The sequence below is a fragment of the Amycolatopsis sp. NPDC023774 genome, from assembly GCF_040639695.1.
Classification (GTDB): Bacteria; Actinomycetota; Actinomycetes; order Mycobacteriales; family Pseudonocardiaceae; genus Amycolatopsis.
In genome coordinates this window covers 95949-143938 of record NZ_JBFAAJ010000022.1, presented here as the reverse complement: position 1 = coordinate 143938, position 47990 = coordinate 95949, and the positions used below count along the sequence as shown (strand labels likewise).

The following is a 47990-nucleotide window of genomic DNA, read 5'->3' as shown; positions in this document are numbered from 1 at the left end:
GGGCTGGTCGGGCACGCGGCGCAGCCGAACCAGCTCGTTTTGAGGCTCGACCCGTCGACCGGGGTCCGGATCCAGGTCGACGCGCATCGTGCCGACGTGGCCCGGATCGCGCCGATCGAGCTCGACATGGAGTTCGCCGACGAGGGCGGCGAGGGCCCGACACCGTACGAGACCCTGCTGCACGCGGCCATGACCGGGAAGAGCACCCGGTTCTCCCGCCAGGACAGCGTCGAGGAGACCTGGCGGATCATGCAGCCGCTGCTCGACGCGCCACCGCCCGTGCACACCTACACCCCCGGCAGCTGGGGTCCGGCCGCGGCCCACGAGATCACGGCCGGGTTCGGCGGCTGGCGCACCCCCTGGACCTCACACTGACCAGACTCAGCCGAGCCGCTCCGGTGGCCGGTCGCCGACGCGGAGCGATCCCGCGTCGGCCGTCCTCGTCAGGCACGGCCGGCTGACGTCGAGGAGTCGCCTCCCCTGAGAGAGATGTGCGGGACGTCCGCGGCGTCGTCTCCCAGGCGCTGCGCTGGGGTTTCGTGGACCGCTCGACGGTCGCGGCGTGGTCGCGTTCGAAGTAGTCCCACGCCCAGGAGACGAAGGCGTCGACCTTGCTGTGCGCGCCGCTCAGCAGCATCGCGTGGACTCCGAGCCAGGCGGCGAACGCGACCGGGCCGTCGACCTGGTGCCGGTGCTTGCCGACCTCGACGACCGAGCCCAGCTGCGGCAGCGTCTCGTGATGCCGCGCCGGGATGTTCGCGGCGTCTCCGATCGCGTACACGCCCGGGTGTTCCTCGACCGTCAGGTCGGGCAACACGTCCACCCGCCCGTCACCCCGATGCCCTCGTCACCGAGCCGCCGGGCACACGCGACTCCCACCAGCCCGCCGTCCCGCAACACGCGTTCCGGTTCCCGGTTCGCTGCGCGGTCACAGTGACAGCTCCGCCATGAAGTCGGCCAGGATGATCCGGCTCGCTGCCTGGATCAGGGCGAGGTGCGAGAACGCCTGGGGGAAGTTGCCCAGGTGCCGCGCCCGCTCGACTTCGAACTCCTCCGCGTACAGACCCAACGGCGACGAGATCCGCAGCAGTCGCTCCAACAGGCTGGTCGCGCGGTCCATCTCGCCGACCATCGCGAGCGCGGAGACCAGCCAGAACGAACAGATCAGGAACGTGCCTTCCTTTCCGGACAGCCCGTCGTCGGTCTCGTCGGTCTTGTAGCGCAGGACATAGCCGTTCTCGGTCAGCTCGTCGGCGATCGCGTCGACCGTCTTGCGCATCCGTTCGTCGGTGCCCGGCAGGAAGCCGAACAAAGCCGCGAGCAGAGTCGAGGCGTCCAGCGCGTCGGTGTCGTAGTGCTGCCGGAACACGCCCCGTTCGCTCACACCGTGCTCGAGGATGTCCGCCCGGATCTCGTCCGCCGTCGAACGCCACTGGCTAGCGAGCGCGGCGTCGTCGCGGATGTTCGCCAGTTTGGCGGCGCGATCGAGCGCCACCCAGCCCATCAGTTTCGACGACACGTAGTGCTGCGGCTTGCCGCGCGCCTCCCAGATGCCCTGGTCCGGCTCGCGCCACGCCGCGATCGCGGCCGCGGCCTGCGACTGGACGAGCGGCCACAGCCGGCGCGGCAGGTGCTTGCTCCTGGCGGTGTGCAGCAGCAGCGAGTCGAGCACCGCGCCGAAAACGTCGTTCTGGCGCTGGTCGAAGGCGCCGTTGCCGACGCGGACCGGCCGGGCGCCTTCGTAGCCGCCGAGATCGTCGCGAGTGGACTCGGTCAGGTCCCGGCGTCCGTCGATGCCGTACATGATCTGCAGGCCACCGTCGGCGTTCGGCTCGAGGTCGCCGACGAACTGCATGAAGTCGCCGGCTTCCCAGTCCAGGTTCAGATAGTGCAGCGCCTGGAGCGTGAACGTGGTGTCGCGGATCCAGGTGTAGCGGTAGTCCCAGTTGCGCTCGCCGCCCGGCGCTTCGGGCAACGATGTGGTCAGTGCCGCGACCGTCGCGCCGGTCGGCATGTAGGTCAGGCCTTTGATGGTGAGCGCCGAACGCTCGAGGGGCGGGCGCAGCGGGTGGTCCGGGATGCGGGCCCGGGAGAGCCAGGTGCGCCAGAACTGGACCGTCGCGTCGATCCGGGCTTGCGCCTCCGCGACGTCGGCCGGCGAGGCCAGCCCCTCGGCCCACGACAGCGCGCAGAACGCCTTGTCGCCCTTGGCGAGCACGTGCCGGGCGCGCGCGGTGCCACCCTCGATGCCGATGAGCATGTCGGTGCTCAGCCGGAAGGTGTGGCCGGCGCCGGTCGCGTCGGCGTGGTGATCGTCGCCGTCCATGGTCCATTCGGCCGGCACCCGCCCGTAGTCGAACGCCGGCTCGCAGACCAGCTCGACCTCCAGTTCGCCTTCGAGGCACTCGACGGTGCGCACGAGCAAGTGGTCGGCGTCGTTGTCGGCCGGTGGCCTGGTGTGGGGCGTGACCGTGTCGTGGCCACGCCGCGGGCCCATCGTCAGAGCGTCGTGGACCAGCAGCCAGCCGCGTGGTGTGTGCCAGGCCGTGGTCATGACGTTGGTACCCGGCACGTAGGCGCGCGAGGTCGGCACGTTGATCCCGTAGGGCCCGAACCGGAAGGATCCGGCTCCTCGGTCGAGCAGGTTGCCGAAGGCGCTCGGGGCGTCGAACTCGGGCAGGCACAGCCAGTCGACGGATCCGTCCGGAGCGACCAGGGCACCGGTGTGGCAGTCGGACAGGAACGCGTAGTCGGCGATCCGCGGGAAGGGCGAGGTCGTGGCGTTCACGGGAGCTCCTTCACAGTCGTGACGCGCGAAGTCGCGGGCCTGCTTCGACGATCGATGGACCGGGCGGCGCGGCAATCACCTTTCGCAGGTGATTGCGGTCCGGCTCAGCCGGGCTCCGTGTCGCCGGCGCGGTCGGCGGGGTCCTCGACACCTTCCTCGGGCAGCAGCCGACGCTGATCGAGCACGTAGAGCAACACGAACCCGGGCAGCACGATCAGCACCGCCCCTCCCACGGCGACCAGCAACGCGATCAGGGTCCCGGTCGGTGCGGCCGCGGCGCAGAGCAGCCGTCGTCGCCAAGCCGGTCGACGTCTCGCCTACGATCACCCCTGCCCGCTTGCCCGTGCACCGGCCCCAGCCGCTCGGATGGTTCGCCGGTTGTGGCGATGCCCGCGACCCTGTCGGGTCGCGCACCCGGCGGGCATCACCCCGCGGGGATGACGTCGGCGCCGCACTCGGCCGTGGAGGACCAGGAGCCAGGCGGCGTGACCGGCCGGGAGGCTAGCTTCGCCTCCTCGATGCACCTGAAGGTGCCGAACAGGATCAGTGCCGCGCGAACCCCACCGCGTCGTGCAGCCGCGAGCGCCGCGTGCCCGAAGCCGGGCGCGCCGGCGGGCGTTCCCCCGTCGGCGGCGTGTACGTCGCACCCACCACGATCTCCTCCGCCATCCCGTACAGCAGTGGCAACGCACCGGCCACGACCCCGCCCGTGCGGTTGATGTGCGAGACGCCCGGCACGATCGTCTCGGCGTGGGTGCTGATGCGCCGCACGGTCTCCGCGCAGTCCTCGAGGTTCGTCGCGATGCGCGCGAGCAGGCCGCCGACCCAGAACAAGTACACCGCGAGGCCCGCGACGAGCAGGGCGATGTCTACGACGGTCAGCACGACCAGGGTGGTGGTCACGACTTCACCTTTCCGAGCACCCGTCCGAGGAACAGATGGTGCTGCAGGCCTTCGGCAAGCACGGCGTCGACGCGCGTGGCCGTGACGGGGATCAGGTCGGTGCGCTGCGTGTTGTGGGCGGCGCCGTGCAGCGTGTCACGGATGCCCGCGACCCGGCGGTCGATCGCCTTCACGTAGCGGATGAGCAGGCTCAGCAGAGCCACGACCACGAGGATCACCACGAATCCCGCGGCGATGGCGATCCACCACAACGTCTCGTCCTGTGTGGACACCCGGATCAGCCTCCCAGTCGCTCGCGGCCACGCCGCAGCCCGGCGACGATGACCTCGGCGTGGTCGATGGTGGTGCGCAACTCGGCCAGCGGTGCGGTGTTGCGTTCGGCCGCCTTCAGCTCGTCGTCGATGAGCGGCGCGGCCTGGCCGATGGAGCGAGCGAGCACCAGGATCGGCACCACGAGCGCCACCACGACGAGCACGATGACGACCCCGATCGAAAATCCGATGATCCAGCCCGTGGTCACGGTTCGCCTCCTTCGGCGTTCACACCGACTCGCAGAAATCGCGCACCGGCTTGAGGTTCGCGTTCACCGAGCCCAGCGCGGCGGGCACGGGCGCGGTCTCCTCCGCGATCACGCGCACGCCGCCCAGCACGCTGCCGAGCGTGCGGCGAACGTGGCGCAGGTGCAGGATCACGCGCAACAGGCCGACGGCGGCGAACAGGATGATCAGCGCGCTGATGGCCAGGGTGGCCCATGCGGCGGCAGGCATGGCGGAACTCCTTTCAGCCCAGCAGTTTCGCGACGCTGCCGGCGTACCGGGTCGCGCCGACGGCCACTTCGCCGATGGTGCGGTCGGTGCGCGCGAGCGCCTCCGGGACGGGTTCGAGCTGCCCCGCGAGGCGCACGCCGCCCACGAGGATGTCGTCGGCCGCGGCACGGATCCGCTCGACGGCGGCCAGCACGCGGTTGAGCAGGGCGATCACCACGGGCAGCACCACGAACAGCAGCACGGCGTTGCCGATCCACCACAGGACCACAGTTGCCTCCTCAGGCCGGGGTGCTCGGGTAGGGCGCGAAGAACCGGCGGAACACGCGCTTGAGCGCCATGAGCGTCGCCTGCAGGCCGATCGTGAACCCGCGGGCCGGGGCCGCCGCGTGGCGAGACTCCCCCGTCTCCCCGCGTTCGGCGCGCGCGATGGCGTCCTGGAGGTTCACGGCGAACTCGCGCATCAGCACCGACGAGACGTCCGAGATCATGCCACGCCCGTACTGCGCCGCGGCGCCGGAGACCTGCAGGTCCTGGTCGACGTCGACACGGGTGCCCGAAGCCGCGCGGGCCAGCCTCGCTGAGACGATCATGGCCGCCTGGCCCCGGCCGCGTTCGTCGGCGCCGCTCGCGTCGACCACGATCCGCCGGGCGTCGTCGTCGCGTTCGGTGATGGCGGCCAGGCCGTCGAAGCGCAGCGACACCGGACCCATCCGGATGCTCACGCGGCCGCGGTAGCGCTCGTCGCCGAGGTCCTCCGTCAGCTCGGCGCCCGGCAGGCACGTCGCCACGGCCGGCACGTCGTCGAAGAACCGCCAGACCTTGTCCACGGGCTGCGCGACCTCGAACTGGTTGCGGATCAGCATCGGCTCTCCTTCTTGGCGTACGCGCCGGGGTCACGCAGGAACGCGGCGCGGCAGCCGGCGCAGCAGAAGCTGTATTCGTGGCCCTCGAACGCCACCGGGTCGCCGGCCTCCACGGTCATGCCGCACACCGGGTCGACCGGCTCCGCCGCGTCCGGCGCGGCAGCGGGCTCCGGCGGCCCGGACGGCACCTCGCGGGCGGCCCGGATCCGCACGAGCTCGGCCAGGATCGACACGGCGATCTCCCGGTGCGACACGCGGCCGAGGTCCAACCCGGCCGGCACCTGCACGCGGTCCAGCTCGTCGGTGTCCACCCCGCGGTCGGCGAGGTACCCGAGCACACTCGCCCCGCGCCGGCGCGAGCCGACGAGCCCGACGTACGCCGGTCGCGCGGCCAGCGCCCGTTCGACCGACTCCTCGTCGTGGTGGCCCTGCGTCGCGACGACCACAAAGGACCGCTCGGTCACCCCGTCCAGCTCCGTGTGCTCGGCGAGCCGCGCATGCCACCCGAGCGAACCCGCCAGCTCCACCAGCGTGTGCGCCATCGGCGAGCGCCCGACCACCACCAGGTGCGGCACGGGCAGCATCGGCTCGATGTAGACCTGGAGCGCGCCCTCGCTCTGGCACGAGATCGGCACCACCGTCATCCCCGCGGGCACCGCCGCCCCGAACTGCTCCGGCGAACCGAGCAACAGCAGCCGCGGCGTGCCTTCGACGAGCGACTGCCGCGCCTCGCGGATCACAGCCGGCTCGGCGCACGCGCCCCCGATCCACCCGCGCAGCTCGCCCTCGGCCGTGATGATCGCGCGGCAGCCCTGCTTGCCCGACGACGGGCCCTGGCGCCACACCACGGTCGCGAGCGCGAACGCCTCACCGCGGCGCGCCAGCTCACCGGCCTGCGCCAGGACGTCCCAGCTGTCGGCAGAGTCCGTCATGGACATTTCGGGCACCTCATTCGTCCGTCCGCACCGGCGGCGCGCCGGACACGTCGTGGTGCTGTGTCAGGGCCTCCCACACGCGGTCGGGCAGCAACGGCATGTCGATGTTGCGCACGCCGGTGTCGTCCAGCGCGTCCATCACCGCGTTCACGAAGGCCGCCGGCCCGCCGACCGCGGCGCACTCCCCCACGCCCTTCGCGCCGATCGGGTGGTGCGGCGAAGGCGTGACGACCTCGCTGTGCAGCTCGAACCCCGGCGTCTCCCACGCGGTCGGCAGCAGGTAGTCCAGGTAGTTCGAGCCGACGCAGTTGCCCTCGGCGTCGAAGGTGATGAACTGCATGTTCGCCATCGCGTAGGCCTCGGTGAGCCCGCCCATGATCTGTCCCTCGACGATCATGGGGTTGATGCGCACGCCGCAGTCGTCCACGGCCACGGTGTTGAGCACGTCCCACACGCCGGTCTCGGGGTCCACCTCGACGGTGACGATGTAGACGGCGAACGGCCAGGTCAGGTTCGGCGGGTCGTAGTAGGCGTGGTTCTCCAGACCGGGCTCCATGCCGTCGGGCATGTTGCCGTAGGCCGCCATCGCGCACTCCTGGATCGTCACGCCGTGCTCGGGCACCCCGCGCACGGAGAACCGGCCGAGCTCCCACTCGAGGTCCTCTTCGGACACTTCGAGCAGGTGCGCGGCGAGCTTGCGCGCCTTCGCCCGGATCTTGCGCGACACCATGGAGATCGCCGCGCCCGCCACCGGTGTGCTACGCGAGGCGTAGGTGCCCATGCCGAACGGCGCGGTGTCGGTGTCGCCCTCCTCGACCGTGACGTCGTCGGCCGGGATCCCCAGCTCGTGGCTCACGATCTGGGCCCACGTCGTCTCGTGGCCCTGGCCCTGGCTCTTCGCCCCGACCCGCAGCAGCGCCTTGCCGGTCATGTGCACGCGCAGCTCGGCCGAGTCGAACATCTTGATGCCGAGGATGTCGTACTCGCGGCTGTTGCCGGCGCCGAGCGGTTCGGTCATCGTGGAGATCCCGATGCCGAGGCGCCGCCCGCGTTGGCGCGCTTCTTCCTTCTGCCGCAGGAAGTCCTCGTAGCCCACGGCTTTCAGCCCCACCTCGAGGCACGCCTCCGGCTGCCCGGAGTCCACGAGGAACCCGAACGGCGTGCGGTGCGGGAAGGCGTCGGCGCGGACGAAGTTGCGCCGCCGGAACTCCGCCGGGTCCAGTCCGAGGTCTTGCGCGGCCTGGTGGACCATGCGCTCCTGGAAGAACATCGCCTCGGTGACGCGGAACGAGCAGCGGTAGGCGACGCCGCCGGGCGCCTTGTTGGTGTAGGTGCCGCGCGCGGTCAGGTGCGCGGCGGGCACGTTGTAGCAGGCAAACGTCGAGTGCAGCAGCCCGATCTTGAACTTGCTGGGCTGGGCGTCGGCGAAGAACGCGCCGTGGTCGGCCTCGGCGTGCATGCGGACGCCGAGGATCTTGCCGTCGGCGCGCAGGGCCATCTCGCCGTCGAGGTACATGTCGCGGGCGAAGCCGGTGGAGATCAGGTTGCCGGTCTTGTCCTCGATCCACTTCACGGGCCGCTCCAGCAGGATGGAGCACAGGATCGAGCACACGTAGCCGGGGTACACGGGTACCTTGTTGCCGAAGCCGCCGCCGATGTCCGGCGAGATGATGCGGATCAGGTGCTCGGGCAGCTCGGCGACCATCGCCACCGCGGCGCGGATGATGTGCGGCGCCTGCGTGGTCATGTACACGGTGAGCTTCTGCGTCGCGCGATCGAAGTCGGCCACGGAGCCGCAGCATTCGATCGGCGAGGGGTGCGAACGCGGGTAGTGCAGGCGCAGTTTCGAGACCACGTCGGCCTGCTCGAACGCCGCGTCGGTGCCGACCTGGTCGCCGACTTCCCAGCGGTAGACCACGTTGTCGGCCTGGCCCGCCTTGTCGTCACGGATCAGCGGGGCGCCTTCGGCCACGGCCTGGTCGGGGTTCACGATCACGGGCAGCGGTTCGTACTCGACGTCGATGGCTTCGCACGCGTCCTTGGCGATGTAGGGGTCGTCGGCGACGACGCACGCGACTTCCTGGCCCTGGAACCGCACCTTGTCGGTGGCGAGCACGGCTTGGGTGTCGTAGGAGAGCGTAGGCATCCACGCGAGGTTGCGGGTCGCGGCCATCTCGCCCGTGAGCACGAGCCGCACCCCCGGGATCTCCCACGCCCGGCTGGTGTCGATCGACCTGATCCGCGCGTGCGCGAGCGGGCTGCGCAGGATCTCCATGTGCAGCATGCCGGGCAGCACGATGTCGTCGGTGTAGTTCCCGCGCCCGCGGACGAACCGGTTGTCCTCCACGCGCTTGCGGCTGACGCCGAGCCCGCCGATCTTGTTCTCGTCCAACGCCTGCGACACGTCGAGCCTCCTATTCGGACCGCAGCTTGGCGGCGGCCCACAGCACCGACTTCACGATGTTCTGGTAACCCGTGCAGCGGCAGAGGTTCCCCGACAGTGCCCAGCGGACGTCCTCTTCGGAAGGATCGGGGTTCTCGTCGAGCAGGGCCTTGGCCGAGAGCATCATCCCCGGGGTGCAGAAGCCACACTGCAGGCCGTGTTCCTCGCGGAAGCCCTCCTGCAGCGGGTGCAGCTCGCTCGCCGTCGCGAGCCCCTCGACCGTGGTGACCTCGTGCCCGTCGGCCTGCACTGCGAGCATCGTGCACGACTTCACCGCGCGGCCGTCCACGAGCACGGTGCAGGCGCCGCAGTTGGTGGTGTCGCAGCCCAGGTGCGTGCCCGTGAGGCGCAGGCCCTGGCGCAGCAGGTGTGCGAGCAGCAGCCGCGGTTCACACTCGACCACGCGGCGTGCGCCGTTGACCGTGACGGTGACCCGGCGGATCGGGACGTCGCCGGTGGCTTCCTCGTGGATCTCGTGGACGCTCGTCATGCCGCTTCCTCCCCGGTGCGGTCCAGCGCGCGCACCACGAACGTGCGGACCAGGTGCCGTTTGAATTCGGCCGTGCCGCGATGGTCGGTCTTCGGGCGCGCCGCCGCGGCGGCCAGGTCCGCGGCCTCCGCCACACTGTCCGGCGTCAACGGACCGCCCACGAGCGCGTGCTCGGCATCGGTGGCTTCGATCGTCGAACCGCCGACGCCGGTGAGGGCGATGCCGGCACGGGTGACCGTGCCGGCCTGCGTCTCCACCGCAACGGCGACGCCGACCGTGGCGAAGTCGCCGACCCGGCGCTCCAGCTTGAGGTAACCGCCCGCGGGGGTGCCGCGCGGTGCGGGGATGACGGCTTCCACAGCGATCTCGTCGGGCCCCAGCGCGTTCTGGAACGGGCCGAGCACGAAGTCGCGCGCGGCGATGCGGCGCCGACCGGCGGGCCCTTGCGCGACGATCGAGCCGTCGAGCGCGAGCACCACCGACGCCCAGTCGCCCTGGGGATCGGCGTGACACAGGGAACCGACCAGCGTGCCGCGGTTGCGCACGAGGGGATCGGCGATCAACGGCGCCGCCGCGGCCATCGTCGGCTGTACAGCCTTGAGCAGCTGCGAGCGTTCGAGATCCGCGTGCCGGCACAGCGCGCCGACATGGAGGTTGCCCTCGGCGTCGAGCTCGTGGTGGGCGAGGCCGGAGACGTTGTTGATGTCGACCACGAGCGCGGGCGCGGCGAAACGCAGCTTCATCAGCGGCACCAGGCTCTGCCCGCCCGCGAGGACCTTGGCCTCTTCGCCGCCGGTGTGCAGCAGGTCAAGCGCCTCGGCCAGGGAACGGGGGGCTTCGTAGCGGAACCGGGACGGGTACACGCGGGCCTCCTCAGCCGTTCTCGGGAGGTTCGGCCACGGCCGTGGGCAGCGTGTCCTCTTCGGGGTCTTCGCGCGGCCGTTGGTGTGGCGGCCACGGCCCGGCGACCGGGCGGCCCGCCACCTTCAGGAAGTCCACGAGGTCGGGCCACGCCCACACGGTCGGGCCCGGGCCCTGCTTCGGTGCGTCCTCGACGAGTTCGAACAGCCGTGGGTTGCCACGGCTGTGCCCGTCGGACTCGATCCGCATGACGCGCACCTGCTTCCGCCGTTGGTCAGCTCTCGTGATGCTCCGCCCGGACCACGGGCACGACAATCCGCGATTAATCCTTTGCTTAACCCCCGCCGAGCTGGGCGGAACCGGTGCCTGGACAAATTAGGCCATCGGTTAATCCGCGGTTGCGGCGGATTCGCGCGGCGGGGACGATCGACCGTCATGCAGGTGCCGGCGCAGTTCGAGTACGAGCGGGCCACGAGCGTCGAGCACGCGCTGGCGCTGCTGGCCAAGTACGGCCCGGAAAGCCGCGTGATCGCGGGCGGGCACAGCCTGATCCCGATGATGAAACTGCGCCTGGCGCGGCCCGAAGCGCTGGTGGACGTCAACGAGCTCACCGAACTGTGCGGGATCGAGGTCGCCGGCGGCGAGCTGCGCATCGGCGCGCTGGTGCGGCACGCGCAGCTGCTCGCCTCGGCCGAGGCCGGCGCACTGTTCCCGGTCCTGGCCGACGCCGAGCGAGTGATCGCCGACCCGATCGTGCGCAACCGCGGCACGGTCGGGGGTTCGCTGTGCCAGGCCGACCCGTCGGAGGATCTGTCCGCCGCGTTCACCGCGGTGCGGGCCGACGCCGTGATCCGCGGTGAAGAGGGCACGCGAACGGTGCCCGTGCGCGAGTTATTCACCGGTCCGTACAGCACGGTCGTCGGCCCGGCCGAGCTGCTCGTGGAGCTGCGGCTGCCGATCCGCGCGGGCAGCGGCAGCGCCTACGCGAAGGTCGGCCGCCGAGCGGGTGACTGGGCGGTGGCGGCCGCCGGGGCGGAGCTCGTGCTCGAAGGCGGCGACGTCGCCGAGGCCGGCATCGGACTCACCGCCGTCGGCGCGCCGCGGTTCGTCGCGGCCGAGGCCGAGGATTTCCTGCGCGGTGGCGCCGCTTCGGCCGAACGCTTCGAGAAGGCCGGGGTCATCGCGGCCGAGCACTGCTCCCCCGCCGCCGACCAGCGCGGCCCGGTGGACTACAAGCGCCACCTCGTCGCCACGCTCACCACCCGGGCGCTGCACCGGGCGGCGAAACGGGCTGGAGGCTGACGGGCGTGGAGATCACGGTGACGGTCAACGGCGAACCCCACCGCCGCACGGTCGAGCCCCGCCTGCTGCTCGTCCACCTCCTGCGCGACGACCTCGGGCTCACCGGCACGCACTGGGGCTGCGACACCTCCAACTGCGGCACTTGCGTGGTGTGGCTCGACGACCTGCCGGTGAAGTCGTGCACGGTGCTGGCGGCGATGGCCGACGGCAAGCGAGTCCGCACCGTCGAGGACCTCGCACACGGCGCCGAGCTCGACGCAGTGCAGCAGGGTTTCGTGGCCTGCCACGGGATCCAGTGCGGGTTCTGCACGCCGGGAATGCTGATGACGGCGCGCTGGCTGCTCGACCACGACCCGGACCCGAGCGAGGACGTGATCCGCGAAGCGATCTCCGGGCAGCTGTGCCGCTGCACCGGTTACGAGAACATCGTCCGCTCGATCCGGTGGGCGGCCGAGCACCCGGACGGGGCGGCCCCATGACCTACGGTTCGTTGCCCCGCAAGGAAGACGCCCGCTTCGTGCGCGGGCGCGGCACGTTCCTCGACGACCTCGTGCTCCCCGGGATGCTGCACGGCGCGATCCTGCGCAGCCCGCACGCCCACGCGCGGCTGCTGTCGGTGGACACCAGCGCGGCCGAGGCCCATCCCAAGGTCCGCGCCGTGCTCACCGGGAAAGACCTGGCCGAGCGCGGGATGGCCTGGATGCCGACGCTCTCGCACGACGTGCAAGCCGTGCTGGCTTCCGACAAGGTCCGCTTCCAGGGCCAGGAGGTCGCGTTCGTCGTGGCCGAAGATCGTTACGCGGCAAGAGACGCGCTCGAGCTGATCGACGTCGAGTACGAGCCGCTGCCGGTGGTCGTCGACGCCCCGGCCGCGCTCGCCACCGGCGCCGCGGTGATCCGCGACGACCTCGGCAAGGCCGACAACCACGTGTTCGACTGGTCCTCCGGCGACGAAGCGGCCACCGAAGCCGCGTTCGCGAAGGCCGAGGTGGTGGCTCGGCAGGACATGCTCTACCCGCGCGTGCACCCGGCACCGCTGGAGACGTGCGGCGCCGTGGCCGACGTCGACGCGATCACCGGCAAGCTCACGGTGTGGGCCACCGCGCAGGCGCCACACGCGCACCGGATCCTGTACTCGCGGATCACCGGCCTGCCCGAGCACCGGATCCGCATCGTCGCACCCGACATCGGCGGCGGCTTCGGCAACAAGGTCGGGATGTACCCGGGGTACCTGTGCGCAGTGGTGGGTTCGATGGTCACCGGCCGGCCGGTGAAGTGGACCGAGGACCGGTCGGAAAACCTGATGAGCACGTCGTTCGCCCGCGATTACCACATGCGCGGCGAGATCGCGGCGACGCGCGACGGCCGCCTGCTGGGGCTGCGCGTGCGCGTGCTCGCCGACCACGGCGCGTTCAACGGCACCGCGCAACCCGCGAAGTTCCCCGCCGGCTTCTTCCACGTGTTCACCGGCTCCTACGACCTGCCGGCTGCGTTCTGCTCGGTCACCGGCGTGTACACCAACAAGGCGCCGGGCGGCGTCGCGTACGCGTGTTCGTTCCGGATCACCGAAGCGGTCTACGTGGTCGAGCGGATGATGGACGTGCTCGCACGCGAGCTGGGGCTCGACCCGGCGGAGCTGCGCATGCGCAACCTGCTGCGGCCCGAGCAGTTCCCGTACACGTGCGCCACCGGCTGGCAGTACGACTCGGGCGACTACCCGCGCGCGCTGACGCTGCTGAAGGAGATCGCGGGCTACGACGAGCTGCGCCGCGAACAAGCCGAGAAGCGCGCCCGCGGCGAGCTGATGGGCCTCGGCCTGAGCTTCTTCACCGAGGCCGTGGGCGCCGGCCCACGCGAGCACATGGACATCCTCGGCTTCGGCATGGCCGACGGCGCCGAGCTGCGCGTGCACCCGTCGGGCTCAGCCGTGCTGCGGCTGTCCTGCATGTCGCAGGGCCAGGGCCACGAGACGACATTCGCCCAGCTTGTGTCGGCCGAGCTCGGCATCCCGCCCGACGAAGTCGAGGTCGTGCAGGGCGACACCGACCACACGCCGTTCGGCCTCGGCACCTACGGCTCGCGTTCGACGCCGGTGTCGGGCGCGGCCGCCGTGACGGTGGCGCGGAAGGTGCGCGAGCGCGCGCGGCAGGTCGCGTCGGCGATGCTCGAGGTGAGCCCGGACGACCTCGAGTGGGAACGCGGGCGCTGGTTCGTGCGCGGCGTCCCCGGCCGAGGGCACACGATCCGCGAGATCGCGCTGGCCGCCCACTCCGATCTGGCACTGCCCGAAGGTGTGGAGGGGCAGCTCGACGCCAGCACGGTGTACAGCCCGCCGAACCTGACCTATCCGTTCGGCGCATACCTGTGCGTGGTCGACGTCGACGCGGACACCGGCCAGGTGCGCGTGCGCCGCTTCATCGCCGTGGACGACTGCGGCGTGCGGATCAACCCGATGATCGTCGCGGGCCAGGTGCACCGTGGTCTCGCCGACGGCATCGGCATGGCGCTGATGGAGCTCATGGCTTTCGACGCCGACGGCAACCACCTCGGTGGCTCGTTCATGGACTACCTCCTGCCCACGGCGTTGGAGTGCCCGTCCTGGGAGCTCGGCGAGACCGTCACGCCCTCGCCGCACCACCCCATCGGCGCGAAGGGCATCGGCGAGTCCGCGACCGTCGGCTCGCCCGCGGCCGTGGTCAACGCGGTGGTCGACGCGCTGGCCCCGTTCGGGGTGCGCCACGCTGACATGCCCTTGACGCCGGCCGCCGTGTGGCGGGCCACGCGCGGCGCGCCGCTGCGGGCGGACCTGGCGATCTCCTGAGCGGGGGTGAACCGGCGGGACCTCGGATCCGGGTTCGAGGGCAGGGACGCGGAAAAGAACCGCCATGACGCCGACACCGCTCAACGCCCGAGCGCGCACCGTCGCGGCGGCCGCGCCGAACTCGGCGCCGGCAGTGAGCCCGACCTGCGGATCGACGGCCTGCTCTGCTCCGACCAGCCCACCGCGCACGCGCTCACGCACGCCGCGCTCGTCCGGCCGGTGCGGGAAGTCGCCCGCGGGCAGTGGGTGCCGGCCGAGCTCACCCCGGCCGGGACGCGGGCGCTGGACCTGAACTCCGCGGCCTGAGGAACACCGGCTCCGCCACTGCCCGCCGCAATCCTGTCGATCTCAGCCTGGCGTGGCCGGCGAGCGCGGAAACGCGATCACCGCGCCGAGACTGATCAGCGCGACCGCCACCATGTACAGCGACACCGAAAGCGACGTGCCGGTCGACGTCTGCAGCGCGGTCGCGATCAGGGGCGCTAACCCACCGCCCAGCACCGCGCCCACGGCGTAGGCGAAGGCGAAGGAGGCGCCGCTGTAGCGGTAGCGCGGTTCGAACAGCTCCGCGAACAACGCCGACTGCGGCCCGTAGGTCGCGCCCAGGCCGAGGTTCAGCACGACACCGCGACCCCGAGCAGCCACGGCTGGCGCGTGTCGACGAGCAGGAAGAACGGGATCGACCACACCACGAGCAGCACCGAACCCACGAGGTACACCCGTTTTCGCCCGAAGCGGTCCGACCAGATCGCACCCGCGATGATGCTCACGAGCCACACGACACTGCCGACGACGATCTCCACGAGCATCGTGGTGCTGCTCAGCTTGAGCACGGAGGTGCCGTAGGACAACAGGTACGCGAAGAACACGTAGCCCAGCGCGGTGTTGGCGATGAAGCTCAGCGCCGCCACGGTCACCTCCGCGGGCGCCGGCGCAGCACGTCGACGATCGGCACGCGGCTGCGTTCACCGGTCTCCCGCAGCTGCGCGAACACGGGACTTTCGGCCACGCGCAGGCGGATCACCAGGCCCACGGCCACCAGCCCGAGACTGACCAGGAACGGCACGCGCCAGCCCCACGACCGGAACTCCTCCGGCGACAGCGAGCTCGTCACCGCGAAGAACACCAGCTGCGCGATGATCAGCCCGGCGGGCACGCCGATCTGGGAGAAGGAGCCGTAGCGCCCGCGCCGGCCCGCGGGTGCGTGCTCGACGGCCATCAGCCCGCGCCGCCCCATTCGCCGCCGGCCGAGATGCCCTGCAGCACGCGCAGCACCACCAGCAGCACGGACGCGAGCACGCCGGCCTGCGCGAACGTGGGCAATACCCCGACCGCGGCCGTCGCGAGCCCCATCAGGACGAGCGACGCGACCAACATGGCCTTCCGCCCGACCCGGTCGCCGAAGTGCCCCCACACGATCCCGCAGACCGGCCGCGCGACGAAGCCCACGCCGAGCGTCGCGAACGCCGCCAGCGTGCCCGCCGCCGGTGAGAGCGACGGGAAGAAGAGCTTGTTGAACACCAGCGCGGTGGCGGTGCTGTAGATGAAGTAGTCGTACCACTCGATCGTCGTGCCGAACGCGCTCGCCACCGCGGCGCGGCGCACCTGCTCGCCGCGCACCAGGACCTGCTCAGCCATCCCGTCCTCTCCCCCGTTGATCAACCCGGCGAGCCTAGTCCGCGCAGGTCGAGGGGGGAAACGGCCAAGAGCCGCCAGGGTGCCCGACCGTCCCGTCAGTTCTTCCCCATCCGCACCAGCGAGCCCAGGGAGGCGTCCGGCAAGTAGGCGCGCGCGAGCGCGACGCCGATCCGCGGCAGGTCGGCCTCTTCGCGGTAGGAGAGGTACATCGGCACGTAGCGAGGCTTGAACAGTGTCTTGAACGCGTGCAGCGAGCGGAACCCGTAGTAGGGCTCCATCGCGCCGCCGAAGGAGTCGAGGAGACGTTCGAGCGGCGCGGCGGGTGGGGCCTGCGGGGCGCGGGCCAGTGGGGCACCGGAGAGTGAGACGAACTTCGCGCCCTCGGCGCGGAACGCCTGGCAGGACGAGGCGATGGGGAACTCCACCACGGGCCGGAACCCGTCGCCGCGGCGGCGCATCACGTCGAGCGTCCAGCCTTCGATCCGCCCGTCGCCGCCGTACACGGGCAACCACGACGTGACGCCCTGGACCACGCCGTCCACGGACACGGCCAGGCCGACGCGGACACGCGGGTCCAGCGCCTCGTCCACGCCGCCGAGGGTGAAACCCATCTCGGGCATCCCCTTGTCCCCCCACCCACTCCTCGGAGATCGCGCGGACCTGCGCGACGAGCGACCACGGTTCGTCGGCCAGCGTCACCAGGCGGAAGGCGACGCCCTCCTTCACCGCGCGGTTGAGCGCCGAGCGCACGTTCTGCCACGCCTTCCCACGGAACTCCAGGTCTTCGAGGTCGACGAGGGTGTCCTCGGCGACCTGCACACGCGCCCAGCCGAGCGCGTCCGTGACGGTGGTGGTCTCGTCGGTGACGGAGAACAGGCACGGCACCAGCCCGGAGCTGTCGCACAGCTCCGCGAACGCCCGGATCGTGTCCGCGGTGCCGGGGCCGATCGGGTCGCCGAGGGCGATGGCCACGCCGGCGTGGCGGCGGTAGGCGAGGTAGGACTCGCCGTCGGGGCCGAAGAAGTGGGAGTTCTCCGGCCAGAGGGTCATCCAGGACAGCGTGCCGCCGCCGTGGCGTTGCAGCAGCTCGGTGGCGCCGTCGAGGTCGCGGGAGCCGAGCGCGCGGCGCCGTTTCCGTCGCGAGCGCACCCGGAACGCGCCGCGCGCCGCGATCAGCAGCGTGAGCATGGCGCCCCAGAGCAGGGCGTCGGCGATGAGGAACGACGCGTTCTCGATCGTGTAGGCCAGGCCGAAGATCTCCGCGACGACCACGACCACGGCGATCACGACGCCGAGGGCCACGATCAGCGAGGCGAGCCCGACCGCCCACCGCCACGCGGCGCGTTTGCCGCGCCGCAGCCCGTTGATCATCAAGGCGATCACCACGAGCACGATGGCCAGCTCCGGCACCGAATTGGCCTGGCCCGCCGTGGAGCCGAGCGGGCTGACACCGGGCGCGATGCGCACCACGATCTGGACCGCGCCCGCGATGACGAGGCCGGTGACCGCGAGCAGCCGCCACTCCCGCCGGGTCGGGCGGCCCGTGGCGCGGAGGCGTTTCGGGCCGGCGAGGCGGCGCGCGAGTGGCAGCGTGAAGCCGACGGCGAGCAGGTGCTCCACGTCGGCGAGCGTGCCGATGTAGAGGATGGACACCCCGACGTACACGCACAGCAGCGCACGCAACCGCAGCCGCCACGGCGAGCGGACGGTGGCGCTGACCACCGCGACCACGGCGAGCCCGCCCGCGGAGAACCCGACGTCGGTGCGGCCGGCGAGCTGCGTCGCCCACACCCAGCCGGTGCCGCGCAGCGCCAACAGGACCAGCGCAGCGCCGAGGGTGGCGGCCAGCTGCGCGCCGACGGCGATCGCAGCAGTCCGGCGCGTGCCCAGCCGCGCCTCGGCCGGGCCGACGAGCAAGGCGAACCCGGCGGCCACCGGGAGGTAGAAGAGGGGGTTCAGCGCGAAGAACGGACCGATGAGGAATGTCCACCAGCGGCCGTCGAGGAGCGAGGGCAGACCGTAGGACACCTGCGGGAACCACTCGCGCGTCTCGACGGCGCTCCACAGCGTGCCCGTCGCCAGGCCGAGCGCGACCATGGCCACGACCACGGCCGTGGTGAACGGCGCGCGCCGCCACAGCACCAGCGCGATCGACCGTGCGCGGGTGAGGAACTCGGGGGTTTTCGCGTGCTCGACGGTCGCGGTGTGTTCTGCCATGGTGGCCGGCCCGGTCCGCGGTCTCAGAACAGCGGCGGGGTCGGCGTGGTCGGCTCCGGCGCCCGGCTGCGGGGCCGGCCCAGGGCGAGCGCGACAACGGCGGCCGCGATCAGGACCAGCCCGCCGATGAAGAAGCCGAGCGCGTACCCGAACAGGCCCGGCAGGTTCAGGTCGACGCCGAGGCGGGAGTTCACGCCGGGTGTGCCGTCGGCGTTCATCACGACCGCGCGGTAGTCGCCGTCGGTGATCGGCCAGGTCACGTCGGCCACTCCGGAGGCGACCCAGAACGGCTGGGTGGCCGGCGGGGCCGCCAGTGCCGTGCCGTCGCGGCGGACGGCGTCGAGCGCGAACGGGTCGAGGTCGAAGTTGCGCGCCTGCTCGATCGCGACGCCGGCGAGGTACCGGTCGACGTCCGCGGCGGGCCCGATGCCGATGAACAGGCCGGACGCGTTGCCGCCCGTCGCGTGGACGCGCACCGACGGCGAGCCGAGCGCCCGGGTGAGCCGGCCGGTGTCGGTGATCTGCGCCGTGTCGGTGACGATCGCCGTGGTCGGGGTCGTCACGTCGTGCTGCCCCGACTTCAGCGACCCGCCGGAGCCGAACACGAGCAGCAGGACGCCGCCCCCGATGGCCAGGCACACGCCGATCACGAGCACGACCACCGCGATGACGATCACGGCGATCCGCGCGGGACTGTGGCGCGGCGGATAGGTGGCAGTCATCGGCGCCTCCCCGGCTCGAAGACAGCTCCCGGCAGACGATCCCCGATCTCACCGGCTGTCGGATGTCCATTGTGGTCGGTGGGTGGCCAGGACGGGCCGCGCGGCGGAAACTCACCCGTCGGCTCGCTGCGCGCCAGTTCCCGCACGACGCGACGCCGGGCTTCGTGGGGCACGCCACGGCCCGGCGACCGGGAAACGTCGTCGCAGCATGAATCGGATGGTAACCCCGCTTTCGGGCAACTCCGGCCGGCTCGGGCGCGGGTACGTTACGGGTCCTCCGCCCGGCGCGGCGGGTCACCGCGGAACCGGGCTCCTCTCGGGCGGCTGCAGGCGAGCGTCGCGCGCTTCGGCGGTCTTGCCATGTTCGAGAGAATCGGTGCTGCCGCCGGCGGGTGCCGGTGCGTCGGCGATCCGGCCTGACCGGGTACGCACGGTCCGGGAATTCTCCTGCGGTGCACCGAATCGGCGGTGCTCGTAGCCCTCGACCCCACCCGGTCCTGCTCGGCGTCCGGCCTACGCGATGACGACCCCTGCCGTGCGCTGACCGGGCTCTCCGACACTGCCGCGATTCCGCCAGGCTTCTTGACGAGTCTTGGTCAGGTTCGGCCGCGGTGCTGCTGACGACGCCCTCGGATGGTCGGCTACCGGCAGTGAAAAGTGCACCGCAACCGGGTGCGTCAGCACCGGCCGACCGGCTCGACGCAGGCTACGGCGGCACCGCCCGCCCGGTGACGTCGTGGCCCGCGTCGGCCAGCCCCGTCAGCAGGCGATGAGCCACTCGCTGCCCACGCGCCGACTCGGCCAGGACGCCCGTACTGCACGGTCAGCATCCCCACCGCCGCCGTCGACGACGACGCGTACACCGGCAGAGGAAACCGCTCGGGGTGGTCCACGGTGCCGAACGACCCGAGTCCGCTGCTCACGTTCACGATCGCCGGCGCACCGGAACGGCCGCAGCAACGGCAGGAACCGCGCCCCGCCGGTCCGCGACCGCGCGGCCCCGCGTGGCGTCCCGCGCTCCGATGTGGACGGTGTGCCCGGCGGTGATCAGCCTGCGCGCGGCTTGCTGGTCGAGACCCCTTGCGCCACCGGTGATGAGGGTGAACATCCCCGTCCGCGATGTACGGCGGCGCAGCCCGCACCACGTTGACCTGCCCCAGCCCGTTCGACGCGAGAGACCTCGCCCGCTGCTCGTCCGTGGTCTGCTCCAATGGCGCCGCGAAAACACGTCGCCGGCCGCGTCGAACCCTCGAACTTCGCGAACAATCCCCGCACGCTGCCGATCTCGGCGATCTCAGTCTGGCCCTCCCCGGACTTCCTGCAGCCGAAGAGGACAGGCCCCGGATTCCTGGGAGTCGCAGGCTCCCCGGCGACACCGCTGTCGCGGCGCATGACAGCTGACTTGAACGTCACGGAGTGCGGGGTCCAAAGTGGAACAGGACCATCGACGCGACGCACCACACAGTGCTCGGCGGAAACCCCAGTCGCACTCTCGTCGCTTCGCGCTTGCGCACTACATCGCCGGAACTTTCACCTCACCCGGCACCCGGTCCGGCCTCAACCCCCGCCAAGCCGTGTGCCGGAGCCGCTGGTCGCCCGGAGTCAGGCGGCGGTACACGACCTCACCGACAAGCGAAGGTGCCAGCCAATGCGCCCCGCGGGCCCGATCGCGGGGCACCTCGTTGGCGAACGGGTTCACCGACCGCTCAAGCGGCGCCAGAGTCTTCCGCAGAACCACGAGCATCTGCTCCGTGAAGCCAGTCCCCACATCACCCAGATAAAGAAGATCACCGGAAGAAGGATCATGCGCACCCAGAAGCAGCGCACCGAGGGTCGAAGCGCGCCGCCCCTGCCCCGGCCGCCAGCCGCCGAGCACGACTTCCGTGGTGCGGATCAGCGGGTGCTTCAGCCACTCCGGGCTCCGCCGGCCCGGGTGGTACTTCGAGGCGCGCGCCTTGACCACCAGTCCTTCGAGCATCGTCTTCTGCGCCACGTCCAGCAGGTCCCGAGGCGACATCCCCTGCGCCGACAAGTCCGTGTGGGTGTACGACGGGGTGATGGCCGCCAGGCGGCGGTCCGGCACCTCGAGGGTCTCGAGGACAGCGCGGCGTTCGTCGTACGTGGCGTCCAGCAGTGAGTCGCCGCCGAGCAGGAGCACGTCGAACACGAAGTACGACACCGAACCCACGGAAGCGTCGTGGTTCTGCAGCAGCCCGAAGTCGGGGTGCCCCTGCTCGTCGAGAGCCACGATCTCGCCGTCGAGCACCGCGGGCCGCCCGCCCAACGCGTCACCGAACACGCCCAGCAGCTTCGGGAAGCGAGCGGTGAAGTCGTTGTTGTTGCGGCTCGTCAGCACAGTGGTGCCGTCGGGGGCAACGCGCATGATGGAGCGGTAGCCGTCCCACTTGAACTCGTAGGCGTAGTCCGGGCCGTCGCGCAGGAGGCCGCCGTCGGGGGTCGCGAGCATCGGCTCGATCGGGGCCGGCACGCGCGACCGCTCAGCACCGCCTGCCATGTCGGCCTCCCACCTCGGACGTCCCGCTCACCCCACCGTAAGGCGAAGCGAGCGGAAACGTCCACAGTGGTCACCCGCCGTGGGTGCTGCCGCTCTGGTATTCGGTGTAGGTGTAGGGGTTGTCGAGGACCTTCGCCGCGGGGACGTCGGGATTCATCCCCTGCTCCCAGGCCTCGTCGCCCAGCTGCGTGCGCAGGTGTTCGACCGTCGCGTCCACCGTGCGGCGCACCGCCGCGAGGTCGACGTCCACGAGGCGGCCGTCGCGCTTCACGATGCGACCGTCGACCAGGACAGTGTGCACGTCGCCGCGCTGGGCCTGGAACGCGATGTGGCCGTGGGGGTTGAGCAGTGGGAACGACACGGGCGAATGATCGTTTTTCACCAGCACGAGGTCAGCCTTCTTGCCGACCTCGACGCTGCCCAGCTCCGCCTCGCGCCCGAGGGCCCGGGCACCGCCCCGGGTGGCCCACTCCACGACCTGGTCGGCGCGCAGCGCGGCGTGCGTGACGGTGTCGCCCTTCGCGTGCGCCTCGAGGTGCTCGCGGGACCGGTCGGCGCCCAGCGTGGTGCGCATGGCGGAGAACAGGTCGCCGCTCCACCACACCGACGTGTCCATCGACAGCGACACCGGGATGCCGTGCGAGCGCAGCGCCCAGGTGGGCGGGTAGCCCTGGCCCGCGCTCTGCTCGCTCTCGGTGGACACCGACACCGAACCGCCCGTCGCGGCGATCCGGTGGTACGAGTCGGCCGAGAGCGACGCGCCGTGCACGTAGACCGTCTCGGGCGTCATGAAGCCGTGGTCGTGCATGAGACGGATGCCGTCATCGCCGGTCGCGCCCCACACGCCCGCGTGCGTGGTCACGGGGACGCCGAGCTCGCGCGCGACCTCGAACGCCGGCTTCTCCGGGAACGCCGGGTCGCCCGTCACGTCGAACGCGAGCTGGAAGCCGAGCATGGGGTCGCCGGTCATGCGGCGCGCGACGAACTCACGGAACTCCGGCGTGGCGGTCCAGCGCGCCGGGGCGTCCTGGATGTTGCCGTACGCCAGCACGAACCGGCCCGGCACGGCCTGCAGCGCGTCCACGGCCGCATCGGCGTGCTCGGTCGTCTGCAGCCCGTGCGACCAGTCCACTGTGGTCGTCACGCCCGCGTCGAGCGCTTCCCAGGCGGACAGCAGGTTGCCCGCGTGGACGTCGGCCGGGCGAAAAGTCTTTCCGTGCTCCAGGTAGTACCAGACGAAGTACTGCGTCAGCGTCCAGTCGGCGCCGTAGCCGCGCATCGCCGTCTGCCACATGTGCCGGTGCGTGTCGATCATCCCCGGCATCACGATGCCAACGGTCGCGTCGATCTCCACGGTGCCTTCGGGCACCGCCAGCTGGGGACCGACGGCGGTGATCTTGTCGCCGGTGACCAGCACGTCGTGCCCGGGCAGCACGCGGCGGGTGGCGTCGACGGTCAGCACGGTCCCGCCGCGCAGGACGACCGGCCGGCCGGTGGGCTCGCTCATGGCTGCCTCTCTTCCACGCCGGAGCCCCACGGACCCCGCACGCGTACAATCGTCCGCTTGACGGACAACCAGTGGGGTGCAGACACTTTTGCGCACCGTGGAGCCCCTGTCAATGCCCGGCGGGGCCCGGCGCGGCGCGAGGCCGGGCGATGCTGTCCGTCTCGCGGACAGCGAGCGGATACGCTTCGCGGGACGCAGTGCCCGCCACGCCGTGAGGAGGTCGTGCCATGCCACGAGAGGGAACCGGGCCGGACTTCATCGAGGCGCTCGCCCGCGGGCTCGAAGTGATCGCCGCCTTCCGGCCACACCAGCCGGTGATGACGCTCGCCGAGGTCGCGACCGCCACGAAGCTGGCCCGCCCCACCGTGCGGCGGATTCTGCTGACGCTGGAAGAACTCGGCTACGTGCGCGCGGCCGAGCGGGGTTACGCGCTCACGCCCCGCGTGCTCGAGCTCGGCGTCGCCTACGTGCGGTCGATGGGCCTGTGGGACGTCGCGCGCCCGCACTTGGAGAAGCTCGTGGCGCAGACGAACGAGTCCTGCTCGATAGCGCAGCTCGACGGCTCCGACATCGTCTACGTGGCCCGGGTTTCGGTACCCAAGATCGTGTCACTGGCCGTGCAGATCGGCACCCGGTTCCCGGCGCTGCCGACGTCGCTGGGCAAAGTCCTGCTCGCAGCCCTGTCGCCCGAGGAGCTCGAGACCACGCTCGCCGAGCCGACGCGCTCCGGGCTCGTGCCGCGTTGGCAACCCGGCCACGCCGAACGCGACGCAGAGCTGCGCGAGGTGCGCGCCCGCGGCTGGGCGCTGACCGACGAGCAGCTCACCCTCGGGATCCGCTCGGTCGCGGCGCCCCTGCGCGACGGGTCCGGCCGCGTGATCGCGAGCGTCAACGTCAACTGCCACGCCGCCGAGACCCCGGTCGACCGCCTGATCGGCCACCACCTGCCGCTGCTGCTGCAGGCCGCGGGCGACATCAGCGCGGACTTCGCGCGCCTGCAGGACGTGCCGCACACTGCCGCCGCAGCCGCGCCGGCCGTGTCCTGACCCGCGCTTGACCGGCGCGCCGCACTGGCGCAGACTCTCGGCTGTACGACCTTGGCGGACAATGGTCCGTCTAACGGACACGAAGAGAGGCGAAGCATGGAAGACTCCCCGGCGGGAGCGGGCACCGGGCCGCTGTCGGGGCTGCTGGTGGCGGACTTCTCCCGGGTGCTGGCCGGCCCGTACGCCACGATGCTGCTCGCCGACCTCGGCGCCGAAGTCGTGAAGGTCGAGGGACCGCAGGGCGACGAGACCCGCACCTGGATGCCGCCGGTGCGCGGCGAGACCTCCACCTACTACCTGGGCGTGAACCGCGGCAAGCGCTCCATCGCCCTCGATTTGCGCGACGAGGCCGACGCGGCGCTCGGGCGCGAGCTCGCCGCGCGCGCCGACGTGCTCATCGAGAACTTCAAGCCCGGTGGCCTCGCCAAGTACGGCCTCGACTACGAGACCGTCCGCGCCCCCAACCCCGGCCTCGTCTACGCGTCGATCACCGGCTTCGGCTCCGGCGCGGGCAGCCACGTGCCCGGCTACGACCTCATGGTGCAGGCGATCTCCGGCCTGATGAGCCTCACCGGCGACCCCGCCGGGCCGCCGTACCGCGCCGGCATCTCCGTGTTCGACGTGATGGCCGGCAACCACGCCGTGATCGGCATCCTCGCCGCGCTGCGCCACCGCGACGCGACCGGCGCCGGTCAGCTCGTGGAGGTCAACCTGCTGTCCTCGGCGCTCACCGGGCTGGTCAACCACAGCTCCGCCTACGTCGCGGGCGGCGTCGTGCCCTACCGGATGGGCAACGCGCACCCCAGCGTGTTCCCGTACGAACCGCTGCCCACCGCCGACGACGACCTCATCGTCGCCGCGGCCAACGACGGCCAGTTCCGCAAGCTGTGCGACGTGCTCGCCATCCCCGAAATCGCCGAAGACCCGCGCTTCGCACACAACGCCGACCGCACGCGCAACCGCGACGAGCTGCGCCCGATCCTCGTCGAGCACCTGGCCGCCCGCGGCGCCGTCGACTGGTTCGAGGCCCTCACGGCGGTGGGCGTGCCGTGCGGCCCGATCTCCACGATCGACGGTGGCTTCGCGATGGCCGAACGGTTCGGGCTCGACCCCGTGGTCGAGGTCGGCGAAGGCGACCGCGCGGTGCCCACCACGCGCCACCCGTTGCGGCTCTCGGCGACCCCGGCGTCCTACCGGCTGCCGCCGCCCGAGCTCGACGAGCACGGCGCCGAGCTGCGCGCCTGGCTGGGCACGCCACGCAGTGATCTCCCCAAAAACGACGTTTTCGCAGGAAAGGACGCCGAGTGAACGAGCCGGTGTACGAGACGGCGCTCGGAGCGTCGTCGCTCGACAAGATCACCCTGCTCGGCCAGGACCTCGCGCAGGACGTGATGGGCAAGGTCGGTTTCGGCGAGCTGTCCTTCTGGCTCGCGACGCAGCGCCGGCCGACGCCGGGCGAGACCCGCGTGTTCGAGGCCGTGCTGGCGGCGCTGGCCGACCACGGCTTCACCCCGACCGCGATCGTCACGCGGCTGACCTACCTTTCCGCGCCCGACTCGATCCAGGGCGCGCTCGCCGCCGGCCTGCTCGGGGGCGGCTCGCGTTTCCTCGGCGTCACCGAAGACTGCGGCCGCTTCCTGCACGAGGTGCTCGCCTCCGCCGGCGACCTCCCCACCGACGACGCCGGCTGGGACGCGCTCGCCCTCGAAACCGTGCGCGTGAAACGGGAAGCCCGCGAGTTCGTCCCCGGACTCGGGCACCACGTGCACAAGCAGGGTGACCCGCGCACGCCGCGCCTGCTGGAGATCGCCGAGGAGGAAGGGCTCGTCGGCCCGCACCTGGCGCTGTTCACCGCGATCGGCCGCGTCCACCCGCAGGTGCTCGGCAAGACGCTGCCGCTCAATGGCGCGGGCGTCTGCGGCGCCGCGCTGGCCGACCTCGGGCTGCCGCTGGAGCTGCTGCGCGGGTTCGCGCTGCTCGCCCGCACGGCCGGGCTGATCGGCCAGCTTGCCGAGGAGCTGCGCCATCCCGTGGGGAACGACATCTTCCTCGCGGTGGACCTCAACAACCGGCCCGTCGAGCCGGACCCCTACACGCCCTGACCCCCGCGGAAACCGGCCGAGAAGAGGACGTCAATGGAGCTCGTCACCGAGGACAACATCACGGAGCTCGCGGAGCGGCGGTGGGGCACCGCGCACGACCCGCGCACGCAGGAGTTGATGACCGCGCTCGTGCGGCACCTGCACGACTTCGCGCGCGAAGTGCGGCTCACCGAACCGGAGTGGATGGCCGCGATCCAGTGGCTCACCCGAACGGGCCAGATCAGCGACGAGAAGCGGGAGGAGTTCATCCTCGCCTCCGACGTACTCGGCCTGAGCATGCTCGTGGTGCAGATGAACCACGCCTTCGCGAAGGAAGCCACGCCGGCCACGGTGCTCGGCCCGTTCCACATCGACGGCTCCCCCGAGCTGGACTTCGGCGGCGACATGTCCGACGGCGTCGAGGGCACCCCCCTCTACGTCAGCGGCACCGTCCGTTCCCTCGACGGCTCCCCCGTCGCCGGCGCGCTGCTCGACGTGTGGCAGGCGGACGCGGACGGCTCGTACGAGTCGCAGCTGCCGGAGGTCGACGAGGCCCGGCTGCGCGCGAAGTACACCACTCGCGCCGACGGCATCTACTGCGTGCGCACAATCGCCCCGAAGGGATACTCGATCCCGATGGACGGCCCCGTCGGCGACCTGATCTCGCGCACCGACATCAGCCACTTCCGTCCGGCCCACGTCCACTTCCTCGTGAACGCCGAGGGCCACGAGCCCCTCATCACGCACCTGTTCCAGGAAGGCGCCCAGTACCTCGACAGCGACGTCGTGTTCGGCACCAAGCAGGAGCTCGTGGTCGCCTTCGAGCCCCGCGAGCCGGGCCCGACACCCGACGGCGGCGAGTCGGCCGCGCCGTGGGTCGAGGCGCGCTACGACTTCGTCCTGCAGCCCGTCGACTGAGTCCGGGAATCCCGGCAGCAGAGACAGCAGAAGGCCCCCAGCGCTCACGAATCGCTGGGGGCCTTCGCATGCGCGGTCAGCGTCCGAGTTGCTCCAGCAAGGCCGGCCACGCGGCGGCGCGAACGTCGAGTTCGCCGCCCTGACGGTCCTTGGTGTCCCGGATGCCGACCGACTCGATGCCCACGGCGACCTCGACGCATTGCCCTTCACTGCTCGAATACGACGAGGTGCGCCACCGCCGGGTCTCGCTCACGTTCTACCCGCCTTGGTGCTCGGTTCGGATGGTCTCCATCAGGCTAGTGGAATCCTCGAAGCTCAACGCTGTCGCCTGGAGCGCCTCCCAGGCCGACTCGTACCGGTCCACGTCGCGAGTCTCCTCCAGGTACGAGCCACCGGCGAGGGTGTCGAGGTAGACATATGTGGCCCGATCGGCAAGATCGAGCAGCGTGAAAGGAGTCCCCATCGCCGGGTGGCCGCTCACGTCGGTCGGGAGGACCTGCACACGAATGCCGGGCGAGTTGGCGGCCGAGATCAGCGCGGTCACTTGGTCCGCCATCACGCCGCGACCGCCGACCGGGCGCCGCAGCGCCATCTCGTCGAGGATCACCCACATCCGCAGGTCTCGGGAGCGGGCACTGTCCTGCAGTTCGGTTCGGACCTTGAGCCGCTGCTGGATCGTCTCCTCGCTCGCATCCGGAAGGCCGAGGCGCAGAACGGCTTCGGTGTATCCGCGGGTCTGGAGCGCACCCGGCACGATGCCTTCCTCGAACTCGCGGATGCGAACTGCATCGGCCTGCATCTCGATGTAGTCGGTCAGCCTGCCGAGCGCATCGTCGGAGTACGCCGCCCACCAACCGCGCTGCTTGGAACTTCGCGCGAGCTGCACGAGCGCATCCGTTGTCTGCTGGTCCGCCTCGTAGACCTGGGCCAGCCGGTAGGTGTCGTCGCCGTTGACCATGTGCCGCAGCGTTTCGATTCGGCTGAGCTTGGCTTCGGAGAACCCCGCCGCCTCGGCGGCGTCCACAATGGTCAGCCCCGCTTCGGCGCGCAGCCGGCGAAGTGCCGACACCAGGCGCCGACGGCGTAGGGAAGGCGGCTTGGACACGATCCTGCTCCATTCGAGTGAGGCGGAAGTGTAAATATTGCACTCTTGCCAGTACTGCTCCAAAGTGTAGCCGCGTGCACACCTGACGTACTCGGGGAGGTTGGGCGATGACCACAGTGTCCGATGAGGTGACCGGCGAGCGGTCACCGGCGATGATCGAGCGCGGCCTGTTCGCCGTGCATTTCTGGGCGGGAGACACCCGCAACCACCGGTACCCGCGCGCTCAGCTGCAAGACGAGGCACGGGACACCTTCAGCCCCGGCTGCACGCGGGACGGCGTCGTCATTCCCGCGCGGTGGGCGTTCCGCTCCGAGCTGTCGCAGGAACTCGGCGACGACCGTGACAAGGCACAAGACTGCCGCGCCTGTTTCCGGCGGCCGCGATGACCGCACTGGTCCAGCGGTCGGCTCTCGAGCAACTCGACGTCGTCGCCGCGCGGCTGGAGGAGATCCGGATCGCCGAGGGCCTCACCCTGCGGGAAGCGGGGCGGATCCTCGGCATGCTCGCCGGGAACATCCACTCGCTCCGAACGCGGGCCCGCACCAGCCAGACCCTGCCGACCCTCGACGCCTACGCCCGCTTCCTCGGCTACCGCCTGCACGTGGTCCTCGTCGAAGACGACCCCGGACAACGCCGCCCACCCTGGCGCGAGCGCATGCCCCACGGCGACAACCCCGGAGACGCCCAGGCCATGTCCGAACTCTGGCACCTCCCCCAGCACCTGCACACCCTCCGCCGGAAAGCCGGGCTGACCCGCGACGAGGTCGCCGAAACCCTCGGCATCAGCCCACTCACCTTGTGGCGCCTGGAAAACCACCCCGGCGCAGCCGACGCGGCCTTCACCAACGTCCTGCTCTATGCCCGCTTCTACGGCTACACCGTGCAACTCCACCTCGCCGAGCCGCTGGAGGTGACGACGATCGGCACCTGAATGCGGGACGACGGCTCAGTGATCTACGACGGCAACTCCGACACCGGCGACGACGAAGGCCACCTTCCCGGCAAATGAGCTCCCGGCCACCGCGTGGCGACCCCGACCGGGCGCGGCGGCCGGGTTCCCACTCCCGCCTCGGCGGGCTGAGCCGAAGCCCCCAGGGACTCACGAGCCTGGGGCTTCGTGCTGCGACGATTCCGGACGCTGGTTCGGCTGGCGCCGGTTTGTCCACCGCCGGTTTGCCTGCCGCGCGGGGCGGGAAGACCTAGTCTCGTGCTGGGGACGGCCCGCGCGGCCGTACCGCGACGAGGAGAAGGGACGGCTCCGCCCATGGCGATCGCCACCATCAACCCCGCGACCGGGGAGACGGTCAAGAAGTTCACCGAGCTGACCGAGGCCGAGGTCCGGAACAGGATCGGGATCGCGCACGAGGAGTGGCAGACCTATCGGCACACCACGTTCGCCGAGCGCGCCGCGCTGCTGCACGCCACCGCCGACCTCCTCGAAAAGGAGGCCGACGACGTCGCGCGGATGATGACGACCGAGATGGGCAAGACGCTCGCCTCGGCCCGCGCGGAGGCGCTGAAGTCGGCCAAGGGCATGCGGTACTACGCCGACCATGCCGAAGAGTTCCTCGCCGACGAGCCACTGCCGGACCCGTCGGTGGTCGGCGCGTCGCGCGCGCTCGGCCGCTACCAGCCGCTCGGCGTGGTGCTGGCCGTGATGCCGTGGAATTTCCCGCTGTGGCAGGTGATGCGCTTCGCCGCGCCCGCGCTGATGGCGGGCAACGTCGGGCTGCTCAAGCACGCGTCCAACGTGCCGCAGTGCGCCCTGTACCTCGAAGACGTGTTCCGCCGCGGCGGGTTCGCAGAAGGCTGCTTCCAGACGCTGCTGGTCTCCTCTCGCCAGGTCGAACCGATCCTGCGTGACGCCCGCGTCGTCGCCGCCACGCTCACCGGCAGCGAGCCGGCAGGGCGCTCGGTCGCCGCGATCTGCGGGGACGAGGTCAAGCACACCGTGCTGGAACTGGGCGGCAGCGACCCGTTCGTGGTCATGCCCTCGGCCGACCTCGACCGCGCGGCCGAGACCGCGGTGACGGCGCGGACGCAGAACAACGGCCAGTCATGTATCGCGGCCAAGCGGTTCATCGTGCACACCGACGTCTACGACGAGTTCGCCCGGAAGTTCGTGGAGCGAATGCGCGCACTGACCGTCGGCGACCCGTTCGACGACAACACGAAGGTCGGGCCGCTGGCCACGGAACAGGGTCGCACCGACGTCGAGGAGCTGGTGGACGAGGCCGTGTCGGCGGGCGCCACCGTGCTGTGCGGCGGGCAGCGGCCGGAGGGCCCGGGCTGGTTCTACCCGCCGACGGTGATCACCGACATCACGCGCGAGATGCGCATCTTCACCGAAGAGGTGTTCGGCCCGGTCGCCTCGCTCTACCGCGTCGCGGACCTCGACGAGGCGCTGGAGATCGCGAACGCGACGTCGTTCGGCCTCGGGTCCAACGCGTGGACCGAGGACGCCGGCGAGATCGAGCGGTTCATCGACGACCTCGACGCCGGGCAGGTGTTCATCAACGGCATGACGGTGTCGTACCCGGAGCTGCCCTTCGGCGGCGTGAAACGCTCGGGGTACGGCCGCGAACTGTCGTCGCACGGGATCCGGGAGTTCTGCAATCTCAAGACGGTCTGGGTCGGCTGACGTGCGGGGCGTACCCGGGCGTCAGAGCACGCCCGGGTACGCCCCGCCGTCGATGAGCAGGCTCTGACCGGTGACGAACCCCGCCTGCGCCGAGCACAGGTAGGCGCAGGCCGCGCCGAACTCCGCGGGCTCGCCGAACCGGCCGGCGGGGATCGACGCGCGCTGCCCGTCCGCGACGACTTCCGGCGTCACTCCCGCATTCGCAGCCGCCGCTTCCTGACCCGAACGCAGGCGGCGGGTGTCGAACGAGCCGGGCAGCAGGAAGTTGATCGTCACGTTCGCGTGGGCCACGGACCGGGCGACGCCGGCGAGAAACCCGGTGAGGCCCGCCCTCGCGCCGCTGGAGAGGTCGAGCCCGGCGAGCGGCATCTTGACCGAGCCGGACGTGATGTTCACGATCCGGCCGAACCGGCGCTCCACCATGCCGTCGACGACCTGCTGCACCAGCCTGATCGGCGTGGCCATGTTGGCGCGCACGCCGGCCAACAGCGCTTCCTCGTCGACCTCGCGGAAGTCGCGGAACGGCGGGCCGCCGTTGTTGTTCACGAGGATGTCGGCCGGCCCGGCGGCCGAGAGCAGCGCGTCCTGCACGGCGTGGTCGCCGAGGTCGCCCGCGACGGGCACCACGGTGGCGCCCGTCTCCGCCGCGAGCTCCTCGGCGGCGGCGCGCGTCGAGTCCTCCGAGCGTCCGTTGACGACGACGGTGCAGCCCGCCCGGGCGAGCTCCACCGCGCAGGCCCGTCCGAGTCCCTGGGTCGACGCGCACACCACGGCCGTGCGGCCGGCGATTCCGAGGTCCACGAGCCCACTCCCCTGTCGTGCCAACGGAAAGTACCGGTGGACTTTACCCAGCGATCTCGCAGAGCACCTCGCCCTGGGCTCGGCTGTCGCCGACGGCCACCGCGAGCCCCGTGACCACGCCGGATTTGTGCGCCTTCACCGGGTTCTCCATCTTCATCGCCTCCACCACGGCGATGAGGTCGCCGGCCTCGACCGAGTCGCCTTCGGCCACGGCGAGCTTCACGACCGTGCCCTGCATCGGCGTGGTCACCGCGTCGCCGGACGCGGCCGTCGCGCGCGGACCGAGCGTCACCGCCGCGGAAGCCGCACGGATCTCGTCGGCCCAGGCGCCCACTTCGGACAGCCCGGGCAGGGGCACCCGCAGGGCACGCCCGCCGACGGAGATCGACACCTTGCCGTCGTCGGCGGGTTCGGCCGAGTACTCCGGCAGGGTGTTGGCGAAGTCCTCCTCGATCCAGCGCGTGTGGACGGTGAACCCGTCCTCGGCCGTGAACGCCGGGTCGCGCACCACGGCGCGGTGGAACGGCACCACAGTCGCGAGGCCGTCCACCTCCAGCTCGGCCAGCGCGCGGCGGCTGCGGGCCAGCGCCGTCGCGCGGTCGGGCCCGGAGACGATCAGCTTGGCCAGCATCGAGTCGAACTGCCCACCCACGACACTGCCCGCCTCGACGCCGGAGTCGAGGCGGATGCCGGGGCCCTCGGGCACGTCGAAGCGACGGACGGTGCCGGGCATCGGGAGGAAGCCCCGGCCCGGATCCTCGCCGTTGATGCGGAACTCGAACGCGTGCCCGCGCGGTTCGGGGTCGGCCGGCTCCAGCCGCTCGCCGCGCGCGATGCGGAACTGTTCCAGCACGAGGTCGAGGCCCGTCGTCTCCTCGGTCACGGGGTGCTCGACCTGGAGGCGGGTGTTGACCTCCAGGAACGAGATCGTGCCGTCGGTGCCGACGAGGTATTCGACGGTACCCGCGCCGAGGTAACCCGCCGCCGCGCAGATCTGCTTGGCGGAGGAGTGGATCAGCTCGCGCTGCCCCTCGCTCAGGAAGGGAGCCGGGGCCTCTTCCACGAGCTTCTGGTGGCGGCGCTGCAGCGAGCAGTCGCGGGTGCCGGCCACGACCACGGTGCCGTGCGCGTCGGCGAGCACCTGCGCCTCGACGTGCCGCGGGTGGTCGAGGTAGCGCTCGACGAAACACTCACCACGGCCGAATGCCGCGACAGCTTCACGGGTGGCGGAGTCGAACAGCTCGGGGATCTCCTCGAGCGTCCGGGCGACCTTGAGCCCGCGGCCCCCGCCGCCGAACGCCGCCTTGATCGCCACCGGCAGCCCGTGCTCGCGCGCGAACGCCACGACCTCGTCGGCCGACGCCACCGGCTCCTCGGTGCCGGGTACCAGCGGCGCACCGACGGACCGGGCGATCTTGCGCGCGGTCACCTTGTCGCCGAGGTCGCGGATCGCCTGCGGACCCGGGCCGATCCACACCAGGCCGGCGTCGAGCACGGCCTGGGCGAAGTCGGCGTTCTCCGAGAGGAACCCGTAGCCGGGGTGCACGGCGTCGGCGCCGCTGACCTTGGCGACGTCGAGGATCTTGTCGATGTCCAAATAGGACTCGGCAGCCGTGCTGCCGTGCAGCGCGTAGGCCTCGTCGGCGAGGCGGGTGTGCGGCGCCCGGGCGTCCGGATCGGCGTAGACGGCGACCGAATCCAGCCCGGCGTCGCGCGCGGCGCGGATCACGCGCACCGCGATCTCCCCCCGGTTCGCGACCAGCACCTTCTGGAACTCAGACACGGGTAACTCCCCTCTCCCGGATCCCCGGGAGGACCTCGGTGGCGAACAGGTCGATCGCGCGGTCGGCCTCGGCACACGCCGGGGCGAAGACCACGCTTTCCGCGCCCGCTTCGGCGTACTCCGCGAGCCGCTCCCGCACCCGTGCCGGCGTCCCGAACAGCAGGTAGCGGTCGGCGTAGCCCTCGAAGTCCTGGCTGTACAGCTGACTCACGGACGACACCACCTCGCGGCGGGCACGGTCGCCGTCGGTGTCCACACTGGACCACAGGTACACACCACCGCGAACGTCTTCGGGCCGGCGGCCGTTCTCGCCGGCCAGCTCCTGCACCTGCTTCAGGCTGTCGGCCAGCCGCTGCGGCGTGACCAGGTACGGCAGCCAGACGTCACCGTATCGCGCGGCCCGGCGCATCGCCGCCCGGCGCCGCCCGCCCACCCACACCGGCGGGCGCCGGTCGGGCACGGGCTGCAGCTCCTGGTCCTCGATCGTGGTGAACTCGCCGCAGAAGGTCACCCGCCCGCCGGCGAGCAGCCGCTCCAGCACCTCCAGCGCCTCGTCGGCCCGGCGCCCGCGCTCCGCGAGCGGCACCCCGACGGCCTCGAACTCGGGCGGGTGCTCGCCACCCACGCCGACGCCCAGCTCGAACCGCCCGCGCGACACCACCGCCAGCGTCGCGACGAGCTTCGCCGCCAGCGCCGCGGGGTACACCGGCAGGATCGTCAGCGCGCTCAGCAGGCTGATCCGCTCGGTCGCGCCCGCCGCAGCGGCCAGCCCGACGAACGCGTTGGTGATCGGCCCGTGGAAGAACACGTGCTCGCCACAACAGAAGAAATCGAACCCGGCCTCCTCCGCCCTCCGCGCGGCCGCCGGGATCTCCCTCGGATCCGCCCCGGGCGGAAACATCAACCCGACGCGCATCAGCCCTCCCCCGGCACGCGCGCCAGCACCGTGCGCGCCATCCGGACGTGGACGTCGTCGACCATCTGGCCGTCGACGACCGCGACGCCGGAGTCTGCGGCCGCCAGGACGGCTCGCGCGTGGGCGACTTCGTCCGGGGCCGGTGTGAAGACCTCGTGGGCGAGCTCGACCTGGCGGGGATGCACGCAGATCTTGCCGGTGTAGCCGATCGCGCGGCCCTGGTGGGCGTCGGCGCGGAACCGGTCGTCGTCGCGGATCGAGACGACCGCCTGGTCCACAGTGGACACCCCACACAGGTGGGCGGCGAGCCGGACCTCGCTGCGGGCGTACAAGACCTCGTCGCCGCGGGCGGTGCGGACGCCGCCGATGTCCGCGATGTAGTCCTCCGCTCCGAAGTAGACGGAGTCGATCCCCGTGCGCAGCAGTTCGCGGCAGAACGCCACGCCGCGCACGGTCTCCAACCCGGCGATCACCGGCATGTCCGCGCCGACCCGCGCCCGCACCGCGTCGATCTCCTCGGGCCGCTCGTACTTGGGCAGCACCACGCCGACGCCACCCAAGGAAGCCACCGCGGCCAGGTCGTCCGCGAACCACGGCGACGTGATCGGGTTGACCCGCACCAGCAACGTCGTCGAAGGCCCGGCGGCAAAGCCGGCCAGCGCGGCCACCGTCGTCGCCCGCGCTTCGGCCTTCTGCGCGGCCGGCACGGCGTCCTCGAGGTCGACCACGGCCGCGTCAGGGGCGATCGCCGGGATCTTGGCGATCATCGAGGCTTTCGAGCCCGGCATGAACAGCAGGCTGCGCGGAACCAGTCCGTCCGACATCAAAGCTCCCTCACACCGGGCTGATCAGGTGATGGCGACGGTGACCGGAGCGTTCCCAGCTCCCGGCCGCGCGCAGCCGGCCCAACAGCTCGGCCCGCAGCGCCTCCGGCTTCACCACCGTGTCGACGTGCAGCTCGCCGGCCAGGCGCAGCAGCGTGAAGTCGGCGGCCTGCTCGGCCACGCGCGCCTGCACGAACGCCTCGCGCTCGGCCGGGTCCTCGATCGCGGCGACCTTGTTGGCGTACACCGCGTTCGCCGAAGCCTCGGGCGACATCGTGCCGATCGTCGCGGTCGGCAGCGCGATCGTGGCCCGCGGTTCGAAGCCCGGCGCGCACATCGCGTAGAAGCCGGCCGCATACGCCTTGCGCAGCACCACGCTGAACTTCGGCACCTCGGCACTCGCCATCGCCGCGACCATCTTCGCGCCGTGGCGGATGATCCCCTGCCGCTCCACCGCGACGCCGACCATGAAGCCCGGCACGTCCTGCAGGAACACCAGCGGCACGTTGTACGCGTCGCACATCGACACGAACCGCGCCGCCTTGTCGGCCGAGTCCACGAAGATCGCACCGCTGCGCACCGACGGCTGGTTCGCGACGAGCCCGACGGTCTGCCCGCCGAGACGTGCGAACCCCGTCACCATCTCCTCCGCCCACGCGGACTTGATCTCGAAGAAGCTGCCGGCGTCCACCAGCCGCAGGATCACCTCGCGCACGTCGTAGGCCGCGTTGGGGTCCTCCGGGATCAGACCCTCGGGCCAGTCCGGGATCTCCGGCGCCACGGCCTCGGCACGGGCGGGGGCCGAGCGCCAGTCGTCGGGCAGGTACGACAGCAGCAGCCGTGCCGCCGCGATCACCTGCCAGTCCTCGTCGAACACCTCGTCGCCGCAGCCGGAGACAGTGGCGTGCATGACCGCGCCACCCATCTCCTCCAGCGTCGTGCGCTCGCCGGTGACCTTCTCCGCGACCCGCGGCGAGGCCAGGTACATCGACGCGTTGCCCGCGACCATGCCCACCCAGTCGGTGAAGGCCGGCATGTACGCGCCACCCGCGGCCGAAGGCCCGTGCAGGCAGCAGATCTGCGGCACCCGCCCGGAAAGCTTCACCTGCAGCTGGAAGATCCGCGACGCCCCGCGCCGCCCGGAGAAGAAGCCGAGCTGGTCGGTCAGCCGCCCGCCGGCGGAGTCGACGAGGTAGAACACCGGCAGCAGGTCACGGTCGGCGCGCTCCAGGATGCGCACCTGCTTCTCGCACGTCAGCTCGCCCCACGACCCGGCCTTCACCGAGAAGTCGTGGGCGATCACGGCGACCGGCCGGCCCTCGACCGTGCCGACGCCGGTGAGCACGCCGTCGGCGGGCAGGCCGTCGCCCGCCGCGTCGGCGAGCAGGCCGTCCTCGACCCAGCTGCCGGGGTCGAGCAGCAGCGCGATCCGTTCCCGCACCGGGAGCTTGTTCGGCCAGCGGCTCGCGTCGCCGCCCGCAAGCGCGACCTCTTCGGCCTTCTCGAGCTCGGCCGTCACCTCGCTCATCGCGCTGCCTCCTCCGTGACCACCAGGGTCTTCAGCGACGCCGCGAGCACGGTCTCACCACGCTGGTTGAGGATCCGGAAGGCGGAGGTGACCACGCCCCTGCCGTCGCCGCGGGGGGTCAGCTCGGTGACCTCGGTCTCGACGTGGATCGTGTCGCCCACGCGCACCGGCGTGACGAACCGCAGCCGGTCGATGCCGTAGAACGCTTTCATCGCCTCGGGCCAGAACGTGACCAGGCCCAGCGCGACCGACAGCGACAGCGCGCCGTGCGCCACGCGCCCGCCGAACACCGGGTCGGCCCCGAAGTATTCCGCATCGGTGTGCGCCGGGTGCCAGTCGCCGGTGAACATGGCGAACTGCACGATGTCGGTCTCGGTGATCGTGCGGGCCCGGCTGACGTGGGTGTCCCCCACCTTGATGCGGTCGAAGTACTCGGTGATCACGCGGCATCCCCTTCCGGCCGGCGGTGCATCAGGCCCGTGCGCTTGGCCCGGCACACCAGTTCGTCGCGCTGGTTGTAGGCGCGGTGCTCGAACACGACGATCCCGGCGCGCGGGCGCGACTTCGACGCCCGGGCCTCCACGACCTCGCTCTCCACGCGGATCGTGTCGCCGGCGAACACCGGCTTCGGGAACTCCACGTCGGACATCCCGAGCTGCGCGACGATTGTGCCCAGCGTGAGCTCGTACACCGAGAGCCCGACCACCAGCGCGATCGTGAACATGCTGTTCACCAGTGGCTTGCCGAACTCGGTGCGCGAGGCGTAGTCGGCGTCGAGGTGCATCGGCGCCGGGTTCATCGTCATGGTCGTGAACAGCACGTTGTCGGTCTCGGTCACGGTCCGCCGCGTCGCGTGCCGCACCACGGTGCCGACTTCCAGCTGTTCGAACCACCGGCCCGAGACCGGGCGATCGATGTCTGTGCTCATGGGTTTACCTTTCCGTGCCGGGCCACCGGCGATCTTGAGTCAGAGACTGCCGAACCGCGGCGCTCTCCGCTCGGCGAACGCGGCCAGCCCCTCCCGCGCGGTCGGGCCGGCCAAGTGCGCGAGCAACGTCTCCCGCTCCGCGGTGATCGCGGCGGCGGGTTCGTCGGCGAGCGCCGTGCGGTGCAGGCGTTTCATGCCGCGCAACGCGTCGGGCGCGTGCCGGGCGAGGCGCGCGACGAGTGCTTCGACGGCGTCGTCGAGCTCCGCCGCGGGCACCGCGCTGCTCACGAGCCCGAAACGCGCGGCTGTGGCGCCGTCGACGATTTCGCCGGTGTAGAGCAGCCTGCGGGCGATCGCCGGGGCGACGGCGTGGGTCAGGCGCACCGAGCCGCCGGCTCCGGGCAGCAGCCCGTACTCGAGGTGCCGGTCGCCGATCTGCGCGGTTTCGCTGACCACGGCGAGGTCGCAGGCGAGCATGATCTCGCAGCCGCCCGCCACCGCGTAGCCGTCGATCACGCAGACGGACACGAACGGCGCGGCTTCCAGCCGGTCGAGCGTCACCCCGATCGAGGTGATGTACTCGCGCACCGCGCCCGGGTCGTCCAGCACCGACCGCAGGAACTTCAGCTCGGCACCGGCCGACAACGTCCCGCCCCGCCCGCGCACCACGACCACCGAGCAGTCCCCGGCGGCCGCGATCGCCTTGTCCAGACCCGCGATCACCCCGGGGCTGAGCGCGTTGCGCGTGGCCTCCTGGTCGATCGTGATCCGGCCGACGGGACCGTCCACACTGAACCCGACCGCCTCACTTCCTGATGACAATGCCCGCCGCCTCCCGGTCCCACAGCTCGCCGACGCGGTCCGCGGCGGCGGTCTTCAGCTTGTACTTCTCGATCTTCTCGCTCGGCGTCTTCGGCAGGCCTTCGATGAACTCCAGGTAGCGCGGCACCATGAAGTAGGGCATGCGCTCGTCGCAGAACGCGATGATCTCCTCGTAGGTGGCGCTCGCGCCCTCTTCGAGCACCACGTACACCATCAGGTCGTCCTCGCCCAGCTCGGAAGCCACGGGCACCGCGGCGGCCTCGAGGATCGCCGGGTGCTTGCAGACGATGGTCTCCACCTCGTAGGCGGAGATGTTCTCCCCGCGGCGGCGGATGGCTTCCTTCTTGCGGTCGGAGAAGAACAGGTACCCGTCTTCGTCGACCCAGCCGCGGTCGCCGGTGTGGAACCACAGATCGCGCGTGGCTCCGACAGTCGCGTCGGGCATCTTGTAGTACTCCAGCATGGTCATGCCGGGTTCGTTGGGGCGCAGGCGGATCTCGCCGACCTCGCCCGCCGGCACGGCGCGGCCCTCGTCGTCCACGATCTGCACGCTCATGTCCGGGCGCACGCGCCCGGCCGAGGGCACCTTCTCCGGCGAGTCCTCGGGACTGAACACGGTGACCGCGCAGTTCTCGGTCATGGCGTACACCGACGTCACGCGCGTGCCGTAGCGCTCGAGGAAACCCTGGGCCAGCTCCCGCGAGTTCGGCACCATCATGCAGATCCGCACCGAGTGGTCGCGGTCGCGCTCCGAGGGCGGCTGCTGCCAGATGATGTTCGCCATCGCGCCGAGGCAGTTGAACACCGTTGCCTTCGACTCGCGGATCTGCGACCAGAACCGGCTGGCCGAGAAGTGCGGGTAGAGCGCCACGGACGCTTCCGCCCACAGCGCGGCGTAGACCGTGTACCAAAGCGCGTTGCCGTGGAAGACCGGCAGGCACGTGTAGAGCACGTCGTCCTGGCGGTAGGAGTTGAGCGAAGCCATCTGATGGCCCACGGCGTGGCCCTGCGCCTGCGGGCAGATCGCGCCCTTCGACGGGCCCGTGGTGCCGGAGGTGTAGAGGATCAGGTGCGGGTCGTTCCAGCGCACGGGTTCGGCCGGCTGCGGCGGTTCGGGCGAGGCCTGGCCGAGGTCGGCGAGATCGTGCGTGGTGACCCCGTCGAGCGCGGCCAGCTGCGCCGGGTCGGAACCGAGCCCCAGCACCATGCGCACGGCCGGCACCTCGGGCAGCACGGCGGCGAGGCGCGTGAGCAGGTCGCCTGCCACGCACACGGCCGTGGAGTCGGACTGGTCGAGGAAGTAGCGCAGCAGCTCGCCCTTGGCGGCGGTGTTGAGCGGCACCGCCACGGCGCCGAGCTTGCCCAGGCCCCAGAGCGTCCACAGGAACTCCGGGCCGTTGGGCATCATCATGGCCACGTGGTCGCCCCGCGAAACGCCGAGCGCGGCGAACCCGTTGGCGTAGCGGTTGGTCATCTCGTCGAGGTCGCGGTAGGTGAAGGTGCGCCCCGCCCAGTGCAGGAACGGGCGGTCGCCGACGCGGGCGGCTTTGTCGGCGAGGATGTGCGCGGTGGTCCTCTGGTCGATCTCGTAGTAGCGCATCGTCGGGCTGCCTCCAAGTCTCGCCTCCGGACGCTATCCGCACGGGCGCCATCGGTCAACAAACAGTTGTTGCAAGCGGTCTGCCCATCGACTCGTCACTCGCCGTAGTGTCTAATGGGCGGGTGTCCGAACGAGCCACCGACTACGTCACGCCCATCGTCGAGATCGCCGCGAGCCTGTTCGCCCGCAAGGGCTACCACGGGACCTCGATGCGCGACATCGGCCGGGAGGTCGGCGTGCACGCCGGAAGCCTTTACGTGCACATCCAGAGCAAGGAGGACCTGCTCGAGGCGATCGTGCACAGCATCATGGAACGCTCCGAGCGTGACATGGAGGAGATCCTCGCCGCCGGCGGCACCGCCACCGAGCAGCTGCGCCAGGTCGCCGCGCGCGACCTCAAGCTCATCGGCGAGAACAAGGAGTTCGCCACCGTCTTCTTCCACGAGTGGCGCAACCTCAGCGAGCCCCGCCAGCAAGCCGTGATCGACAGCCGTGACCGCTGGGAAACCGGCTTGCGCCGCATCATCACGCAAGGCATCGAGACCGGCGAATTCCGCGAGGCCGACCCGCGCATCGCCGGCATCGCGCTCACGAGCATCTTGAATTGGGCGTATGTCTGGTATTCGCCCGACGGGTCGCTCACCACGGACGAGCTCGCGGACCGGTTCGCCGACCTGTTGATCGAAGGCCTGCGCGCGCACTGAGGTGTCGTTCTCGCACCGCCCGGTGGATCCCGGCGATCTATGATCGCGACATGCTGGATCTTTCCCCCGACGAACTGCTGTCCACCACCCGCTCGGTACGCAAGCGCCTCGACTTCACCCGCGACGTGCCCGACGACCTCATCCGCGAGTGCGTCGCCCTCGCCCTGCAGGCCCCGGCCGGCTCCAACATCGTCACAGCCCGCTTCGTGGTCGTGCGCGACGAAGCCAAGCGCCGGGCCATCGGCGAGATCTACGGCTCGATCTTCGCGCAGTACAAGGCCTCCCCCGGCTACCCGGGCAAGAACACGGGCGAAACCGAACGCGACCGCGTGCAGTCGCGCGTCGCCAGCTCGGCCGACTACCTGGGCGAGCACATGGGCGAAGCGCCGGTGCTCGTGCTCGCCTGCAACGAAGGCCCTGACCGCGCCATCGCGGCCGCCGGCATGTCGAACGTGCTGCCGGTGACGTGGAGCTTCATGCTCGCCGCGCGCGCCCGCGGCCTCGGCACCGCGTGGACGTCCATGCACACCGTCCGGGAGAAGGAGGTCGCGGACATCCTCGGCATTCCCTACGAGACCGTCGCGCAGGCCGTGCTGACGCCGCTGGCCTACACGAAGGGCACGGACTTCCGCCCCGCGTCCCGACCCGCGCCCGACGAGGTGACCCACTGGGACAAGTGGTGACCGGGCCGAGCCTGTAGGACCACCCCGGTCCGGCTGCCAGGAACGCCCCGCAGCCTGACCCGCCTTTCCGACACCATGGCCGGCGGGTCAGGCCAGGCCGTGCTGTTTCGCGATCTTGCCGTCGTCCCTGGAGTTCCGCCGCCGGGGCGCAGATCTGAGTCGCGCCGGAGACGAGCACGACGATCGCCGCCTCCGGCACCTCGCGATGGCGCCGCCGGATCTCGGCCCGGGGCCGTTCCCCCGCGTGCACGACGTGGTGGTCGGGCCGAGACCGCTGAACTCCGTGCGACCATGGCTTGCTTGAACGGGTACGCGGCGCGGGGAGTGCCGGTTACCGGGCGGCGTCAGTCGACGTCCATCGCGTCCTTCTGATTCTCGCGCGCACGCTCGAGCCGGTCGCGCAGCTCCTGCGGGGAGATACCCAGCCGCTGGGCCATGGCTTCCTCCTGGCGCTGGACCGCGTAGTCCTCCGCTTTCTGGCCGGGCGCCGGGCGATCGGCCCGGTTGGCTTCGGCCGCATCGTGCGCGTGGTCGTACTGCTGCGCCTTGGCATCGTCCGCCTGGGTCCGGTGGTTGAAGGTCCGTTCGACGGCCGCATCCTCCTCGGCCCGGGTCGGGTACTGCCCGGATCGCGCGGTGTCCCGCGCCAGGTGCATTTCCGCGACGTCGCGCCTGTCCGGGCCGGGGGTATGAGCGAAACCGCCTTGCCGGTTGCTGTATTCGATCGGCCGGTCCCGCATGTGGTCGACCATGCGGTGGTAAGAGTCGTCGGCGATCTTGCCCTGGGTGGTACCTGCGGTCGGCCGGAAGCTGTCCCTTTCGGGCGCGTTTTCCATCACTGGCAGCCTCTTCGGTTCCTGAGGCGTGGTGTCTTTGTCATAGGCCGGATTGGGCTCGGTCTTCTGCTTGAAGCGCGGTTCGTCCGGGGTTTCGTCGTAGCCCTTCCATTCCGGGTTCTTCTCGAGAGCCGGCTTCATGTGCTGGTTGGCGTAGGTCAGCTGGTTCAGCTGGATCGCGTCGCTCGGCCTTCCGCCTCTCACCGCATTGTCGAGTGATTCGCGGTAGCCCCTGGCGTCGAGCCCCGAGCCGTCCGGCTCGACCCGGTTACCGGTGCCGATGTTGTCCCGGTGCGCCTGGTAGGACTCCTGGTAGGCGGGTGCGTCGTTCTCGATCCGCTTGGCGTCGGCGGTCGCGCCGCGCGTGAAATCGGGTGCGAGCGCGTGGTAGCCGATCGGGTGTTCGGACTGGTGGGTGTGCTCGCCGGAGAGCTGCTTCTTGCTGTGCGGCCAGGATGGGTCCTTGCTGATCTCGTCGAAGTACTCGTGGTTCAGCCGTTTCATCTCCGCAGCCGTCTTGCCGTAGGTGCCGTCCGGTGGGATCCTCGGCGGATTGGGCTTCTTCCCGTACGGCGACGGGTTCTGTTGCGCGGCCTTCTTTTTCGCCGCGGCGCACGGAGTCGCCTTCGGCATCAAACCCAGCGGGTCGGCCAGCGCGGTCGGGTTGAGCACGTACGCCTGGGAGTCCGGGCCCGGGTCGAGGCCGAGCGGATCGTGCGAGAGGTACCGGCCGGTCTCCGGGTCGTAGTACCGGTTGACGTTGTAGTGCAGCCCGGTTTCCGCGTCGTGGTACTGGCCGGGGAAACGCAGCGGGGTCGTCGCGCCGCCGGGGGCGGAGAGGACCTTGCCCCACAGCGTGGCCTGGCGGTGCCAGGCCACCTCGCCGCGCTCGTCGACGAGTTCGCTGGGCGCGCCGACGAGGTCGGTGACGATCGCGTGGAATCGCTCATCCGTGGTGCCGAGGACGCGTTCGGTCTGGGCGAGCGCACGGCCGGTGTCGGGCGACCATTCCCACACGGTCGCGATCTGCGGCCTGCCGGGTCCACTGTGGACCTGTTCGGCGAGGATGCCGCCGTCCCAGGCGAACTGGACCTGCTCGGTGATCCGGCCGTCGGCGGCAAGCCGTTGCTTGGCGACGCGGCGCCCGAGAGCGTCATACCGGTAGCGCCAATGCTCGCCGTTCGGGGTGACGACCGCGGTCAGGCGGCTTTCGGCGTTCCACCGGAACTGCCACCGCGGGCCGTCGGGCCCGGTCGCGCGCACCGTGGTGCGGCCTTCGGGGTCGTGGGCGAAGCGCAGCGCGCCTGCCGACGCCAGGAGCGTGCCGCGGTACTCCCGGGGGCCGGCGGACGGTGCACCGGGAGTCTGCGCCTGGGCGATGACGCCGGACGGGAGGTAGGCGTAGCTTTCCTGCCAGCCGTGACCGGCGACGGAGCGGACCCGGCCGGTGCGGTCGACGTCGAACGTCCTCGGGCCGGACAGCGCATCGGTGACCGAGCTGAGGTAGCCGTCGGCGAGGTAACCGTATTCGCGATGCTGCGCCGTCCGCGCGCCTGAACTCACGCTCTGCGACGTGAGGCGGTCGGCGGAGTTCCAGCTCTGGTGCAGTTCCACGGCGCCGAGGCGTCGGACGCGCTCGCGGCCGGCCAGGTCGTGGTCGAACCGGATGGTGCGGCTCCCCACCTGCAGCGCCACGAGAGTGCCAGCCGGACCGTAGTCGAAGCGGGATTCCGCGCCGGACGGTGTGCGCCGCACCTCCCGGCGGCCCAGCGCGTCGTACTCGGAGTGCACCGGACGGCCGTCGACGGTTTCCGCCACCACCCGCCCGAGCGCGTCGTAGGCGAAGGTGACCTCGGCGTCCGCGTTACGGGCGGCGACGAGCCGGCCGGCCGCGTCGTACGCGAAGGTCGCGACGTCGCTGCCGGTCGTGCGGCGGACGACACGGCCCATCGCGTCCCGTTCCAACTGGGTGGTCTCTCCTGCGCCGTTGGTACGGGCGATGACTTCGCCGGCTGCGTCGTAGCGATAGGTGAGTGTGCGGCCGTTGTAGTCGGTCTCGCGGACCAGGTTGCCGGCGGCGTCGTATTCGTAGCGCCACACGAAGCCTTGTTCGTTGGTCATCGAGACCAGCCGCAGCTCGGTGTCGTAGGCGAACTCGATGCGTTGCCCGTCCGGGCCTGTCACCGCTACGGGCAGGTCGAACTGCGCGTACTCGGTGCGGGTCCGGTTGCCGCGCGGATCACTGCGGTCCTGGGTGTTGCCCGCCGCGGCGTCGCGCCACTGCCAGGTCGCGCCGTCAGGGCCGATCGCCTCGGCCGGCTCGTCGCCGCCGGCCCAGCGGTACCGGGTGACCGCCCCCAGCTGGTCGGTGACGGAGGTGGTGCGGCCGAGGTCGTCGTAGGTGTAGCGGACGACGGCGCCTTCCTCGTCGACGACGGTCAGCGGCCGGCCTGCGGGGTCGGACTCGATGCGGGTGGTACCGCCGAGCGCGTCGGTGATCATCGTGAGGTTGCCGCGTTCGTCGTAGCCGAAGGTGGTACGGGCGCCGAGCGGGTCGACGACCGCGGCGGCCTTGCCGCGTTCGTTGTACTCGTACCGCCAGGTGGCGCCGTCCGGGCCGATCGCGGCGGACGGGCGGCCGAGCTCGTTGTACTCGGTCAGCGAGCGTGTGCCGTCGGGCGCGGTGACGGCTGTGACGTGACCGCTCTCGTCACGTTCCCAGCGGGTCTGGCGGCCCAGCGGGTCGGTGCGGGTGAGCATCCGGCCGTGCTGATCGTACCGGAACGTCGTGGTGTGGCCGAGCGGGTCGGTCTCGGCGATCACGTCAAGCCGGTCGTCGAGGTGGAACCGCCGCACGGCACCGAGCGAGTCGGTGACGGTGGTCACGAGGCGCTCGCGGTCGTACTCGATGGCGCAGCCGAGATAGCCGTCGGTGCCGGTCGCGCGCACGACGCGGCCCGCGCTGTCGAATCCGTAGCCGTACCAACGGCCGTTGACGTCTTCCCACCGGATGATGCGGCCGTCGGCGTCGTAAGTGAACCGCGTGGGCGTGCCGGCTTGGTCGACGATCTCCGTGAGCCGGCCGCGTGCGTCGTAGGAGTAGGCCGCCAGCATGGTGCCGTCCTGGGCGCGCAGCGCGGTGATCCGGCCGTCGGCGCTGTCGAACAGCACGCTGGTGCCGGAGGAGTGGACCATTGCGACGGGCACGCCGTTTTCGTCGCGGACCACCTCGATCCGGTTGCCGTCGCCGTCGCCGATCGTCGCGAGCGGGCAGACGCCGGACCCGTTGTCGGTGAAGAACAGGGAATGCGCTTGGTCGTCGTCGGTGACGAGATAGCCGCCCTCGAACCGGGAGAGTGACCGGGCGGGGCCGGCGACTGGCAGCACCGGGTCGTCGGCCGGGACGGGATACGTCTGGATACTGCCGTCGGCCAGCGCGATGTGTAGGCCGTCGTCTCCCACCTCGATCCGCTGGTCCACTGTGGACGCCCAGGTTGGACCGAAGAGCCGGCCGGCACGGTAGGACGACAGGTGCGTGCGCGAGACCTCCAGCGGCAGCGCGCCGGGCACGGTCAGGTCGGTCTGGGTGAGCATCATCCAGCCGGTGGCGACGTCGATCGGGTCACCGCAGTCGGTGCGGTCCTTGACCGGGGTGCTGTTCTCGTGCGGATCGGCGTTGCTGTCCTTGAGGCTCTTCGTGCCGGGCGTGCCGGTGCTGTCGTCCTTGGGCAGGCTGCGACTCCCGCCGCCGGGCGGGGGCACATCCCCGGCGGCTCCGGTACCGTCGGGCGACCCGGACGCGTGGGTCGCGTCGTCACCCGACTTCGAGCCTGCCGGCAGGGTGCTGTCCTTTGACCCGCCACCGGTGTAGCCGGACGCCTTCGTTCCTTCGTCGGCGCCACCGGCTTTGCCGGCCGGGGGCGAGGAGTCCTTCGAGCCGCCGCCTTCGTAACCCGACGCCTTGGTCCCGTCGTCACCGGCGCCGGATTTGCCCGGCGGCGGCGTGAAGTCCTTCGAGCCGCCGCCTTCGTAACCCGACGCCTTGGTCCCGTCGTCACCGGCCGACTTGCCCGGCGGCGGCGTGTAGTCCTTCGGCGCGCCTTCGTAACCCGACGCCTTGGTCCCGTCGTCACCGGCCGACTTGCCCGGCGGCGGCGTGTAGTCCTTCGGCGCGCCTTGGTAACCGGACGCCTTGGTCCCGTCCCCGCCGCCACCACCGCCCGACTTCGCGGGCGGCGCCTTCGGCGTTCCGCTCAGCTCCCCCGTCTTGCCCGGGCCTGCGACCTTCCCGCCCTTGATGTCCTTGAGGCCCTTGCCCACGTCCTCGAACAGCTGCCCCGTCTTCTTCAGCATCGGGGCCAGCGCCTTGAGCGCCTTGACGAGGCTCGTCACCAGCTTCGCGATCTGCGTCGCCGTCTTCGCGACGTTCTCGGCCACTTCGGGGATGACCCACGCGAGCCCGATGCCCACCGTTGCTACCACCTGCAGCGCCCAGCTGATCATGTGCCCGATCAGCTGCGAGATGATGTCGCGCACGAGCGTCCGCACGGCGGCCACGACCTCGCCGCCCTTCTTCACCCCGCCGGCCGCGCCCTCGCACCCCTTCGCCGCCGCCTGCAACGACGCGCTCAGATCCTGCGCCCGCTGCCGGTAGGCATCCGCGGCGGCGCCCGACCACGACTGCAGATCCGCGTTCACCTCGTCGGTCAGATCCGTCGCGACCGCGCCCAATTCCTTCGCGACGTTCGCCAGCGTCTCCGACTGCGCCTGGATCTGGTCCGCGTTGCCCGTCAGGCCGTCGAGCGCCTCTCTCAACGGCCCCACGTGCTCCAGCAGCCAGCCCACGCCGGCCGCCAGGGCCGCGCCGAAGGGGTCCATCGCCGCCGACAACATGTCGAGCCCGGTCCCGACGGCACCCATCGCGGCCGACGCCCAGTCACCCGACTCGATTCCCTGGGCCAGGCTGTTCGCGTCCTCCAGCAGGGAGATTCCCGAATACGCCTTGGTCGAATCCTTCGTGGGCACGATCAACGGATTGCTCACTTCGACACCCCTCCTATGCCGGCGAGCGAACCCTGCCGGGAGAATCAGAAATTGAGAAGAAAGACAGGCACAATTCCGGGCGATAACGTAGCCGGTAACTCACCCATTGTTTTCGGCCGGCACCAGCCATCGTCATGGCGATTCACTCGTGGTGGCGGCCGGCCGAAAAAGCCGGCCGCCACCACGGAACACCTCCAGGCACCAGCGAGTCCATCGTCCTCAGTGGAGACCGGACGTCACCAGGGGTTGTTGTCCTGCTCGTCCGGGTCGATGCCACCCCGGCGGCGCGGCGCGGTCTGCGGGCCGGCCGGAGCGGCGGGCGGCGGCGGGGTCGCGGCGCCACCGGCCGACGGTGCGGGCGGCACCGGCGGCGGGGTCGGAGCCGGGGGCTCCGGCTCGCCCGGGCCGTCCTCGGGCTCGTCGAGGTCCGGGAAGCGGCTGCGGAGGCTGCCGAGCAGCGCGGTGCGGGTGTCCTGGTCCTCGTCGCCGAGGTTCTCGCTCATCACCTCGGCCACGCGCTGGGTGATGCCCGACTGCGCGCGGCGCATGGTGTCCAGCACCATGCGGGCCAGCTCCTCCTGCGGCATGGTCCGCGTCTTGGACCCGAAGACCAGGTCCGACACGACCCCGTCGGCGCCGACGGTGACCCGGACGGTGCCGTCGGGACTCGACGCCGTGAGGCGCAGCCGTTCGGTCTCCTGCTGCGCAGCCGCGTAACGCTCGGCCTTGCGGGCGAAGCCCGCCGCCCACTCGTCCATCCGCCGGATCGCCTCGTCGGGGTCCCTGATCAGGTCACCCAACCCTCCCGCACTGGTCATGGTGTTCGTACTCCTCGATCTGCCTACTGCTGAATTGTTCGGGTGGCGCCGGGCGAGTCATCGCCCGGCGCCACGGTCGAGACTCGGCGGTTACTCGGTGACCGTGCCGATCCGGAACGACGACGGGTTCGCCACGGGCTC

Annotated in this window: 44 protein-coding genes and 3 pseudogenes; 14 read left to right on the top strand and 33 right to left on the bottom strand. The window is 71.1% G+C overall.

The window, feature by feature from the left end; all coding sequences use genetic code 11:
- Window positions 1-375 (top strand): annotated as a pseudogene (locus AB0F91_RS33835) (hypothetical protein); the annotation flags it as partial.
- Here AB0F91_RS33835 and AB0F91_RS33830 read toward each other — a convergent pair.
- The 14 genes from AB0F91_RS33830 to AB0F91_RS33765 all read right to left on the bottom strand — a co-directional run bounded on the left by AB0F91_RS33830 (window position 329) and on the right by AB0F91_RS33765 (window position 10299).
- Window positions 329-823, bottom strand: coding sequence for a hypothetical protein (locus AB0F91_RS33830; RefSeq protein WP_360604181.1), 495 nt, complete (start codon window positions 821-823; stop codon window positions 329-331). The pseudogene AB0F91_RS33835 and the gene AB0F91_RS33830 sit on opposite strands and share 47 nt — an antisense overlap.
- A 105-nt stretch (window positions 824-928) precedes the next feature.
- The gene (locus tag AB0F91_RS33825; protein WP_360604179.1) at window positions 929-2788 is read right to left on the bottom strand and encodes a glycoside hydrolase family 15 protein; all 1860 of its coding nucleotides are present in this window, start codon (window positions 2786-2788) and stop codon (window positions 929-931) included.
- Window positions 2789-2892: 104 nt separating this feature from the next.
- A complete protein-coding gene (locus AB0F91_RS33820) occupies window positions 2893-3033 on the bottom strand; it encodes a hypothetical protein (protein WP_360604177.1) in 141 nt (46 codons plus the stop codon).
- Window positions 3034-3331: 298 nt separating this feature from the next.
- Window positions 3332-3691, bottom strand: coding sequence for a hypothetical protein (locus AB0F91_RS33815; RefSeq protein WP_360604175.1), 360 nt, complete (start codon window positions 3689-3691; stop codon window positions 3332-3334).
- The gene (locus tag AB0F91_RS33810; RefSeq protein ID WP_360604173.1) at window positions 3688-3963 is read right to left on the bottom strand and encodes a hypothetical protein; all 276 of its coding nucleotides are present in this window, start codon (window positions 3961-3963) and stop codon (window positions 3688-3690) included. Before AB0F91_RS33810 ends, AB0F91_RS33815 begins: the two co-directional genes overlap by 4 nt.
- Before the next feature lie 5 nt (window positions 3964-3968).
- Window positions 3969-4211: a hypothetical protein gene (locus tag AB0F91_RS33805; RefSeq protein ID WP_360604171.1), complete on the bottom strand. Its 243-nt coding sequence runs from the start codon at window positions 4209-4211 to the stop codon at window positions 3969-3971.
- Window positions 4212-4230: 19 nt separating this feature from the next.
- Window positions 4231-4458 (bottom strand): hypothetical protein, encoded by a 228-nt coding sequence (locus AB0F91_RS33800; RefSeq protein ID WP_220241271.1) that lies wholly within the window; start codon window positions 4456-4458, stop codon window positions 4231-4233.
- A gap of 13 nt (window positions 4459-4471) precedes the next feature.
- On the bottom strand, window positions 4472-4726 hold the full coding sequence (locus AB0F91_RS33795) for a hypothetical protein (protein WP_220241272.1): 255 nt from the start codon (window positions 4724-4726) through the stop codon (window positions 4472-4474).
- A 10-nt stretch (window positions 4727-4736) separates the two neighbouring features.
- The gene (locus tag AB0F91_RS33790) at window positions 4737-5321 is read right to left on the bottom strand and encodes an SRPBCC family protein (protein WP_360604170.1); all 585 of its coding nucleotides are present in this window, start codon (window positions 5319-5321) and stop codon (window positions 4737-4739) included.
- Window positions 5315-6253: an XdhC family protein gene (locus AB0F91_RS33785; RefSeq protein ID WP_360604169.1), complete on the bottom strand. Its 939-nt coding sequence runs from the start codon at window positions 6251-6253 to the stop codon at window positions 5315-5317. Before AB0F91_RS33785 ends, AB0F91_RS33790 begins: the two co-directional genes overlap by 7 nt.
- A gap of 16 nt (window positions 6254-6269) precedes the next feature.
- Complete coding sequence (locus tag AB0F91_RS33780; protein ID WP_360604167.1) at window positions 6270-8660, bottom strand: aerobic carbon-monoxide dehydrogenase large subunit; 2391 nt, start codon at window positions 8658-8660, stop codon at window positions 6270-6272.
- A gap of 10 nt (window positions 8661-8670) precedes the next feature.
- Window positions 8671-9189, bottom strand: coding sequence for a (2Fe-2S)-binding protein (locus AB0F91_RS33775; protein ID WP_360604165.1), 519 nt, complete (start codon window positions 9187-9189; stop codon window positions 8671-8673).
- Window positions 9186-10052: a xanthine dehydrogenase family protein subunit M gene (locus AB0F91_RS33770; RefSeq protein WP_360604163.1), complete on the bottom strand. Its 867-nt coding sequence runs from the start codon at window positions 10050-10052 to the stop codon at window positions 9186-9188. Before AB0F91_RS33770 ends, AB0F91_RS33775 begins: the two co-directional genes overlap by 4 nt.
- 10 nt (window positions 10053-10062) lie before the next feature.
- The gene (locus AB0F91_RS33765) at window positions 10063-10299 is read right to left on the bottom strand and encodes a hypothetical protein (protein ID WP_360604161.1); all 237 of its coding nucleotides are present in this window, start codon (window positions 10297-10299) and stop codon (window positions 10063-10065) included.
- A gap of 186 nt (window positions 10300-10485) precedes the next feature.
- Here AB0F91_RS33765 and AB0F91_RS33760 point away from each other — a divergent pair, with 186 nt between their 5' ends.
- Genes AB0F91_RS33760 through AB0F91_RS33745 form a run of 4 tightly spaced genes read left to right on the top strand, consistent with a single transcriptional unit; the run spans window position 10486 to window position 14479 of the window.
- Window positions 10486-11352 carry a xanthine dehydrogenase family protein subunit M gene (locus AB0F91_RS33760; RefSeq protein ID WP_360604159.1) on the top strand — a complete coding sequence of 289 codons (867 nt, stop codon included), beginning with the start codon at window positions 10486-10488 and terminating at the stop codon, window positions 11350-11352.
- A 5-nt stretch (window positions 11353-11357) separates the two neighbouring features.
- Window positions 11358-11831: a (2Fe-2S)-binding protein gene (locus AB0F91_RS33755; RefSeq protein WP_360604157.1), complete on the top strand. Its 474-nt coding sequence runs from the start codon at window positions 11358-11360 to the stop codon at window positions 11829-11831.
- On the top strand, window positions 11828-14173 hold the full coding sequence (locus AB0F91_RS33750; RefSeq protein WP_360604155.1) for an aerobic carbon-monoxide dehydrogenase large subunit: 2346 nt from the start codon (window positions 11828-11830) through the stop codon (window positions 14171-14173). Before AB0F91_RS33755 ends, AB0F91_RS33750 begins: the two co-directional genes overlap by 4 nt.
- A gap of 6 nt (window positions 14174-14179) precedes the next feature.
- A complete protein-coding gene (locus tag AB0F91_RS33745) occupies window positions 14180-14479 on the top strand; it encodes a hypothetical protein (protein WP_360604153.1) in 300 nt (99 codons plus the stop codon).
- A gap of 42 nt (window positions 14480-14521) precedes the next feature.
- Here the strand turns inward: AB0F91_RS33745 and AB0F91_RS33740 are convergent.
- From AB0F91_RS33740 to AB0F91_RS33715, 6 genes and pseudogenes are all read right to left on the bottom strand, one after another.
- A pseudogene (locus AB0F91_RS33740) lies at window positions 14522-15811 on the bottom strand (MFS transporter).
- Window positions 15812-15906: 95 nt separating this feature from the next.
- The gene (locus AB0F91_RS33735) at window positions 15907-16422 is read right to left on the bottom strand and encodes a phosphatidylglycerol lysyltransferase domain-containing protein (protein ID WP_360604203.1); all 516 of its coding nucleotides are present in this window, start codon (window positions 16420-16422) and stop codon (window positions 15907-15909) included.
- 88 nt (window positions 16423-16510) lie between these two features.
- Window positions 16511-17908 (bottom strand): annotated as a pseudogene (locus AB0F91_RS33730) (DUF2156 domain-containing protein); the annotation flags it as partial.
- A gap of 143 nt (window positions 17909-18051) precedes the next feature.
- Complete coding sequence (locus AB0F91_RS33725; protein WP_360604151.1) at window positions 18052-18750, bottom strand: hypothetical protein; 699 nt, start codon at window positions 18748-18750, stop codon at window positions 18052-18054.
- Window positions 18751-20263: 1513 nt separating this feature from the next.
- Window positions 20264-21265: a non-homologous end-joining DNA ligase gene (gene ligD, locus AB0F91_RS33720; RefSeq protein WP_360604149.1), complete on the bottom strand. Its 1002-nt coding sequence runs from the start codon at window positions 21263-21265 to the stop codon at window positions 20264-20266.
- Between the two features lie 70 nt (window positions 21266-21335).
- Window positions 21336-22772 (bottom strand): amidohydrolase family protein, encoded by a 1437-nt coding sequence (locus AB0F91_RS33715; protein ID WP_360604147.1) that lies wholly within the window; start codon window positions 22770-22772, stop codon window positions 21336-21338.
- A 227-nt stretch (window positions 22773-22999) separates the two neighbouring features.
- Between AB0F91_RS33715 and AB0F91_RS33710 the strand changes: the two genes are divergently transcribed.
- The 4 genes from AB0F91_RS33710 (at window position 23000) to AB0F91_RS33695 (ending at window position 26817) form a co-directional block, all read left to right on the top strand.
- Entirely contained in the window at window positions 23000-23818 is an 819-nt protein-coding gene (locus AB0F91_RS33710; RefSeq protein WP_360604145.1) for an IclR family transcriptional regulator C-terminal domain-containing protein, read from the top strand.
- A gap of 96 nt (window positions 23819-23914) precedes the next feature.
- Window positions 23915-25126 (top strand): CoA transferase, encoded by a 1212-nt coding sequence (locus tag AB0F91_RS33705; protein ID WP_360604143.1) that lies wholly within the window; start codon window positions 23915-23917, stop codon window positions 25124-25126.
- Entirely contained in the window at window positions 25123-25920 is a 798-nt protein-coding gene (locus tag AB0F91_RS33700) for a citryl-CoA lyase (RefSeq protein ID WP_360604141.1), read from the top strand. The genes AB0F91_RS33705 and AB0F91_RS33700 overlap by 4 nt, the downstream gene beginning before the upstream one ends.
- A gap of 33 nt (window positions 25921-25953) precedes the next feature.
- Window positions 25954-26817 carry a dioxygenase gene (locus AB0F91_RS33695; protein WP_360604139.1) on the top strand — a complete coding sequence of 288 codons (864 nt, stop codon included), beginning with the start codon at window positions 25954-25956 and terminating at the stop codon, window positions 26815-26817.
- 76 nt (window positions 26818-26893) lie between these two features.
- On the opposite strand, the gene AB0F91_RS33690 is transcribed toward AB0F91_RS33695, so the two are convergent.
- Both AB0F91_RS33690 and AB0F91_RS33685 read right to left on the bottom strand, forming a co-directional pair.
- Entirely contained in the window at window positions 26894-27070 is a 177-nt protein-coding gene (locus AB0F91_RS33690; protein WP_360604137.1) for a DUF397 domain-containing protein, read from the bottom strand.
- 3 nt (window positions 27071-27073) lie between these two features.
- Window positions 27074-27985, bottom strand: a complete 912-nt coding sequence (locus tag AB0F91_RS33685) for a helix-turn-helix transcriptional regulator (RefSeq protein WP_360604135.1) — start codon at window positions 27983-27985, stop codon at window positions 27074-27076.
- 44 nt (window positions 27986-28029) lie between these two features.
- On the opposite strand from AB0F91_RS33685, the gene AB0F91_RS33680 reads away from it, so the two are divergent.
- The 3 genes from AB0F91_RS33680 (at window position 28030) to AB0F91_RS33670 (ending at window position 30563) form a co-directional block, all read left to right on the top strand.
- Window positions 28030-28308: a hypothetical protein gene (locus tag AB0F91_RS33680; RefSeq protein WP_360604133.1), complete on the top strand. Its 279-nt coding sequence runs from the start codon at window positions 28030-28032 to the stop codon at window positions 28306-28308.
- Window positions 28305-28853: a helix-turn-helix transcriptional regulator gene (locus tag AB0F91_RS33675; RefSeq protein ID WP_360604131.1), complete on the top strand. Its 549-nt coding sequence runs from the start codon at window positions 28305-28307 to the stop codon at window positions 28851-28853. The genes AB0F91_RS33680 and AB0F91_RS33675 overlap by 4 nt, the downstream gene beginning before the upstream one ends.
- 333 nt (window positions 28854-29186) lie before the next feature.
- Window positions 29187-30563, top strand: coding sequence for an NADP-dependent succinic semialdehyde dehydrogenase (locus AB0F91_RS33670; protein WP_360604129.1), 1377 nt, complete (start codon window positions 29187-29189; stop codon window positions 30561-30563).
- Between the two features lie 21 nt (window positions 30564-30584).
- On the opposite strand, the gene AB0F91_RS33665 is transcribed toward AB0F91_RS33670, so the two are convergent.
- From AB0F91_RS33665 to AB0F91_RS33625, 9 genes are read right to left on the bottom strand one after another with little or no spacing between them, the layout of a single operon-like run.
- A complete protein-coding gene (locus AB0F91_RS33665) occupies window positions 30585-31364 on the bottom strand; it encodes an SDR family oxidoreductase (RefSeq protein ID WP_360604127.1) in 780 nt (259 codons plus the stop codon).
- A gap of 43 nt (window positions 31365-31407) precedes the next feature.
- Window positions 31408-33147: a biotin carboxylase N-terminal domain-containing protein gene (locus AB0F91_RS33660; protein WP_360604125.1), complete on the bottom strand. Its 1740-nt coding sequence runs from the start codon at window positions 33145-33147 to the stop codon at window positions 31408-31410.
- Window positions 33140-34063 (bottom strand): LLM class flavin-dependent oxidoreductase, encoded by a 924-nt coding sequence (locus tag AB0F91_RS33655; protein ID WP_360604123.1) that lies wholly within the window; start codon window positions 34061-34063, stop codon window positions 33140-33142. The genes AB0F91_RS33660 and AB0F91_RS33655 overlap by 8 nt, the downstream gene beginning before the upstream one ends.
- Window positions 34063-34887 carry a CoA ester lyase gene (locus tag AB0F91_RS33650; protein WP_360604121.1) on the bottom strand — a complete coding sequence of 275 codons (825 nt, stop codon included), beginning with the start codon at window positions 34885-34887 and terminating at the stop codon, window positions 34063-34065. Before AB0F91_RS33650 ends, AB0F91_RS33655 begins: the two co-directional genes overlap by 1 nt.
- Before the next feature lie 10 nt (window positions 34888-34897).
- A complete protein-coding gene (locus tag AB0F91_RS33645; RefSeq protein WP_360604119.1) occupies window positions 34898-36415 on the bottom strand; it encodes an acyl-CoA carboxylase subunit beta in 1518 nt (505 codons plus the stop codon).
- Window positions 36412-36858, bottom strand: a complete 447-nt coding sequence (locus AB0F91_RS33640) for a MaoC/PaaZ C-terminal domain-containing protein (protein ID WP_220241301.1) — start codon at window positions 36856-36858, stop codon at window positions 36412-36414. The genes AB0F91_RS33645 and AB0F91_RS33640 overlap by 4 nt, the downstream gene beginning before the upstream one ends.
- Window positions 36855-37343, bottom strand: coding sequence for a MaoC family dehydratase (locus tag AB0F91_RS33635; protein ID WP_360604117.1), 489 nt, complete (start codon window positions 37341-37343; stop codon window positions 36855-36857). The genes AB0F91_RS33640 and AB0F91_RS33635 overlap by 4 nt, the downstream gene beginning before the upstream one ends.
- Before the next feature lie 39 nt (window positions 37344-37382).
- Complete coding sequence (locus AB0F91_RS33630) at window positions 37383-38132, bottom strand: enoyl-CoA hydratase-related protein (RefSeq protein ID WP_360604115.1); 750 nt, start codon at window positions 38130-38132, stop codon at window positions 37383-37385.
- Between the two features lie 16 nt (window positions 38133-38148).
- Entirely contained in the window at window positions 38149-39765 is a 1617-nt protein-coding gene (locus AB0F91_RS33625) for an ATP-dependent acyl-CoA ligase (RefSeq protein WP_360604113.1), read from the bottom strand.
- Between the two features lie 122 nt (window positions 39766-39887).
- Between AB0F91_RS33625 and AB0F91_RS33620 the strand changes: the two genes are divergently transcribed.
- Window positions 39888-40469 (top strand): TetR/AcrR family transcriptional regulator, encoded by a 582-nt coding sequence (locus tag AB0F91_RS33620; RefSeq protein ID WP_360604111.1) that lies wholly within the window; start codon window positions 39888-39890, stop codon window positions 40467-40469.
- A gap of 50 nt (window positions 40470-40519) precedes the next feature.
- Complete coding sequence (locus tag AB0F91_RS33615) at window positions 40520-41152, top strand: nitroreductase family protein (protein ID WP_360604109.1); 633 nt, start codon at window positions 40520-40522, stop codon at window positions 41150-41152.
- Window positions 41153-41496: 344 nt separating this feature from the next.
- On the opposite strand, the gene AB0F91_RS33610 is transcribed toward AB0F91_RS33615, so the two are convergent.
- Together AB0F91_RS33610 and AB0F91_RS33605 are read right to left on the bottom strand one after the other, a co-directional pair.
- A complete protein-coding gene (locus AB0F91_RS33610; protein WP_360604107.1) occupies window positions 41497-47031 on the bottom strand; it encodes an RHS repeat-associated core domain-containing protein in 5535 nt (1844 codons plus the stop codon).
- A gap of 236 nt (window positions 47032-47267) precedes the next feature.
- The gene (locus AB0F91_RS33605) at window positions 47268-47849 is read right to left on the bottom strand and encodes a YbaB/EbfC family nucleoid-associated protein (RefSeq protein ID WP_360604105.1); all 582 of its coding nucleotides are present in this window, start codon (window positions 47847-47849) and stop codon (window positions 47268-47270) included.
- Window positions 47850-47990: the final 141 nt, after the last annotated feature.

What these genes read in the sequence shown, in the direction of transcription:
- AB0F91_RS33715 (WP_360604147.1), bottom strand. Translation starts at nt 22,772, where the DNA reads ATGAGCGAGCCCACCGGCCGGCCGGTCGTCCTGCGCGGCGGGACCGTG.
- AB0F91_RS33645 (WP_360604119.1), bottom strand. Translation starts at nt 36,415, where the DNA reads ATGAGCGAGGTGACGGCCGAGCTCGAGAAGGCCGAAGAGGTCGCGCTT.
- AB0F91_RS33605 (WP_360604105.1), bottom strand. Translation starts at nt 47,849, where the DNA reads ATGACCAGTGCGGGAGGGTTGGGTGACCTGATCAGGGACCCCGACGAG.
- AB0F91_RS33750 (WP_360604155.1), top strand. Translation starts at nt 11,828, where the DNA reads ATGACCTACGGTTCGTTGCCCCGCAAGGAAGACGCCCGCTTCGTGCGC.
- AB0F91_RS33615 (WP_360604109.1), top strand. Translation starts at nt 40,520, where the DNA reads ATGCTGGATCTTTCCCCCGACGAACTGCTGTCCACCACCCGCTCGGTA.
- AB0F91_RS33790 (WP_360604170.1), bottom strand. Translation starts at nt 5,321, where the DNA reads ATGCTGATCCGCAACCAGTTCGAGGTCGCGCAGCCCGTGGACAAGGTC.
- AB0F91_RS33785 (WP_360604169.1), bottom strand. Translation starts at nt 6,253, where the DNA reads ATGACGGACTCTGCCGACAGCTGGGACGTCCTGGCGCAGGCCGGTGAG.
- AB0F91_RS33800 (WP_220241271.1), bottom strand. Translation starts at nt 4,458, where the DNA reads ATGCCTGCCGCCGCATGGGCCACCCTGGCCATCAGCGCGCTGATCATC.
- ligD (WP_360604149.1), bottom strand. Translation starts at nt 21,265, where the DNA reads ATGGCAGGCGGTGCTGAGCGGTCGCGCGTGCCGGCCCCGATCGAGCCG.
- AB0F91_RS33670 (WP_360604129.1), top strand. Translation starts at nt 29,187, where the DNA reads ATGGCGATCGCCACCATCAACCCCGCGACCGGGGAGACGGTCAAGAAG.
- AB0F91_RS33695 (WP_360604139.1), top strand. Translation starts at nt 25,954, where the DNA reads ATGGAGCTCGTCACCGAGGACAACATCACGGAGCTCGCGGAGCGGCGG.
- AB0F91_RS33725 (WP_360604151.1), bottom strand. Translation starts at nt 18,750, where the DNA reads ATGACTGCCACCTATCCGCCGCGCCACAGTCCCGCGCGGATCGCCGTG.
- AB0F91_RS33655 (WP_360604123.1), bottom strand. Translation starts at nt 34,063, where the DNA reads ATGCGCGTCGGGTTGATGTTTCCGCCCGGGGCGGATCCGAGGGAGATC.
- AB0F91_RS33735 (WP_360604203.1), bottom strand. Translation starts at nt 16,422, where the DNA reads ATGGGTTTCACCCTCGGCGGCGTGGACGAGGCGCTGGACCCGCGTGTC.
- AB0F91_RS33765 (WP_360604161.1), bottom strand. Translation starts at nt 10,299, where the DNA reads ATGCGGATCGAGTCCGACGGGCACAGCCGTGGCAACCCACGGCTGTTC.
- AB0F91_RS33650 (WP_360604121.1), bottom strand. Translation starts at nt 34,887, where the DNA reads ATGTCGGACGGACTGGTTCCGCGCAGCCTGCTGTTCATGCCGGGCTCG.
- AB0F91_RS33705 (WP_360604143.1), top strand. Translation starts at nt 23,915, where the DNA reads ATGGAAGACTCCCCGGCGGGAGCGGGCACCGGGCCGCTGTCGGGGCTG.
- AB0F91_RS33760 (WP_360604159.1), top strand. Translation starts at nt 10,486, where the DNA reads ATGCAGGTGCCGGCGCAGTTCGAGTACGAGCGGGCCACGAGCGTCGAG.
- AB0F91_RS33675 (WP_360604131.1), top strand. Translation starts at nt 28,305, where the DNA reads ATGACCGCACTGGTCCAGCGGTCGGCTCTCGAGCAACTCGACGTCGTC.
- AB0F91_RS33775 (WP_360604165.1), bottom strand. Translation starts at nt 9,189, where the DNA reads ATGACGAGCGTCCACGAGATCCACGAGGAAGCCACCGGCGACGTCCCG.
- AB0F91_RS33710 (WP_360604145.1), top strand. Translation starts at nt 23,000, where the DNA reads ATGCCACGAGAGGGAACCGGGCCGGACTTCATCGAGGCGCTCGCCCGC.
- AB0F91_RS33635 (WP_360604117.1), bottom strand. Translation starts at nt 37,343, where the DNA reads ATGAGCACAGACATCGATCGCCCGGTCTCGGGCCGGTGGTTCGAACAG.
- AB0F91_RS33625 (WP_360604113.1), bottom strand. Translation starts at nt 39,765, where the DNA reads ATGCGCTACTACGAGATCGACCAGAGGACCACCGCGCACATCCTCGCC.
- AB0F91_RS33680 (WP_360604133.1), top strand. Translation starts at nt 28,030, where the DNA reads ATGACCACAGTGTCCGATGAGGTGACCGGCGAGCGGTCACCGGCGATG.